Source organism: Rhodoferax antarcticus ANT.BR, assembly GCF_001938565.1.
Lineage (GTDB): Bacteria > Pseudomonadota > Gammaproteobacteria > Burkholderiales > Burkholderiaceae_C > Rhodoferax > Rhodoferax antarcticus.
Map to the genome: position 1 here is coordinate 229,004 of NZ_MSYM01000008.1, position 54,554 is coordinate 283,557.

Here is a 54,554-nt window from a genome sequence, read left to right on the forward strand (position 1 = left end):
CCAAAGCCGCCTTGAGCGCCATCGACGCGCAAGCTCAGGAAGCCCTGAGCAAAGCCGCGCACTCGCTGGTAGAGGAGCAATACGCGCTGTACAACGAGGTTCTGATGCCCGCCCTGACCAAAGAAGGCGTGCGGGTGGTGCCCCATGGTGAGCGCACGCAGGCGCAGCAGCGCTGGGTGAAGTCGTATTTCGAGCGCGAGGTGCGCCCGCTGCTGCTGCCGGTCGGGCTGGACCCGGCGCACCCGTTTCCGCAGGTGGCCAACAAGTCGCTGAATTTCATCGTTCGCCTGTCAGGGCATGACGCGTTTGGCCGTGAGATCGACATTGCCATCGTCAAGGTGCCGCGCAGCTTGCCGCGCTTTATCCGTGTGCCGGACACACTGTCGGGCAAGCGCATGTTGTTTGTGTCGATCTCCAGCGTGATCCGCTCACACCTGAAAGACCTGTTTCCCGGGCGCGTGGTGGGTGAATTTTCGCAGTTCCGCGTCACGCGGCACTCGGACTTGTCGGTGGACGAAGAAGACGTGAAAAACCTGCGTACCGCGCTGCGCCAGGGGCTGGTGCACCGCAACTACGGCCAGGCGGTGCGGCTTGAAGTCTCGGCGGGTTGTTCTGAGCATTTGTCCGACCTGCTGCTGCGCCAGTTTGAGCTGCCCGCATCTGCCCTGTACCGGGTGCATGGGCCGGTGAATCTTGTGCGCTTGAGCCAGTTGATCGATCAGCTTGACCAACCCCAATGGCTATGGCCGCGTTACGAGGCCAGCTATCCGGTGCAGTTGTCCACCAACACGCCGATCTTTGAGCAACTGGCCGAGGGCGATGTGCTGATCCACCAGCCCTTTGAGAGCTTTGACGGCGTGCTGGCTTTTTTGCGCGAAGCCGTGTTTGACCCGCAGGTGCTGGCCATCAAACAGACGATTTACCGCACCGGCTCCGACTCGGTGCTGATGGAGCTGCTGCACCAGGCGGTGCAGCGTGGCAAAGAAGTGACCGTGGTGGTGGAGCTCAAAGCGCGCTTTGACGAAGAAGCCAACATCAACTGGGCCGAAAAACTGGAGTACGTGGGTGCGCAGGTGGTGTATGGCATCGTCGGCCTGAAAACCCACGCCAAGATGCTGCTGGTGTCGCGCCGTGAGGGACGCAACATTCGCCGCTACGCGCACCTGTCCACCGGCAATTACAACCCCAAGACTGCGCGGCTTTACACCGATCTGAGCTACCTCACCGCCAACCCCAAGCTCACTGCCGACATGGAAACCGTGTTCAGCCTGCTGGCCAACCAAAGCCGTATTCCCAAACTGGGCAAGCTGATTCTGGCGCCGTTTCACCTGCAGCGCAGCCTGATCGACTGGGTGGACAAGGTGGCCAAAGCCGCCGCTCAGGGCGTGCCCGGGCGCATCATCCTGAAGATGAACAGCCTGACCGACGAGCGCCTGATGGAAGCGCTGGTGCGCGCTGGCCAAGCTGGCGTGGAGGTGGATTTGATCGTGCGTGGTGCCTGCATGTTGCCCGCGCAACGCCCGGGGTTCACTGAACACATTCGAGTGCGCAGCATCATTGGCCGCTTTCTGGAGCACACACGGGTGTTTTACTTCAAGGCGGGTGCGCTGGAGGCGCTGTATTTGTCCAGCGCCGACTGGATGAACCGCAACATGCTGCGCCGGGTGGAGCTGGCCTGGCCGGTGGAAGACCCAGCTTTGCGCAAGCGCGTGGTGGACGAATGTCTGACCATGTACCTGGCCGACGCGGTGGACGTCTGGACGATGGCCCCCGACGGCAGCTACCACCAGCCGCATGTGGCGCGCCACCGCAGCGCCGACAAAGCCAAGCCGGCCCTTGGCGCACAAGGCAAGTTGATGGCACTTTATTCGGCCAAACCCTGATGCTATAAGCGGAGCTAGCTATGGATTTAATACTATGGCGGCACGCGCAGACGTTTGATGCCGAGCCCGGTGATGACGATTTGTCGCGCCTCCTCACCCCTAAGGGCGAAGGCCAGGCCGCGCGTGTCGGCAAGTGGTTGGACCGGCAGTTGCCCGACAGCACCCGTGTGCTGGTCAGCCCGGCGCGCCGCGCTGAGCAAACCGCCCGGGCGTTAGGGCGCAAGTTCAAGTTCCGCGACGAGTTGGCCCCCGACTGCCATGCCGATGAAGCCCTGGCCTTCATCCAGTGGCGCGCTGAAAACAGCCTGCCGCACAAGGGCTCGGTGTTGTTGGTCGGCCACCAGCCCATGCTCGGCCAGATCGCCGCGCGCCTGCTGGGCGTGGATGAATCCGCTTGCGACATCCGTAAAGGCGCGGTCTGGTGGCTGCGCAGCCGCCAGCGTGAGGACCAACTGCAGGTGTCGCTGCTGACCGTGATCAGCCCGGATCTGATTTGAGCGCGCGCACGCGCCGCGGCTACTGCACCAGCAGGTCAAAACGCCAGGGCAATCTTTGCCAGGCCAGGCTTTCCTGGCGCAGCAAGTGGGCCGACTGCGGGTAGCTCGTCACCCAGGCTGAGCTGGTGGTCAAGGCATAGCGCTGGCAGGTGGGGGTGTAGCTCAGGCTGACGCCGTCGTCCTGCGGGTCTTGCCGAGCGTGACACAAGATGACGGCCAGGCGCAGCGCCAGCAATTGCATGACAAAGCCAACTTCTTCAAAGTCGACACCGATCTTTTTCAGCTTGCCACGGTGTCCCAGCACCAGCAAGCCCAGGCGCTGCAGCTCCGGCAAACTGAAGCCAACGGTGTCGGCGTTTTGCAGAATGTAGGCACCGTGCTTATGGTAGTCGCAACTGGCGATGGCCATGCCAATCTCATGCAGCGTTGCGGCCCAGCCCAGTTTGCGCTGCAGGATGCGGGCGGCCTCCAGGCTGGTGGCATCCGGGCTGGTGGGCAGCATCTGCGTCAGTAAGCGGCCCGCCACCCGCGCCACGCGCTGCGCCTGCGCGCCATCTACTGCAAACTTTTGCGCCAGCCGCTGCACCGAGCTGTCACGCGCGTCAGTGTTATGGGCGTCGCGCTCGACCATCTCCAGCAGCACGCCGTGGCGCAGCGCGCCTTCGGCCACATGCAGGGTGTCAATGCGCAGCAGTTTCATCAACCCATGCAGCACGCTCACGCCGCCACCCAGCACGGCGCGGCGGTCGTCCTTGAGACCTTCCAGCGCTACCAGGTTGACGTTGCCCGCGCGCAGCAGGCATTTGACCAGCCAGTTCAGTCCGTCGCGGCTGATGAGCCCGGCCGGAAAACCGGCCTGCTGCAGAATCACAGCCACCGCAGCCACCGTACCGGAGGCGCCGTAAGCCTTATCCCAGGCGCTGCGCGGGTAGTTGGTGAGCGCGTCGTCCAGCACCGCCTGGGCGGCGATTTCAGCACGGTACAGGGTGGCTTCGGTGAACTCGCCATTGGGAAAGTACTTCATCGACCAGGCCACGCTCCCTACCCGGTAAGAGGCGGTCTGGGTGGCTTGCAAGTCATGGCCCAGCACCAGTTCGGTAGAGCGCCCGCCGATGTCGATCACCAGCCGCCGCTCGCTGTTTTGCGGCAGCAGTTGCGCCACGCCAAGATAGATCAGGCGCGCTTCTTCGGTGCCGGCAATCACCTCGATCGGAAAGCCCAGAATCTGGCTGCCGCGCTGGATGAATTCGTCGCGGTTTTTGGCCTCACGCAGGGTTTGCGTGGCCACCGCACGCACCTGCGCGGTGCTGAAGCCTGCCAGGCGTTCGGCAAAACGCGCCAGGCAATCCCAGCCGCGCGTCATGGCCTGCAGCGACAGGTTGCGTTCCTCGTCAAAGCCGTTGCCCAGGCGCACGGTCTCTTTCAGGTAGTCCACGCGCTGGATCTGGCCGTGGTCGTATTGCCCGATTTCAAGCCGAAAGCTGTTGGAGCCCAGGTCGATGGCTGCCAGGAAGGTACCGTTGTTCATAACAGCAGTTTACTTTTTTAGTGTGGCGGAAAAATGTCAAAGCTGTGTCAACGAGGATCTAACGGCCCAGACTGCGCATCAAATCGTGGTTTTGCTCACCTTGCAAGCATTCGGAATCGTTCTGTCTATTCAATAAATGTTGTATTATTGAAATATGAACACCGCCTCAGCCACCCCTATCTTTGAATCACTCTCATCTGCCGTACGGTTGGACATTTACCGCTTGCTGGTCAAGACCGGACCGCAAGGGCTGGTGGCCGGCGAAATTGGCAGTGCGCTGGGCATTGCGCCGACCAATTTGTCCTTTCACCTGAAGGCCTTGACGCACAACCAGTTGCTGGGCGTGGTGCAGGAAGGGCGCTTCCTGCGCTACCGCGCGAACTTGGCCGTGGTGCAGGAACTGATCACCTTTCTCACCGAGGAGTGTTGCACCGGCCAGCCGGAACAATGTGGCGAACTCTGCTCGCCCGTGGACTGCAGCGAAGGTACGTCGGCTCTCTGAAGAAACGCGCAAATAAAGAAACCAATTTTTTAACACAAGCTCTTGCCCAACTTCCAGGAACCCAAGCATGCCTGAAGCAACTCTCAATGTCCTGTTTTTATGCACCCACAACTCGGCGCGCAGCATTCTGGCTGAAGCCATCCTGAACCTCATTGGCAAAGGCCGCTTCAAGGGCTTTTCCGCTGGCAGCAGCCCGCGTGACAACCAGCAACCCAACCCGCTGGGCTTGCAGATGCTGCAAAGCGCGGGCATCTCTATCGACGGCCTGCACAGCAAATCATGGGACGAGTTTGGCCTGCCCGACGCCCCGCACATGGACCTGGTGATCACCGTCTGCGACAACGCGGCCGGTGAAGTTTGCCCCTATTGGCCCGGCCAGCCAGCTACCGCGCATTGGGGCTACGCCGACCCATCTGCTGGTGACGGTACTGATGCGCAAAAGTTGGAGGCCTTTCGTCAGACGCTGCTCGCGCTCATGCGGCGGTTGCAATTGCTGGTGAGCCTGCCTGTTGAAAAGCTACAAAAAACCATGTTGCAAAACACAGCCCGCGACTTGGCCAAGGCCTGAGTCATGAGTGCCCAATGTGAAGTGACCGGCAAACGCGCAGCCGGTGCGCCCATGAGCGTGTTTGAGCGCTATTTGACGGTGTGGGTGCTGCTGTGCATCGTGGTTGGCATTGGCCTGGGGCGGTTTTTGCCCGGTGTGTTTCAGACCATTGGCCGCATGCAGGTGGCGCAGGTCAACCTGCCGGTGGGCTTGTTGATCTGGGTGATGATCATCCCGATGCTGGTGAAGGTTGATTTTGGCGCCCTTCACGAGGTGCGCCAGCATGCTAAGGGCATCGGCGTCACGCTGTTTGTCAACTGGCTGGTGAAGCCGTTTTCCATGGCGTTTCTGGGGTGGCTGTTCATTCGCCAGCTGTTTGCGCCCTGGTTGCCGCCGGACCAGATCGACAGCTACATTGCCGGGCTGATTTTGCTGGCGGCGGCACCCTGCACCGCCATGGTGTTTGTCTGGAGCCGCCTCACCGGTGGCGACCCGCTGTTTACCCTGACGCAAGTGGCGCTGAACGACAGCATCATGGTGGTGGCGTTTGCGCCGCTGGTGGCGTTTTTGCTGGGCTTGTCGAGCATCATCGTGCCATGGGACACGCTGCTGGTGTCGGTGGTGCTGTACATCGTGATCCCGGTGATCCTGGCGCAGCTGCTGCGCAAAACACTGCTGGCCAAAGGGCCGCAGGCGTTTGAGGCGGCCATGGCGAAGATCGGCCCGTGGTCGATTACCGCGTTACTGGCCACGCTGGTGCTGCTGTTTGCGTTTCAGGGCGAGGCGATTCTTCGCCAGCCGCTGGTGATTGCGCTGCTGGCCGTGCCGATTCTGATCCAGGTGCTGTTCAATTCGGGCCTGGCGTATTGGCTGAACCGGGCGGTGGGTGAAAAGCATTCGGTGGCCTGCCCGTCAGCGCTGATCGGTGCGTCGAACTTTTTCGAGCTGGCGGTGGCCGCAGCCATCAGCCTGTTTGGCTTCAACTCCGGTGCCGCGTTGGCCACGGTGGTGGGCGTGCTGATTGAGGTGCCGGTGATGCTGCTGGTGGTGAATGTGGTCAATCGCTCCAAGGGGTGGTACGAGCGGGGTTAGCGCGCGGGCCTTGTGACACGCCTTGCGGAGTAAAATAATAACCCCGTTATTTGAACGTTTTGCGTTAAAATAACGGTGATGAAGCCTTCCATCATCCCGCGGGCTATCGAGTTTGCCATCCGTGAAAAGCTGGCTAATATGCCCGCGGTTGTCCTCCTGGGCCCGCGCCAAGTGGGCAAGACGACTTTAGCCCGCGCCATCGCCGCCGACTGGCCTGGTCAGTCGCTTTACCTCGACATGGAGCGCCCGGCGGATCGACGCAAACTCGACGATGCCGACAGCTACCTGCGCGCCCAGCAGGGCAAGCTGGTGGTGATAGACGAAATTCACCGTGTGCCGCAATTGTTTGAGGTGTTGCGCGGCATCATCGACGATTGGCGCGCAGCAGGACTGCGCAGCGGGCACTTTTTGCTGCTGGGCTCAGCTGCACTGGATTTGATGCAACAAGCGTCTGAAACCTTGGCAGGACGGGTGGCCTATCTGGAGGTGGCACCGCTAACCGAGGGCGAAGTGGGCAATGCCGCCCCACCCAACACCTTGTGGTTGCGCGGTGGTTTCCCTGACAGTCTTTTGGCTGCCACCGACACGGTCAGCCTGGACTGGCGGCGAGATTTCATTCGCTCCTACCTGGAGCGCGACGTGCCGATGTTCGCGCCGCGCTTGCCAGCGCCTGCCGTGGGTCGCTTGTGGACCATGCTGGCGCACAACCAGGGCGAATTGCTGGCGCAGTCCCGACTGGCGCAGGCTCTAGGCGTGTCGGTGCCCACCGTTGCCCGTTATCTTGACTTGCTGGTGAGTTTGCAACTGGTGCGCAGCGTGCAACCCTGGAGCTGCAATGCGGGCAAACGCTTGGTTAAAACACCCAAAACCTATGTGCGCGACAGTGGCATCGTGCACGCCCTGCTGGCGCTTGAAACCCTGGACGATGTTCTGGGTCACCCGGTTGCCGGGCACAGCTACGAGGGCATGGTGCTGGAGACCCTGATGCAAGTGGCCGGGCCGCGCTATGGCGCCTACTTTTACCGCACGCAAGATGGTGCCGAAATCGATCTGGTGCTGGCACGCGGCAACACGCCCGAGATCGCCGTGGAGGTCAAACGCTCCAGCGCCCCCAGTCCACAAAAGGGCTTTGCCATCGCCTGCGACGACCTGGCCATCACGCGCCGCTATGTGGTGTACCCCGGCGTTGAGCAATTCCCCTTGCGCCACGGTGCGCAGGCGATCAGCCTGGCAGGCTTGGTACAATTGTTAATGCCTAATCAGCCTGTAGCCCTCGTATAAATTGATTAAGCCGCTATTTAATAAATAGCATTTATCGCGTCAGGCCTGGCCAGCGGCGCAGTAGCAGGCTGTCAAGCGCCCAGCGCCCGCTGCCAAACAAGGCCAGCGCAACCAACAACACCCCCCAGGTCACATGCTGCTGCAGCGCGGCCGGGGCAATTTCGCTGAGCGACACCACCGCCACCAAGTTCACGAAGGACAAGCCCAGCGGCGCAAAGCGCCCACCCAGGCCCAGCAGCAGCAGCACCGGCAACACCAGTTCACCCCCGGTGCCCATGACGGCCGCCACCTGATGCGGCACCAGCGAAACAGAGTATTCGTCCTGAAACAGCGCCAGCGTGGTGTCCCAGTCGTGCAGTTTGGTCAGCCCGGATTTGAAAAATGCCTCGGCCACAAAACCGCGCGCGGCCAGTGCTGCCACGCTTTGCAGCGCGTCGAGCCGGGCGTTGGGCCCGTGAAACGGCCGCAGCGCCAAGCAAAGCCAGCCAGGTGCGGCGGCACTTGTGTTTGCCGGGGTGATGATGTTGGCCATGACGGGACTCCTGTTTTACGTATCAAATATGGCTCTAGCACTTACAGGTAAAGCGCTGGTAGCTATTGAAATAAAAGCAAGGTGTGATCTGCCAAGGTGCGCCAGCAAATCACACCAGAGCGCTGTCACCAGCGTTGACATTGGGCGCACCGGCTTGATCCAGCGCAATCAGGCGCACGCCAAGCAAAAGCCCCGTCTGCACAGCCATGGGCAGCCAGGCGTCCACGTCTAGCTGCGCAGCGGCGGCCAGCGCAGCACCCAGGCTGTGCCCCTGCGCCAGCGCGCCCAACCAACATGCTTCGCCCGGCCAGGCCTGGCGCAGCTGCGCGCGCAGGCCCACACGCCAAACCAGCGCGCACTCACCCACGCCTTCGCGCAGCAGCTGGCCAGCCTCGGCCAGCGTCGGGCGGTGCTGCAGATGCGCGTTGACGATGCTGACCACCGGCCAGTCGCTGGTCAGCACCGCGCAGCCCGGCGCCAGCCGCAATTGCAAGGCATCGGCACCGTGCTGACCCAGCAGCGCAAAGCTGGCGGCATCCTGCGTGGCGTTGGCCGCGCTGGCGCAGCGGTGCAGCGCCCACTCCAGCGCCGTTACGTCGGTCAAGTACGGTTCTTCGGCCAGCTGCGCGCTGCTGCGGACAAACGCTTACAGAGCCTCGCCCCATTGGCCGATGTCGCCGCGTTGGGGCGGCTGCTGGTGCCAAAAATCTTGCGCTAAAGCGGCAAAGCTCTCGCTGCCCAGCAGTTGCGCCAGCACCGGATACGCCGCCTGCAGCGCCCGCTGCGCCAGCGCGTGGCCATTGGCTTGATAGACTTTTAGGCCTCTAGCCCAGGTACTGTCTGCGTAAGAAGCTAGGTTGTTGATAGCAACATCGGGCGGCCAGTCGAACAGGCTGGCAAGCAAAGCTTGTTGCTGCGCGGCCAGCCGGTTCATGCCAGCACCTTGTGCGCAGGCATCTGTGCAGCGGCTCGGCCCGTGGCAGGCGCGCGGCTGGTCAGCTGCTGTGCGCCTACCTCACGCGCCAGTGCAGCTTCGTCCAGCAGCACTTGCAACGCGGGAATGTCGGTGTCCCACTCAATCAAGGTGGGCACTGGGCCAAAGCGGTCAACTGCGTGGCGGTAAATGTGCCAAACCGCCGCACAGACCCGGCTGCCATGGTCGTCGATGACGATCTCGTCAAGCGGCGCGCCGCCCGGCTCGGGCAGCACATGGCAATGCCCGGCCAGATGAATTTCACCCACATCACCCGGTGCAATGGCGTCTAGCCAGGCGCAGCAGTGCTGCACCGGGTCACCACCCTGGCCGTGAATGCGGGCGTTGAGCGCGTAGACATACAGGTTGTTCACATCGACCAGCAGCGCGCAGCCGGTATGCAGCGCCAACTGCGACAAAAAATCGGGCTCGGCCATGAAAGGCTCATCGGCCGCAGGCGTCCAACGCAGGTAGGCGCTGAGGTTTTCTACCAGAATTTGGCGCTGCAGTCGGTTTTGCACACGGCTCACATTGGCGCTCATCGTTTGCAAGGCGGCGGCGCTAAACGGCATCGGCAGCAGGTCAGCTGCGTGAATGGGGTCGGCGCCGCCATGCGGCCAGGCGGCGCGGGCAAAGCTGGCGTGGTCGCTGACACGCACCGGCTCCACCCGCTAACGGGTGCGATGGACGTCACGGCGTTGACAAACTCGACCGCTGATCAGACGGCACTGAAAAAAGCTGCCGTTTCAAAATCGTTGGTGCTAGACATGGTGTCCGTGCTAAATGCCAACAGCATCTCGTCGGATCAAATCCCATCAAAAATCGAAGGCCTGGCGTTTGGCGACGATGTAACCATCAGTGGGGAGATCAAGCACACCTTGTTTGTCTCTAACGATAACGATTTTGTGCCGGGTGTGGCCGGTGACAACAAATTCTTTGTCTTCGCCGTCTCGGATGCGAATCTGGGCACCCCCTTCGAGCAGCAGCACATTCCAGAGCCGCAAACCTTGTCATTAATGTTGCTGGGCTTGTGCTTTGCGGGCTACATCAAACGCAAAAAGTCCGCTTCCTAATAGGCCCGTCAGTAAGATTCGTATAAAGATTGGCCACATCGCCTAAATCTTCTATTTACAGGGTTGTCCTAGTCGGCATCGCATCGGGTTTCATGTCGGTTAGGTACTCGCCGAATCGCTTGAGCTTATTGGCGGTATAGGGGCTCAGGAAGGACCGATCGGCAGGACGGATATCGACGCCCTTGGAGTTGACGGTTGCGGCAAACAGGTCGTTGATCCTTGAGTGCCTGTCTGCGTTGTCGGATCGATAAAGCGTAAGTTTTTGCCAGCGCCGGATGCGCGGCATCAGTTCAATTCCCAGCAAGTACGCCAAGCCGAATACGGCCGCTGACTGGCCATGGGCAACTGTCGGGTAAAAGAAGCAGCGCCCCATGATCGAATGGCAGTTACCAAACAGTCCTACCCCGGCCCGGCCGCCGCAATTCACCAAGTGACCGGCTGACCATCGGGGTAGAAGGGATCTGATTGGCTGGTCACATTCCAGTCCGGCGTGGCTCGCACACCGTCAATTGTGTTCTGAGTGCGACAGTCGCCCAGCAGAGGCGTTCGTTCGCTGGTGAAAGACCGCGGTACGTCGGTTTGTTTCATCCAAAATGTGCAGGATGTCACGTTGCTTATGCGTGTGAAGGGCCAAGTGCGAGCGGCAGCAAACGCATTTGTTGACCACCGCAAAGACGTTGCACTTGGCGCAGTTCTAAATAACAAATAGCCTTCCAGCCCTTACCATGTAAGCGCTAGTAGCTATATCTATCAGAGCATCTACTGGCAGGCCGCACCCAGCCGTAAGCTGCATTGTTGCGCGTAGGCGGGTGTTTCCAGCTGCAGGGTGACGTGGCGAATCTCGAAGTGTTCGTGCAGTTCGTGCTCGGCTTCAAGCAGCAAGCAGGCACTGCTTTGCTCGCCGTCTTGCACCACCAGGTGCGCGGTCAGCGCAATATCGCTGGTGCCCATGGCCCAGACGTGCAGGTCATGCACTTCGGTTACGCCGGGCAAACCCAGCAGCAGTTGGCGCACAGCGGCCAGGTCCACGTCCTGTGGCACACCGTCAAACAGCAGGTGCAAGGATTGCCTGAACAGGCCCCAGGTGCCCCAGACAATCACCACCGCAATGGCCAGACTCATCACCGGGTCAATCCAGCCCCAGCCTTGCCACAGGTACAGCGCGCCACCAATGACCACGCCCAGCGACACCAGCGCATCAGCAGCCATGTGTAAAAACGCGCCGCGAATGTTCAGATCATCTTTTCGCCCGCGCATGAACATCAGCGCCGTGGCGGTGTTGATGACGATGCCCACCCCAGCCACGGCCATGATGGTCCAGCCCTGCGTCGGCTCGGGCGACTGCAGCCGCCCCGCCGCCTCCCAGCCCAGCGAGCCCATCGCCACCAGCAGCAGCAAGGCGTTGACAAAGGCCGCCAGGATGGACGCGCGCTTGAAACCGTAGGTGTAGCGGGCATCAGGGCGCACCTTGCCCGCCAGCGCACCGGCCCAGGCCAGCACCAGCCCGGCCACATCGCTCAGGTTGTGACCGGCGTCCGCCAGCAGCGCCAGCGAGTTAATCTTCCAACCATAAAACGCTTCAACCGCAACAAATACGGCGTTGAGCAAGATACCCACCGCAAACGCCCGGTTGAACGTGGCAGGGGCATGGACATCGGAGTGGCTGTGATTGTGCGATTGACTCATGAAACACTGCGGCAGATTAGCAAGATACTGTCATAGCCACACACGGCAGCCAAGGCGTGCAGGCCATCATGCGGGGTTGAGAAAAGCCACCGTTAGGCATGAAGGCGAATGTACCAGCGCCTGACAACGCCCACTATGGCCGCAGGGGCTTCACTGGATAAAGCCGCGCGCCTTCATGCGGTCACAGGCGTTGACCGTGGCAGGGGGAAGTTCAAGGCCCTTTTCCTTGGCGCGGACCTCCATTTGCGCATGGTGCTCGGTCTGGATGACTTTGCACTCGTCAAAAGTTTTGCTGGCATGGATTTTTTGCTGAAAATCGTTGCGCTCCTGAACGGTCATCAGCGTCCAGCCCACGGTGTTGTTGCGGTTCAGGCCATAACCTGGCCCGGCGGCCAGGGCAACAGTGCTACTGGCCAGCAGCAGGGCGGACATCAGGCTGGTACGACGGTTGATTTTGAACATGATCATTTCCTTTTTTCGCGGGCCGATAGTGGATTGCGGCACTGGCATGGGCCCGCTATTGCGCCCGCGCCGCGTTTGATCAGATCAGTGAAGCTGCGAGATGTAGGCGGCAACCGCCTCAATCTGGGCGTCTGAAAGGCGCGCGGCCATCATCGGCATCATCAGGGCGTGGCTACGCTGGCCGCTGCGCAGCTGCAGCAGTTGCGCTTGCAGATAACCCGAAAATTGCCCTGCCAAGAGCGGTGCCAGGGCACCGGGGCCTGGCGGTGGGTTGGCCAGGTGGCAATGGGTGCACGGCGGGTTGTGCTGGCTGATGTCACCCGCCTCAAAAACCCGCCGACCAGCGGCGATGAGCTTGCTGTCGCCATCATTGGCTGGCTTGATGGTCTGCGTGGCGTACCAGGCGGCCACGTTGCGCAGACTGTCTGGGTCCAGCTGGTGCGCAATCGGATTCATCAGGTCGTTTTGACGTGCATTGGTGCTGAAATTGGTCAGCTGCCGGACCAGGTAACTCTCTTTCTGGCCAGCTAGCTTGGGAAACACTGCGGCAATGCTGTTGCCATCCACACCATGGCAGGCCGCACATGTTTGCTCTGCCACCGCCTTGCCAAGTTTGGCATCGCCCGGCACAAACGCACTTAGGTTGGCCCAGGCCGCGCCTTGACCACCGCCTGCGCCCTGGCCCATGCCGCGCCCCATGCCTTGGCCGGGGCGCATACCCTGGGCGTTGGCTGAAGTGGCTCCCAGCAGCAGCACGCAAGTAAGAAGATAAGTGGCACGACGCATCAAAAAACTCATGGCGGTTTCTTTGTCTGTTATTTAGGTCACTTTGGCACAAATCGGTGGCGATAGCAAGGCGGCTGCTTGCGCCACCCAGAAAAGAGTCTACGTCACGGAAATGTCATCAATTCGCCATCAACCCGTCACCTTTGGGCTTGAGCATCAGGGCAACAACCAAGGAGCCACAAATATGAAAGAGCTACCCAACCCGACTTTTGCACTTTCCCCGGTATCGCTGCCCAGGGGGTCACTTCATCGACCCCAAGCTTTGGAAAATGTGGCAAGCGTTGAGCGCGGCGGTCTGCAAGTCACGTGGGCACGCCATGCGGACGAGGTCCGCCAGGCACAGCGCCTGAGGTACCAGGTTTTTGCCGAGGAAATGGGTGCCCGCCTGAGCACCACGGTGCCCGGCCACGATGTGGATTTGTTTGACAACTACTGCGAGCACTTGCTGGTGCGCGACGTGGCAAGCCAAGAGGTGGTCGGCACCTACCGCGTGCTGACCCCGGCACAGGCCAAGCGTGTTGGCAGCACCTACAGCGACACCGAATTTGACCTGGTGCGCCTGCGCCCCTTGCGTGAGCGCATGGTGGAGCTGGGCCGCAGCTGCGTGCACCCGGATTACCGCCACGGCGGCGTGATCATGGCGCTGTGGGGCGCGCTGGCCGAGTTCATGGTGCGCAACCAGCTCGACACCATGGTCGGCTGCGCCAGCATTCCGATGCTGCACAACGGTGTCGTCAGCGGTGATGTGGCGGCCAGCATCTGGCGCCAGTTGCAGGCCACGCATTTGGCGCCAATCGAGTTCCATGTACGCCCGCGCTTGCCACTGCCGGTGGACGAGCTCGACAGCAGTCTGGCGGTGGAGCCACCCGCGCTGATCAAAGGCTACCTGCGCCTGGGGGCCAAAGTGCTGGGTGCGCCCGCCTGGGATCCGGACTTCAACACCGCCGACCTGCCCATGCTGATGCGCATCCACGACCTGCCCGCGCGTTATCGCAAACATTTTTTAGGCGCCTGAGGCTGCCTTTGCGCCGCGCCGCACCGGCGAGCGTTAACCGAGTCAACATTGTTTGGCAAGCCTAAGTGGGCTGTTGCAGATGCCTCATATCAGGGGTGCTGCTGCTGGCTGGCGCAAGGCGTCAACCGCCCCGCGCACATCGCGCGCCAGCGCCCGGCGGTCCCGCCCCAGTACGTTTTGTGGTTCGCCAAATCGCACTGCCGCACACAAAGTAGGTACGGTCAGGGTGCGCCAGATCGACTGCAGCAAGCTGTCGTCGTTGATGTAGCAAGGCGCCAGACTGGGTTCGCCGCTGGCCGCATCAATAAACTGCAAGGCCACCGGCTGCACGGGCGCGCCCGCAGACACCGCTGCCTGAAATAAATTGGCGTGAAACGGCAGCAGCTGTGTGCCCTGGCTGGTGGTGCCCTCGGGGAAAATGGCCAGCAGGTCACCGGCTTGCAGATGCTCAGCCATCTGATGCACCACACGTACCGCGTCGCGGGGTGACTCGCGGGTGACAAACAGCGTGCCCAGACCGGTTGCCAGCGTGCCCAGCAGCGGCCAGTGGCTGACCTCGGCTTTGGCCACAAAGCGGCAGGGGCAAGTGGCCATCAGCACCACAATGTCCAGCCACGAGATATGGTTGGCCACCAGCAGCACCGGGCCGCGCTGCGCAGGCTCACCGCTCACTTCTAATTTAATAGCTAGTAGCGCAAGTAACGTAAGGGCCCAAGCCTGTTTTTGCTGTTGTTTTTGGTGCCAGTCCAGCCGGGGGAAAATCCGCTTGACCGTCCACCAGCCGAGTGCCAGATGCGAGCCGACGCGAACAAGTTTCCAGGTGGCTTGAGCCGTGTTGAACCGGTGTGTCATCCGCAGCGATTGTTCATAGGGCTGATGTCAATTTGATGACATTTGGGCTTCATGAAACTGTCATACAGTGTTCTTAAGATGCCTGACAGATCAACCCTACCTCACGGAGAACCACAGACCATGTCACAAGCAACACCTTCTTCACGCCGCCAGGCGCTCAAAATTTTTGCCAGCCTGCCCATGTTGCCGCTGGGTGCCCTGTCAGTGAGTTCATTGATGGCGGGCTGCGCCACGCCTGCGGGTGGTGCCGCTAGCGCAGCTGCGGGCACGGGCTCACCCTTCGCATCTGCTTCGTTTGTTGGCATGGCAGCACCCTCGCTGGCCAACCCGGCGGCCATGGCCACAACGCTGGTGAACTCCAGCCTGCAAGTCAAGTTGCAAGACGGCAGCACCCGGGCCTTCAAGCTGGCTTACAAGCCGTTTTTCATCACCGGTGAGCAGGTGCCCGATGGCAAAGGCGGCACGCTGCTGGCGGGTGGCTATGTGAATATTTTGAACAAGCCCATCATTGACAAGTCGGTATCGGGCAAGGAACGCCAGTTTTTCTCGGACTGCCCGGACGGCACCTCGCTGCTGCAACTTGCCAATCCGAAGGTGCCCGGCATCAAGGGCAAGGCGGTGTTTGCGGTGGTGCAGTTTGAGTACGCCAATGCAGACCAAAGTGGTGCCGATGCCTACGGCACACTGCCGTCACCAATTGCCGTGCTGACGCTCGATCAGGACCAGGCCACAGGCGCGCTCTCACTGGTCAAGTACCACAGCGTGAACACCTCCGAAGCACAGGGTATGTGGATCACCTGCGGCTCCAGCCTGTCGCCCTGGAACACCCATCTGTCGAGTGAAGAATACGAGCCCGATGCGCAGTTCATCGCCGACAACAAGCAGTTCAAGGCGTTCAGCAAAAACCTGTTTGGCGACGAGGGCGTGGCCAATCCTTACCACTACGGCCACCTGCCCGAGGTCACCGTCAACCCCGATGGCACTGGCAGCCTGGTCAAGCACTTCTGCCTGGGCCGCATTTCGCACGAACTGGTGCAGGTCATGCCCGACAACCGCACCGTGTTGATGGGTGACGATGCCACCAACAGTGGTCTGTTTGTGTTTGTGGCCGACAAGGAAAAAAGCCTCTCGGCTGGAACCTTGTACGTGGCCAAACTGGGCACCGGCTTTTCGATCAATCCGGCGGACGTCGGTGCCAAGTTGTCGTGGATCAAGCTCGGACATGCGACCAGCGCCGAGATCGAAAAAATGGCCAACACCTTGAAGCCATCCGACATCATGACGGTGCTCAAGGCCGACCCGCTGGACGCCAGCTTCACGAAAGTGTTCCACAGCGGCGCGGCCAACTGGATCAAGGTCAAGCCAGGTATGGAAAAGGCAGCCGCCTTCCTGGAAACCCACCGCTACGCCTACCTGATGGGCGGCAGCATGGGATTCTCCAAAATGGAAGGCACCACCGTCAATATCAAAGACAAAGTGGCCTACTCGGCGCTTCAAAACATGCAGGATTCGATGGTGAAAACCGGCAAGGGCTGGAACGCGGCCAGCGGCATTGCCCTGGACAAGGCGTTGATTGCCGGCGGCATCATGGCCAGTGCGCTGAATGGCGGCCAGAGTGACCAGACTGGCGCGGCCATCAAGAGCGAATGGATGCCCACCGCCATGCGTGCGCTGCTGGTGGGTGAAGACATTGCGCCTGACGCACTTGGCAATTTAGCTAATCCGGACAAAGTGTCCAACCCCGACAACCTGAAGTTCTCGGAAAAACTGCGCACCCTGTTCATTGGTGAAGACAGTGGCACCCACGTCAACAATTTCGTCTGGGCTTACAACGTCGACACCAAGCAGCTCAGCCGCCTGATGTCGATGCCATCCGGCGCTGAAGCCACCGGCCTGGGCGTGGTGGATGACATGAATGGCTGGATGTACATCACCAGCAACTTCCAGCACCCCGGTGACTGGCAGCCCAAACTGCACGGCAAGGTGCAAGCCACCCTGGACCCACTGGTGCGTGCCAACTACAACAACCGCTTTGGTGCCGCCGTGGGCTACCTGACGGCCGATCACACCGGGGTCAAGCTGGGCTGAGCGCGCTGCTGCTGGCCCACAACGCTTCAGCCACCCCGCAGCTTGCGCAGCTGCTGGGTGTGGCCGGGCGCAAACAGGCCGATCAAATCGTCCAGCAGCGCCTGCGCTTTGGCGCTGTGGTCGCCACCAAAGTTGCCACGTCCAGCGTCATTGCGCGATGCTCGGGCAGGTGTGAACGCACAAGTGCGACTATGCTATTAATGCAGTAGCTGTTACCCCGCCACGAACTTGGGCTGAGGCCGGAAATGTATGAAAGAGTTGCGCCACCGCCTGCAGGCCTGAACGCTCAACGGCCTGCAGGCACCGGCCAGGGCCGGCTCGGTGATCAGGCCCACGGCGGTGGTCACCATGGCGCTGCTGGCGCGAATGGCGCGCGCAGAAGGCACCTGGTAGTTCGCACCCAGCGCGATCTTCTGCTTTGGCGACACCCCGCTGGACGAGAAATGAATGAAGTCAAAGCCTGGCGCCTTCAGACGCTGGAAAAACACCTCGCTTTGCGCCAGATCCCAGCCGCCTTGCGCCCCGAGAGAGGCTGACAGGCGCAGGCCCAGCACGCTGTCTTAAGCAGCTCGCACCGCCGCAAACACTTCCAGCGGGAAGCGGATGCGGTTCTCAAAGCTGCCGCCATAGGCAACACTGCGCTGATTCGCTAGGGGCGACAAAAACTGGTGCAACAGGTAGCCATGGGCGCGGTGCAACTCGAGAGCGTCCACGCCCATGCGCTGGGCACGCTGCGCCGCGCGGACAAAGGCCTCGCGGTTGCGCACCAATTTCTGTGCACTGATCTCCAACGGCGGCGCTTCGGATGGCAACTGCGGCAAAGCCGATGGCCCTACCGTCTGCCAGCGTCCTTGCTCAGGGCAGAGCAGTTGCCCGCCTTCCCACGGCACGGCGCTGGAGGCCTTGCGCCCGGTGTGCACCAATTGCAGGCACCCCGCGGTGTGGCGTGCCAGCGCGCGGGCAAGGTGCAATTGGTCAGCCCGGGCGGCCTCGGTGGTGTCGTTCCACAGGCCCAGGCACCGGGGCGTGATGCGGCCTTGCGGCAGCACGGCGGTGGCTTAGATGGCGAACCGCGCAGCGCCACTGTTGAGCAGGTTGCCTCAGTGCATCCGATGCCGGTCGGTGGCGCAGCCATCCACCGCCTGGAATTGGCACATAGAGGCGCCACCACCAGGGGGTGGGCAAGGTGATGCCGCCACGGGGTGAGGGCAGATGCAGCGGCAAAATAAGCAGGCTCATGGTGTTTGAAAAAAGTGGCGGTGGGGGCTTGAAGCATGGCCCACCGCGGCGCCTGAGCGCGGCGCGGGGCAGGCTGCGGCACGTCTTGTAAATGCTTTGTTACCAGCGCTGTCGCTGGTCGGTAAAATGTGACCTAACCGCTTGAAACATGACCGCGCCGGACCAGTATGCCGTGCAAGCCACAGGTTGGTTTTATTAACTACCGGAGAAAAATCTATGACGATCAAGATTGGTATCAACGGCTTTGGCCGCATCGGGCGCAACGTGTTGCGCTCCGCCCTGCAGAATTTCAGCGACATTGAAGTGGTTGCCGTCAACGACTTGCTGGAGCCCGACTACCTGGCCTACATGCTGAAGTACGACAGCGTGCACGGCCGCTTCAAGGGCGAGGTATCGGTGGACGGCAACACCCTCATCGTCAACGGCAAGAATATTCGCCTGACGCAAGAGCGTGACCCGGCGAACCTGAAGTGGGACGAAGTCGGTGCCGACATCGTCATTGAATGCACCGGCATCTTCCTGGACAAGGCAGGCGGCGAGAAGCACTTGGCCGCAGGCGCCAAAAAAGTCATCTTCTCGGCACCGTCCAAAGACGACACCCCCATGTTTGTGTTTGGTGTGAATGACAAGACTTACGCTGGCCAGGCCATCATCTCCAACGCGTCTTGCACCACCAACTGCCTGGCGCCGCTGGCCAAGGTCATTCACGACAAATTTGGCATCAAGCGCGGCCTGATGACTACCGTGCACGCTGCCACCGCCACGCAAAAAACCGTGGATGGCCCGAGCAACAAAGACTGGCGCGGTGGCCGTGGCATTCTGGAAAACATCATCCCAAGCAGTACTGGCGCTGCCAAGGCAGTGGGCAAGGTGATTCCTGATCTGAACAAGAAGCTCACCGGCATGTCGTTTCGCGTGCCAATCAGTGATGTGTCGGTGGTTGACCTGACCGTGGAACTCAACACCGCCACCACCATGGAAGAAATCTGCGCAGAGATCAAGGCGCAATCCGAAGGCGCCATGAAGGGCGTGCTGGGCTACACCGACGAAAAAGTGGTGGCTACCGACTTCCGCGGCGAGACCCGAACCAGCGTGTTTGATGCTGACGCCAGCATTGCGCTGGATGGCACCTTTGTGAAATTGGTGGCCTGGTACGACAACGAGTGGGGTTACTCCACCAAGTGCCTGGACATGGTGCGTGTGGTCGCCAAGTAAACAGCGTCACCCTTTCAAAAAAGGCCCGGCTGCTTGGCAGTCCGGGCCTTTTTTTGGGACCTGTCTCTGTCTTTCTCAGCCGATCATCTCGATCTTCTGACCGAGCATGGCCGTCGTCACCAGCGTGATGCCGGAGTCGGTCACGTGAAAGCGCTTGCGGTCTTCCTCCGGGTTCACGCCAATCTGCGTGCCCTCGGGTAAGTGGCAATCGCGATCCAGAATGCATTTCTTCACCACGCAGTTCCGCTCAATCTGCACATTGGGCAACACCACCGAGTCTTCCACCAGTGAATAGCTGTGCACCTGCACGCCCGAGAAAAGCATTGAATGGCGCACCGAGGCACCACTGATGATGCAGCCGCCTGACACGGTGGAGTCCACCGCGCTGCCGCGCCGGGTGTCGTCGTCAAAAACAAACTTGGCGGGTGGGCGCTGCTCTTGCCAGGTCCAGATGGGCCAGTTTTGGTCGTAAAGGTTCAGCTCGGGCGTGACCTGTACCAGGTCCATGTTGGCCTCCCAGTAGGCGTCCAGCGTTCCCACGTCGCGCCAGTAGGCTGGCTTACCAGGCTCTTGCACACAGCTATCCGCAAAGTTCTGGGCAAAGGCGAGGTGCCGTTCGACGCAGTGGGGGATGATGTCTTTGCCAAAGTCGTGGCTGGATGTGGGATCGTCAGCGTCGCGGGCCAGTTGCTCAAACAAAAAGCGTGCGTTGAACACATAAATGCCCATGCTGGCCAAGGCCATGTCAGGGTTGTTGGGCGTGGGTTTGGGTTTCTCGGGTTTTTCCTGAAATTCGACGATGCGGCCGTCGTCTCGCACCGCCATCACGCCAAAGCCTTTGGCTTCTTCCAGCGGTGCCTCGATGCAGGCCACAGTGACATCGGCCCCGCTTTCCACATGCGCAAGTAGCAGTCGGCCGTAGTCCATGCGGTAGATGTGGTCGCCCGAGAGGATAAGCACATATTGTGGGTTGGTGTGGCGAATCTCGCGCAGGTTCTGGAAAACGGCATCTGCCGTGCCCTGGTACCAATGCGACTCGTCCACCTGTTGCTGCGCGGGCATGATCTCGATGAACTCTCCCAGGCGACCGTCCAGAAAACTCCAGCCCTGTTGCAGGTGCCGAATCAGACTTTGGGATTTGTACTGGGTGGCCACGCCCACGCGACGCACACCGGAGTTGACGCAATTGGACAGGGTGAAGTCGATGATGCGGAATTTGCCACCAAACGGCACGGCCGGCTTGGAGCGCCAGTCGGTGAGTTCGCGCAGGCGGCTGCCGCGGCCCCCGGCAAGCACCATGGCAAAGGTGTTGCGGGTCAGGTTGCTGATAAGTCGGGGGTCATTCTGGATGGCCGCACTGGAGCTGGATGCATCTGAGTTGGTCATTTTTGCGCCTGGTTAAGTTTCACTACGCCCTGTCGCTGGCTGAGCCAGCGCTCAATCATTGATTCTATTGATTTTTGTCAAACATACCCTATTTCGCACGCTGCTGCTCAGGGCCGGAGCCAGCCACCTTCAACGTAAAAATAGCTGCCAACCCTTTACTGGAAAGGGTTGACAGCTATATAAATGAAGACAAATATAAATATCAGCGAATTTACTCAGGCACGCAAATCTCGCCGCGCATCATGGCAATGACGGTCCGCACACAGACCACCGACACCAGCACAACCAGTACCGACAGCAACAGCGGGAACAACATGGCGAAGAAACTGCCACCCACTTTTTCCAGCATCACCGAGGTGGCAATCGTCAAAGCCGCCACCGGGAAGGTGTAGGCCCACCAAGGCAGGGCAAACGAGACTTTGATGAAATACTTGGCCTGGACGATCAGCAGCAGGGTAATAAACAGGGCAAAGTAATAAAAGATGCGTGCAGTGTCATCGACCACACCGTTATGCAGCTTGACCCACGAGATAAAACCCACTGCAGGCGGCGCAATCAGGATAAACAGCGTGGGCAGCAGCTTGGAGGGAATCATCGGGTGAAAGAAAAAGCGATTAAACAACACCGCCAGCAACGGTGTCCACATCATCAGCCCAATGCTGAAGTAAAACCACGACACCTCGGGATAACCCAGTGGCACACCCGCAATGGGCACCAGAATGTTGCCCACAATCGGGATGAACCACGCCGGGTTGCTGTGCTGCACCTGAAACTTTTCGTGGTGCATCCAGTTCGACAAAATAGCCAGAGTGAACAACAGTTGCACCGCAGACCCCACCGCCCAAAGGTAAAGCGACACACCCGGGTGATGCGACATTGAGGCAATCGCCAGCAGCAGCATGCCAATCGATATGGTCGGAAAGAAGCTCAGCCGAATCGGGTGATTGAATTCGGCAATGACGTGCTGGCGGTGCAGCACAAACTTGGCTAAGTAGGCCAGGCTGATGGCGACAAATACCAGCGCCGTCAATGCCAGCATCACCGCGCTGGGTGATACCGACCAAGCCCACAGGAGCTCGGCTTTTTCCAGCGCAATGGTGGTGCCAGCCAAGCCCATGACGATGGAGAACATGGATATCGGCATGTGTGCAAGGCGGCCGTGCGTAGCAGCGGGTGCGCCAGCAGGCGTTGTAGCTGCTGTGGTGGCATTCATAAAACTTTAATCTCCTGCAGGTAACTCAGCTTTAAATCATACAAGTGGTGCCCTCCCGGGCACGGTGACTTGAGTCACTTAACCAAGGTGCCACCGCACCCCAACCCGCATGCAAGGATCTGTCAGGGGATTTTGCGATGCGCTCTGCTGCGGCGTTTGGCCCAGACGCGCCAGCGCCACACCAACGAGATCGTCCCGTAGGTTAGCAAGCCCATCAGCACGGCAGTAATTGACAAGCCCACCAGCAGAGGTTTGCCGAGGCTGTTGATGCGCTGCCACGCGCTGATTTTTTCATCAACCACAGGTATCTGCGGATTGGCCAGGTTAATCGTCTTTGGGCGCTCTTTGCTGCCTGTGACCCAAACTCCCAAACGGTAGGCGCCGTAATAGATGGGGCCGAAAGTGACCGGATTGCTGACCAGGGTGCTGGCGACAGCCGTTGGCACATTGGCCCGCAGAACGATAGCCGCTGCCACTGAGAGCGGTATCTGCGCTACTGGGATCAGCAAACCAAAAAACACGCCCAAAGCCACGCCCATGGCCACCCCCCGACGCGACCAATGCCACAGTTTGGGTTCTTTCAGCCAGGGGCGCAACCATGCCAGCCAACGGTTGCCGAGTATCTGCTCGGGGGTTGGCAGGCGACTGAAATACTTGCCAGGTTTTGGCATCAACGGCTCCTTGCGCAACCCCTGATTTTAGCGGTCGCGCGGTGATTTATTTGACAAGATGTGGCCCCTTCGCGCAGCACTTTTCATGGATTGGCATGGCGGCTCGTTAGAGGGGCTGACAAACCGCAGGGTAAAAACGTTTATCTATTCATAAAAACCCATTATTTTATGAATCCATTGATTTTTAATATGAAATATCTATTCATATAATTATTCATGACCACTGCAACCGACCTCACCCAACAAGCTTTGCAGGCGCTGCGCCGCCAAGGCAGCGTGCTGACCAGTGCCGAGCTGCAAGCGCTTCTGGGCGTCAGCCAGCCCACCGTGTCGCGCGCCCTGTCTGCGCTGATCCAGTCGGGTCAGGTGCTCAAGGTGGGCGCGGCGCGTTCGCAGCGCTATGTGCTGGCGCGCAACGTGCCCGGCGTGGGCCGTGAGGTGCAGGTGATGCGCGTCAATGCACTGGGCCAGCCCGCGCCCTTTGCACGGCTGGTGCCGCTGGAAGGCGGCGCGTTCTGGGTCGATGAGGCCGACGGTGTCAGCGCCAAACATGACGGCCTGCCCTGGTTTCTGGACGACATGCGCCCGCAAGGTTTCATGGGCCGCACCTTTGCCCATGCCCACCCCGAGCTGCAATTGGGCAGCGACCCGCGCCACTGGAGTGATGACGACGTGCTGCGCGCCCTCACCCAGTTTGGTGACGACCTGCCCGGCAACCTGATCCTGGGCGAGGCCGCGTTTGCACGCTTTCACACCCTGCCTGAGCGCGCCAGCCGCGTCGATTCCGCGGCTGACTACCCGCGCCTGGCTGATGAAGCCATGCAAGGCACACACCCAGGTTCGTCGGCGGGTGGTGAGCAGCCCAAGTTCTGCACCATCAGCGCCGGGCGGGCAGTGCTGGTGAAGTTTTCCCCCGCAGGTGACAGTGCGGTGGACCAGCGCACCCGCGATCTGCTGGTGTGTGAACACCTGGCGTTACAAACGCTGGCAGAGGCTGGCATTTCCGCCGCGCGCACGCAAATTCATAGCGGAGAAGGCAGGTTGTTTCTTGAGTCCGAGCGTTTTGACCGCGTAGCCGCCACGCCCGGTCCGGCTGGGCAGCTTGGGCGAATTGGCATGGTCTCGCTGCAGGTGTATGACGCCAAGTACGTGGGCGAGATGGACAACTGGGCTGCCACCGCCAACCGCATGGTGGCGCGCAAGCTGCTCAACCCGACAGACGCCCGCACCCTGCGCCTGCTGGAAGCCTACGGCCAGCTCATCGCCAACACCGACCGGCATTACGGCAACATCTCGCTGCTGATCCAAGACGACGACTGGGTGCTGTCACCCACCTACGACATGCTGCCCATGCTCTACGCGCCAGTGGCCGGTGAACTGGTGGCGCGTGACTTTGCAGCACGACCGCTACAACCCACCGCCGCCACGCTGCCCGAGTGGCAACAGGCGCGTGCGCTGGCCGCCAGCTTCTGGCAAACCGCTGCGCTTGACGCTAGGGTGTCAGACGGTTTCAGGCAGATTGCTGTGCAAAATTTAAGCCATATTGGTCTGTAGCCCTTGTCCCATAAGCGCCAACAGCTATCAAATTAATATTAACTATGTTGCTGGCAGCCCGGTGCAGGGCGGGCACGACGCCGTCTACTGCGCGGTGTGTTGCGGCCAGTAAAAAACTGCACAGCCCCCCAACAGCATGCGGGCACTGTGCCGTCTACTGCGTGGTGTGTTGCGGCACCAGCAAGCCGCGCGCCACCGCTGGCCGCGCCACAAAGGCCGCCAGCGTGCGCGTTACATGCGGGAAGTCGGCCATACCCACCAGATCTGCAGCGTGGTAACGCTCAATCAGGTTGCGCACCCAGGGCAGGATGGCGATGTCGGCAAGGGTGTAGTCATCTCCCATCACCCAGGCACGTGTGGCCAGGCGCTGGTTCAGCACAGCCAGCAGGCGGCGGCTCTCTGCGGCATAGCGATCACGCGGGCGTTTGTCTTCATAGTCCTTTCCGGCAAACACATTAAAGAAGCCCAGTTGGCCAAACATCGGGCCAATGCCGCCCATCTGGAACATCAGCCACTGGATGGTTTCATAGCGTTGAGCCGGGTCGCTTGGCAGGAACTGCCCTGTTTTTTCAGCCAGATACAACAGGATCGCGCCCGACTCAAACAGCGCCAGCGGCTGGCCGCCGGGCCCGCTGGGGTCAATGATGGCGGGGATTTTGTTGTTCGGGAAGGTGGCCACAAACTCGGGCGAGAGCTGGTCGTTGGTCTCAAAACTGACCAGATGGGCCTCATACGGCAGGCCGGTTTCTTCCAACAAAATCGACACCTTGACGCCGTTGGGCGTGGGCAGCGAATACAGCTGTAAGCGGTCTGGGCGCTGGGCAGGCCATTTCTGGGTGATGGCAAAAGCGGACAGGTCGGTCATGGTGCGGTCTTTCGGTGGCGGTTACAGGCGGCAGATGCGGTGGCGTGGCAGTCTATGCCGATTGCACCCGACATGTCTTGATCGCCCCCCATCTGATCTTTTTGTCACCGTGCGCTTTCTGCGCACCGCATTAAAACCCCGCTCAGGCGCTGGCCATACGCAGCTTGCGCGCGGCCTCTTCGGCCAGTGCGTCATCAATCTCGCGCAGTACCGCCTGCGTGTCGACGCTGGCCGGGGAGCGCTCAAAACGACCGGTCAATACCGTGTCAGTGCTCAGCAACCCGGCCTGGTACAGGCTCCAGATTTCCGGGCCAAACTGGGTGGCCAGCAGCGTCGGCGCAAACTGGCCAAAGAAGTCGCGCAGGTTGGCCACGTCGCGCAGCAGCATACGCTGGGCGTGGTTGTTGCCGGCGGCGTCTACCGCTTGGGGCAGGTCGATGATCACCGGCTCGTCCACCCCATCTGCGCCATCCACACCCGGTGCGTGCGCCAGCAGGATGTTGAACTCGGACAAATCGCCGTGCACCACACCAGCACCTAGCATGCGCACCACTTCTTTCACCAGCGTGGCGTGGTGCTGGAGCGCTTGTTCGGGGGTGAAAGCCACATCGTTCAGGCGCGGGGCGGCATCACCGTGGGCGTCGGTGACCAGTTCCATCAGCAGCACGCCGTCACAAAAGTTATAGGGTTGCGGCACCCGCACACCGGCGTCGGCTAGGCGATAGAGCGCGTCAACCTCGGCGCTTTGCCAGGCGGCTTCCTGCTCTTGGCGGCCAAATTTGCTGCCCTTGGCCATGGCCCGGGCCGAGCGCGAATTCTTTACCTTGCGGTTTTCGGTGTAGTCCACCGCTTGGCGAAAGCTGCGCTTGGTGGCTTCTTTGTAAATCTTCGCGCAGCGGGTTTCAATGCCGCAGCGCACCACAAACACCATCGCCTCCTTGCCACTCATCAGCTGGCGCACGACGCTGTCAATCAGGCCCTCTTCAATCAGGGGTTGCAGGCGGGCGGGTGGTTTCATGCGGTAGGGGGTGCTGGCTGGGGGAGGTTGGATTGTCTGTCCCACGGCACTTGTCAGCCCGGCGTGCCTGGCTGAAGCCCTACTGTGCGGCTTCAGGCAGGGCCAGAAAGCCGTGAATTAGAGCCAAATTGGCCTCCAGCCCTTATGTAACAAGCGCAGAGAGCTATGTAATAAATAGCGTGCTACCGCGACTCAAGCCACCACCGACCAACCCGCGTGCTGGTTGGCTTTGTTGTTTTCGTAGTCCCATACCGTGCCACAGTGATCGCAGCGGTAGCGGGTGATCGTGACTGCTTTGTCGCCACGAGTCTCTTTGCGGTTGGCGCCCTGCACCAGCTCGGCATGGCCGGGGGCGCGACGCCAGTTTTGCTGAACCGCAGCACACGGCTCACACAGCGGTGTCGTTTGGGGATCTGTCGGTGGGTTGGGGTTGGGGCTCATGGGGATGATGGGGCTTGTGGTGCTTATGGGTCAATTCTCAATGGCTCGATTGTCGCTGCCCACTCAAACTGCTCAAACTGCTCAGCCGCTGGTGCGCCGCATCTTGCAGGTCCAGCGGTTGCTGGTTTTTAGCTTTCAGGTAGTGGTGGGTGAACACCTCCAGGTAAGTGTTCAGCATGTCGGCTGCATGGGGCTCACCGGCCAGGGCCAGGCACAGCGCGCCCACCTCGGAGGTGCAAAAGTGGTCGCTGCGACTGGAGCGGCGCAAACGGTAATTGGAGATTTGCTCGGGGTGCAGGCTCAGCACCGGCAAGTGGTTCAGATACGGGCTTTTGCGAAACATCTTGCCTGCCTCGGCCCAGGTGGCATCCAGCAGCACAAATAGCGGGCGTTTGGGCGCTTGCCCGGCAGCGGCCATTTCGGGCAGAAGCGCGGTCAGCACCCGCTCTGGCGCGACGTATTCACCCGGAAACACCACATACGGCTGCCATTGCGGGTCAGCCAGCAGGGTCAGCAAACGCGGGTCAACTGAAGTGCGCGCCCAGCTAAACGCAAAGGTGTCGGCAACCACGTCGGCAATCAACCAGCCGGTGTTGCTAGGTTTGAGCGGCTCAATGTCGGCCATCAGCAGGCACATGCCGGCTAGCGTCGGCACGCTTGGGCGCAAGCCACAGAAACAGTGGCTGTGCATCACCCGACAGCTCGGGCAACGCTCTGCCGGTCCACCACGGGCGCGAAACGGTTTGACAGCCCGCGCCAGGCGCTCGGTGCGCAGGCGGAAAACGGCGTGCGGGGCGTGGGGCATGGGGGAAAGCGGATTGATGACCATCATTTTGGCCTGTAGCCCTTAAAGATCGGGTGCATTAAGCTATAAATATAAGAGCAGTTTGTCAACAGTGCCAAGACCGAAATTATCCCTTGGCGTAGTCCACGCTCTGCACAATGGCGATTCAAACGGTGACTCGACACGATCAGGCGCTATGTGCGGCATTGTCTGACTTTCAAAACGCTGCCGTACTCACACAATTAGCCAAGCGGTGGTACAGCGCAATGTTTTTCTTTGCAGACTGAGCTGCCGCGCACCTTGAGGCATTGCGTGATCAATTGAAAGCGCGTTTTAAAACCAGAGAGGACACCCTCTATGAATCCGCCACCTATTGGCTATTGTTGCGACAACGTCTTTGATTGCAGGTTGCGCTGGCTTGGCGCCTGGCCCTGGCCCAGTTGCTACCGCGCAGATGGAGCCCACCAAGGGAAATTCGGCCACCGGGCTCCTCACCTTTGCAAAACATGGCGACAAGGTGCGTGTTTTCGGGGAATTGCGAGGATTCGTGCCGAACACCGAGCATGGTTTTCACAGCCATGAAAAAGGCGATAGCTCAAGCGGTGATGGATTGTCAGAAGCACGGGGCGTTTGATCACGCTGCACGCGTGTCGTGCGGGGTGATAGAAAAAAGCTGTACTAGCAACTGCACTGATGCCTGCTATGGTTGATTGGCCAACGCTGTAGCCAATGCCGCGTTGCATTCAACCTCGATCGGTCAGTTAACTCAAGGAGCAATGATGGGACACATGGTGAATTTTCAGCGCCCTGACGGCAAGTCAGTGCAGGGCTATTTGGCCGAGTCAGCTCGACCCAACAATCCGCCGGCTGTGGTGGTCATACAAGAGTGGTGGGGTCTCAACGCCCAGATTTGCGGCGTGGCGGACCGCTTGGCGGCGGCGGGCTACCAGGCGCTGGTGCCTGACCTGTACCGCGGCAAAGCCACGGTGCAGGCCGAAGAGGCGAGCCACCTCATGACCGGGCTGGATTTTGGCGACGCCGCCTCGCAGGACATTCGTGGTGCGGTGCAGTTCCTCAAAGAGCTCGCGCCCAAGGTTGGCCTCACCGGCTTTTGCATGGGCGGTGCGCTCACGCTGCTGAGCGTGGCCGAGACGCCCGAGCTTGACGCGGCGGTTGTCTGGTACGGTTGCCCGCCGCTGGAACACCTGGACGCCAGCAAAATCCGCATACCCTTGATGGGCCACTGGGGCACGCAAGACGAGTCCTTCACGATTGACTTGGTGGACGAACTGCAAGAGAAGCTGACTGCCGCCGGCGTCGACTACGACTTTTACCGCTACCTAGCGCGCCACGGCTTTGCCAACGAAACCGCCGTTGGTCCCGGGCGCATTCCCACCACCCAGTACGACCCGGTGTGGGCCCAGCAGGCGTGGGACCGCACGCTGCGGTTCTTTGGCAGGCATCTGGGGTAAGCGGCCTTAAGCTAGACCGGCGCTTGCGTCCATTGGTCAATGGCGATGGCGTAGCGCGTGGCCTTGCCGACACCCTCTATGCGCAGCAGTCCCTTCGCCGCCAAGTCAACCAAATCGCGTGTTGCCGTGGCTTTGGATGAGCCGGTCAGCTTGCAATATTTGTCGCTGGACATGCCGCCTAAAAAGCCTCCGCCCAAGGTTCTGTTGCCGGCCTGCAGCAAACGATCAAGCACCTTGGTCTGCCTGGCGTTGACCCCGCTGGCTGCCGCGCGCTGGCGGAACTCGGCTTTCTCCAGTGCCTGCCTCACCACCGCTTGCGAGGTGATGCACCCCTGTGCGCACGCCTGCACAAACCACTGCACCCATGGCGTGACATCCAAGCCTGTGCCAGCCGTGCTTTGCTGCGCCTGATTGAGCGCGTCGTCATAGGCAGCGCGCGTGGTCATCATCTGGCGTGCTATACCAAACACGCGCACGGCGGCACCCATGTCTTGCGCCAGGGCCATGTCCACAATGGCGCGGCCCAAGCGGCCGTTGCCGTCTTCAAACGGGTGAATCGTCTCAAACCAGAGATGCGCCAATGCGGCGCGAACCAAGCCGTGTAGCCTGGGCGCTGCGTCTGCCGCCGGGTGTGTGCATTCAAACCAAGCTAAAAACTGCGCCATCTCTTGCGGCACTTGGGCGCTAGGCGGCGCCACGTAATGCACTACCTCACGCCCTAACCTGCCGCTCACGATTTGCATGGCATCTGCGTGATCGCGGTAGCGTCCGACCGCAACGCGCCGCAGATTGACGCTGCCGCCAGGAAACAATGCCGCCTGCCACAGGCACAGCCGCTCTTGCGTCAACGGCGCCTGGTATTGCGCAGTGGCATCCGCCATTACCTGCACCAAGCCATCCACATGTCGGTCTGTGGTGGGCAGGCCCGCCAAACCCAAGCGATGGGCGAGCGACGAGCGCACAGCGTCCTGGTCCAGCTTCTCGCCTTCAATGGCGGCTGTGGCCATGGCCTCTTGTACCCACAGCTCACGCGCTGCCTCTTGGCCGCTCTCCAGACCGATGGCCTCCAGCAAGCCCAACAACTTACCTTGCTCCAAGCGCGCATGGCTCAGGTCCTGCATCAACGCATCCGTGTCAAAACTGATCACCGGCCAGGCAGGGTGTTGCCAAAGGTAGCGGGGTGGGGTAGGGGTGGTTTTTGAAGACATGAGGCGTATTTTAGATAATACGGCTCAAATTGTGATGCGTATCTTGACAAATACGGCTCAAAGAGCCGCACGACTTGCTGGAGACCCTTGATTGGCAGCCCGCACCTTGCATGCCACCAACGCCGAATCTGACTTCATGGCGCGTTTCATCAATTGCGCCAGGTGGGTGGCGCAATTCGTGCGGCGCTGGGAGTGCTTGAGCCGGTGCCGACTCGATTCGGCCAACGCATCTGCGAGCTCTTTGGTCTTGTTGTTTTCGTAGTTCCACTGGGTGCCACAGTAGTCGCAGCGTTAGCGATTGGTTGGCAGTTGGTGGCATCGGCCAACAGGCCCTATTTGTCCGATAGGCTGTGCGCAAACTTGCCCGTCGCGGCGGCGGGGCCGATGCATGGAAAATACGTGTTTTCCTGCTGATGGCAATCAGCCACCGAGTTTGCTGCCAGTCACAAACTTCTGTGTCGGTCCCCACCACGCCCCTCATCACATGAAACCCTTTTTACACCCAAGACCCCCATGCGCCGATCGTTGACCACTTACTTGCCCGAATGGACCCGAGACTGGCTTGAAATCATTGTTCCTGGCCTGCAGATTTTGCTCATCTTGCTGGTCGCCTGGCTGCTGCAATACCTGCTGCGCCGGGTGCTCAACCGCGTCAGACAGCATTACGAGTTGCCGTTGGAGCTGATGTTGCCGCTTAAGGCCCTGGTGCGCTGGACCATCATGCTTGCGGCGCTGTTGCTGGTGCTTGAGCGCGTGGGCGTGTCCGCCACGGTGCTATGGACCGCCTTCACCGGCTTTGCCACTGTGGGTGCGGTGGCTTTTTTTGCCGCTTGGAGCGTACTGTCCAACCTGTTTTGCGCCTTCCTGATCTACACCGTGCGACCATTTCGCCTGGGCGACAGCATCGAACTGCTGGACGTGGCCGAAAAGCCCGGCGCCCGGGGCCGCGTGGTCGACATCAACATGCTCTACACCTCGCTGCAAGACAGCGACAGCCCCACGCCGGGCACGCTGCTGCAAATTCCGAATACGCTGATTTTTCAGCGGGTGGTACGGCGCTGGAAGGGTGGGCAGCAGCCACCGTCGCGCGCCGTGCCACCCGAAAGCGCCGCGCCAGCCGCACGCTCTACGACAGTCATAGGCGGTTCGCCAGCTGCCGAGGACGCTGCCTGAGCCGGCTTTAGTGGGCGGGCGCTGTTTCGCCAGCGATTAACCCATCCCTGGCGGACTTGGGTTGCGGTGAACAGGAGCCGGTGGAACGCTGGCGCGCGTTCTGGACAAGGCACAGTTCTGGCAGCGCTGGAAAGGCACCCCCATGAACGCGTGGCAAACCGGGGTGCTGAACCGTGTGCTGTGCAAGCTCGAGGGTGGGGCGCAGTGTGGCGCGCAGTGTGGCGCGTGAGTGATGTGTCAAATAGGCCGCTAGCCCTTGACGGCCTCGATTCTGAAGTGCAACCCAGACGAGTTCTTGACGAACCAATTGCAGTTGCCGAAAAAATTAACCGATGACTGAGCGTGTGCGCGTTGTCTGAGCGGGATTTTCGGGGCGATACTTGAGAGTGTGAGCTTGGATGGCCTACCCGTTCAGCCTCGCACCTTACGACTTTTCCTGACCGATTTTGGTGCTAATTAACTGATCTCAACATGAACAATTCCGCCACACCAGAGCCCAAACTAACCCTCGAAGACAAGGCCTTGCGATACATCTCCCACAACAATGGCAAATGCTGGACGTTTGTCCTCTTGGTTTGTACAGTTGGCGTGATGTGGCGCAATTCTTGGATGTAGTGCCACGGCAAAGCGAATTATTCGATCCTGGCCCCTGTTCTTGGCCCCGCCAAGACGTGCTGCAGGCCGATGCAGTGCAGACTTTACTGAGCGAGTATCTGCCACAGACTTTAGGGTGAAATTGGCTTCTATCCCTTATGGAATAAGCGCGAGTAGCTATTAATTGTGTAGTGCTCGCTCAGCCGCGTTAGTGGGTGGTTTCCGGCTCAAAATAGGCCTGACATCACCCGCCCATTTCCCCGCCCCAACCATGCGCATCCTTCACACCTCCGACTGGCATCTTGGCCAGCATTTCATGGGCAAGAGCCGCCAAGCGGAGCATCAGGCCCTGATCGACTGGTTGCTGGTTCAAGTTGAAGCGCATGCCGTGGGCGCAGTCCTCATCGCGGGCGACATTTTTGACACTGGCGCCCCGCCCAGCTATGCACGCGAGCTCTACAGCCACTTGGTGGTGGGTCTGCACCGAGCCGGGGTTGCGCTGCTGCTGCTGGGGGGCAACCACGATTCAGTGGCCACGCTGCGCGAAAGCCGTTCCCTGTTGGCCTTTTTGAGCACCACCGTGGTGGCCGACGTCAACAACCCTGCTGATCAACTTGTCGTGCTGCCGAGGCGGGGCACCAGCGCAGAGCCTGGCTGCATTGTTTGCGCCGTGCCCTTCATCCGGGCGCGTGATGTGCTGCAAAGCCAGGCGGGGCAAAGTGCCCAAGAAAAGCAGCAGTCCATGCAGGTGGCCATCCAGGCTTATTACCAGGCTGTGTATGCGGCCGGGCAGGCCCGGCAAGCAGAGTTGCAACGTGAGCTGGGCCGCTCGGTTCCCCTCATCGCCACCGGGCACCTCACCACGGTGGGCGCCAGCAGCAATGAGTCGGTGCGTGAGATTTATGTGGGTTCACTGGATGCCTTCCCCACGGCAGCATTTCCACCCGCTGACTACATCGCGCTGGGGCACATCCACAAACCGCAAAAAGTGGGCGGGGTTGAGCACATTCGCTACTGTGGCTCGCCCATTGCGCTGGGCTTTGACGAAGCCCGGCAGCAAAAGGAAATGCTGCTGGTCGAACTAGATGAGCGCGGCTTGGTTAGCGTTACCGCATTACCCGTGCCACGGTTTCAATCGTTGGTGTCTGTCAGCGCCAACCTGGCAACGCTGGCCGGCGCCATTGCCACAGCGGCGGCCAAAGGCACTTTTGAAAAGCCGGTGTGGCTGGAAGTGACCGTGGCAGAAGATGACTACCTGTCAGACCTGCCCGCGCGCATCAGCGAGATGACGCAAGGCCTGCCGGTTGAGGTTTTGCGGGTGCGCCGCCAGCGTGCCAACACCGCTGGCACTCTGGATGGCGACATCCTTGAAACCCTGGACGAACTCAGCCCCGAAGACGTGTTTGCAAGACGGCTGGCGCAAGAAGACTTGCCACCCGCCATGCAAGAGGCATTGGGGCAGCGCTTTCGCGAAGTGGTCAAAAGCATCACAGAGGGCGCAGTATGAAAATCCTCAAGCTGCGCCTGAAAAACCTGAATTCCCTCAAAGGCGAATGGGCCATCGACTTCACCCAGCCGCCGTTTACCGAGAACAGCTTGTTTGCCATCACCGGCCCCACAGGTGCTGGTAAATCCACCCTGCTGGACGCGATTTGCCTGGCGCTGTACCACGAGACACCGCGGTTAAAGAGCGTTTCCAAGTCGGCCAACGACATCATGACCCGCCACACCGCCGATTGTCTGGCCGAGGTCGAGTTTGAAGTGCAGGGCGATGTCTACCGCGCCTTTTGGAGCCAACGCCGCGCCCGTGACAAGGTCGATGGCGAACTGCAAAACCCCAAGGTTGAATTGGCCAGCATCGACCCGGCCACCGGGCTTGGCGCCATTTTGAGCAGCCAAAGCACCGACAAACTCAAGCGCACTGCCGACATCACCGGCCTGGACTTTGCGCGGTTTACCCGGTCCATGCTGTTGGCGCAGGGCGGGTTTGCCGCGTTTCTCAATGCCAGCGCCAATGACCGGGCCGAATTGTTGGAAGAACTGACCGGCACCGAAATCTATGGCGAGATCTCGTGCAACGTGTTTGAGCAAGCCAGACAGGCCAAGCAGCAGCTAGACCAACTCAAAGCCCATGCCGCTGGCGTAGAGCTCTTGCCCGCTGACCAGCGCGCGGCCATGCAGGCCGACATAGACCAGTGGGCACTGGAACTGGGCGCAGTGCAAAAAACCCGTGACACCGCCCAAGCGCAGCGCCAATGGCACCTCAACCTGGCGCAAAGCGCGCAGGAATTAACGGCGTCGCAAACCGCTAAAAACAACGCAGTATCTAACCTGCAATCAGCCGCGCCTGAGCTGCAGCGCTTGGCCACCAGCGAGCCTGCAAAAGTGCTCCAAGCGCCGCACAAAGCTATGCAGCAAGCGCAGGCAACTTGCATGACAAGCGAAACACTGTTGGCTACATTGCAAGAGCAGCACCAGCAAGCGTCAGCCGCGCACCACCACCACCACCTTCGCGCGCACACATTGGCCAATCGCATGGCGGCGGCAGCACAGACCCAACTTGGGCAACTTGAGGCCGACCACCAGCGCCAACTTGACTACTGCACCGGCCATGCGCAGCATGCGCAACTGGGCGAGCGCTTGGGCAGTTGGCGCCAGCAGTTTGAGCAACGCCACAAGTTAAAGACAAGTGCTGCCGGGCAACAGGCGGCTCTGCAGCAACTGCAAACCGAAATTGCCCAGTGCGGCGACAAGATCACCCGCCAAAGTGCCTTGCTGGAAACCGCAGTGCAAGCGCAAGCCACCTCAGCCGCTGCGCTGCAAGCCTCCCAAACTGACCAGACCCAACGCCTGGGTGGACAGACCATTTCAGCATTGCGCCAGCGTTGGCAGGCTGCGCAAGGCCAAGTGACCTCATGGGAAAAAATCGGCCAGTGCGGCCAACAGCGCTGCGATCTGGTCGAGCAGCAAACCGCGCTGGTCGCAGAGATTCAACACGGTGAGGCCACTGTCAAAGATCAGCAAGCCAAACGTTCGCAATGGCGCGACCAGTTCAAGGCGCTCAAAGAGCAAGTGGCTGACAAGCAAAAGTTGCTCGATCAAGAGCGCCGCATCCAAAGCCTGGACCAGCATCGCCAAGCGCTGCAGCCCGGCGCGGCTTGCCCGCTGTGCGGCGCCACGGCGCACCCGGCGATTGCGGCCTACCAAGCCCTGGATGTGTCTGCCACCCAAGCTGCGCTGCAACACAAGCAAGCTGAGCTCGAAGCCCTTGAAAACCAAGGCCAGGCCATGACTGCCACCTTGGAAGGCAGCAAGGCCAAATTGGCAGAGCGCTTTGGCCAGCAGGCAAAAGTCGCCCAACACATGGGCCAATGGCAAGCCCAGTGGGCAGCCGCCATCAGCCAAGTCAGCGCAAACCCAGCGCTTACCTTGGACGATTGGCACAGCGCTGAGCAACTGCTCGCCAGCCAGCAAGCTGCGACCAACACACTAGCCCAGCTTGCCAATGACCTGCAGACCGCCGAGGCGGGTGAACAAAGCGTCCAACTGGCGTTGACCACTTCCAGCCAATCTGCCCAGGCATTACAGGCGGCCACCTTCCAGCTTGAACTTTTGCAACAAGCCAACCAAGCAGCACAGGCTCGCCAAGCCACATTAGCGCTCGACATCAAAGCCACCCAGGCAGATGCCGCGTCGCTTGAAGCTAGCATGCAGGCCGCGTTGGCCGAGGCTGGTTACACCACTCCCTCAGATGCCGCCCCATGGCTGGCAGCGCGAGAGGGTGAGTGGCAACACTGGCGCAGCACGAACCAGCAAATGCAAGCGCTGACGCACGCCATCACCCGCCAGCAGGCGCAGCGCGACGCCGCACAAGCGCAGGCCAACGTCTGGGCGCAACGCTGGGCGGGCTTACAAGCGGCCACGGGTCAGAGCGCCATCGGCATCGCCAACGCCATCGCTTTCACAGCGCAGGACGAAGTCGATGAAACAGACCTGGCCGCCACATTCGCCACCAGCGTAAAAGCCATAGCCAGCCTCTCGAACACCCTGGCCGCATTGGCTGGCCGCCAAGCCCAGGCCCAATCCACATGGGCCCAACAAGCCACAGCGCAAGACGCCGCAGTGACTGCGTGGAACACAGCGCTGCTTGAAAGCGCCTTTGCCGATGTGGCTGCATTTGAAGCGGCATTGCTGCTCGAGCCAGAGCGCCAGCGCTTGGCTGCCCTGCGAGACGCGTTGCTGATCGCGCAAGAGCGTGCCAGCGCGCTGCACCAAGCCGCGCTTGAGAAACACAGTCAATTGCAAACCCAAGCCATGACTGCGCAGACGCTTGAGGAATTGGAGGCAAGTCTGGCGGAGTTGGAAGAGCAGCGCAGCGCCGCCAACGAGAAAATCGGCGCACACCGCGCACTGCTGGCCAATGACGCCAAATTGCGCATCAACCAACAAGCCTTGTTTGAAGAGATCGCCAGCCAAACCGCCGAGTCAGACCTGTGGCAGCGGCTGGACGGCCTCATTGGCTCGGCCAAAGGCGACAAGTTCCGCAAGTTTGCCCAAGGGCTCACGCTAGACCACCTGCTGCAGTTGGCCAACAGGCACTTGGCGCGCCTGCATGGGCGCTACCTGCTGCGCCGCAAATCCACGGGCGAACTGGAGCTGGAAATTGTGGATGCGTGGCAAGGCGATGTGGCCCGCGACACGCGCACGCTCTCAGGTGGCGAAGGCTTTTTGGTCAGCCTGGCATTGGCCTTGGCGCTGTCAGATTTGGTGAGCCACAAAACCTCCATCGACTCGCTGTTTCTGGACGAAGGTTTTGGTTCGCTGGACGGCGACACGCTAGAGATTGCCCTGACCGCTCTGGATTCACTCAACGCCAGCGGCAAGATGATCGGCATCATCAGCCACGTGCAGGCGATGAAAGAGCGGATTCCGGCGCAGATCAGGGTGGAGAAAGGCGGGGGGATTGGGCACTCGCGGCTGGTGGTGTCGTGCGGAAGTGAGCCATAAAAAACACATAACCCATTGTTAATAAACGATATTCGGTATAAATCGTTAGTAATCAGTAATATACCGAAATGCAAGAGCTCAGCGCCACCATCACCCACCAATACACCGACGCTGTTGCCGTGTTCGACGCATTGGCTCAAGCCACGCTTGAGGCCGCCCAGGTGCGCGGTGGCATGTACTGGCACGCGGGGCCAGCGTCGTCGCCAGAGTCCAAATACCTGGTTCGCACCACCCCCGCTGGCGCAGAAACCAGCTTGGGCGCGCGCACGGCTGAGACGCAAGCCATCTACGACAAATTCACGCAAAAAAAGCAAGCCAGTGCCGAGCGGCTGGCCGGCCTGAAGGCAGCGCTGGACCAGCAACAGCGCTTGAACCGCGCCTTGCGCGTGGGCCGGGTGGACCCGCTGGTGGTGGCGCTGCTTAACCGTTTGGCCAGCACCCAGCTCAGCGACCATTTCCGTGTGGTGTGCACTCATGCACTGTATGCATATGAGGCCGCTGCCGGGGTGCGGCTGGATGCTGATGCACTGGCCACGCGCGATATTGACTTGCTGTGGGACACCCGCAAACGCATCATCTTCTCTACGCAACTAGCGCGGGTAGACAGCTTCATGCTGGGCTTACTCAAAAAAGTGGATGCGAGCTTTCGCATGCGCCAAAGTCAGAAATACACCGCCGTGAACAAAGACGGTTTTGAGGTCGACATCATCCGTCGGGAGCAAATGGACGACGACCCCCACCCCATCAAACTCAGCGACGAGGACGACGACTTTTGGGTGGTTCAGGCCCGCCGAGCCAATGTGCTGCTGAACGCACCGGGTTTCTTTGCGGTGATCGTCGCCACCAACGGCACCAACGGCACCAACGGCACCATGGCGCGCATGAACACCGTGCACCCAGCCACCTATGTGGCGTTCAAACGCTGGATGGCCGGGCTAGCTGACCGCGACGCCCTCAAGCGCCGCCGGGACGTGCTGCAGGCCGATGCAGTGCAAATTTTGCTGAACGAGTATTTACCGCAGGTTTAATGCCAAATCAGCCTCTAGCCCTTATGGAATAAGCGCAAGCAGCTATCAAAATAGAACCGTTAACCTACCGCCTGCACCTTCCCCGGCTGCCTTCAATACGCGCCCATGAAATCGCGCTTGCCAATGGCCAAGCCGTTGTGGCGCAGGATGTCGTAGGCCGTCGTCACGTGGAAGAAGAACTGCGGCAAACCATAGTTCGCCAGGTAGGCCTGCCCATTGAGGTTTTTCTCTTTCGGCGTGCCGGGGCGCAAGACGATCTCAGCACCTTCCTTGCCTTCAAACTGCGACGCGTTCACGCTGTCCAAAAAAGCCAGGGTCTGCGTCAACAGCGCATCCAGATCGGCAAAGCTTTTTTCTTGCCCGGCATAGGTCGGCACCTCCACCCCCGCCAGCCGCGCCGAGATACCACGCGCGAAGTCAGCGGCAATCTGCACCTGCTTGAGCAGCGCAAACATGTCGGGCGCCAGCCGCGCCTGCAACAACGCATCGGGCTCGATCGACTTGGCGGCAGCGTGTTCGCTGGCCTGCGCAAGAATGGTTTTCAAAGCCGTCAGCATCTGCTTGAAGACGGGAACCGAGTGGGTGTACATAGCGCTGGTCATGTGGGGGTCCTTTGAGTGTTGGGGAGGGAGAAACGGCGGGGGCCGCCGCGGCGCAGCCGCGCCCAGGGGCTGTGGGTTGCCGGGTTCGGGTGACTCTGGTGCGGGTCCGCTGTGGCGTCGCTGGGCACTGTACCCGGTAGCTGCGTGCACCTGCGCTGCAAGGTTGAAACCCCCTTGCGCTTGCAAGCGTGATCGGCATGGGTGGACTGCCGCAGCGGATACAAAAGCGCTCCACAGCCGATTTCGACACATGGCTGGCGTGATGAACCCCACCGCCGCCGCACAACTTGGCATCAAGCCCTTCGAAGCTGCCGACTATCTGCAATCAGACGAAGACTGCGCCCACTACCTGCAGGCCTGTATTGACGAAGCACCCGAAGATGCCGCCCTGTTTGCCAAAACCATCGGCGACGTTGCATGAGCGCGCGGCATGATCTCACATGGCGGGGCGTTTTACAGATGCGCTGGCACATCCATACGCTGGTTCAAGATGCGCACCACCTCCACCGTATCGCGGGGCTGAAGCCTGAAAAATATCACGTGCGAACCAATCAGGTACTTGCGGTAGCCCTTGCGCATGCGTTCAGCACTTTGGCCGCCCGGGCGGCCTTTTGCCAACGTTTGTGCCAACTCTTCACAGGCCGCATGAATCGCCAGCACCTAGGCATCGGCTTGATCTGCCCCCCAGTTGCCATAGCTGTAGTCCCAAATATCCGAAAGGTCCGCCAGGGCAAGCGGCGCAAGCAGGTAGCCGCCGCTCACTTGGCAGCCACAGCTTTACCGATTGAGCCAGCCGTCTTTTGCCGCTTGGTCTTTAAGAATGCATCTACGTCAAAGCTAGTGCTGGCACCACTGTTCTCGCCATCTTCCAGCGCCGCACGCAAGGTCGCCAGTTGTGTCTCATGCTCTTCAAGTTGCCGCAAGCCAGCGCGCACCACCTCACTTGCAGAGCCGTAGCGCCCTTGACTGATTTGCTGCGCAATGAATGCGTCGAAATGATCGCCGAGAGAGATGGAGGTGTTTCGGGTCATAGGACTTGTTCCAAGTTTGAGTGGTGTTTGACGTCTTGGATATTACCAATAAATCATATCTATTGGTAATCGTGTGCGGGGTAAGCCGTGGGGTGCTGCGCAAGCTGGAGGGCAGAGTACGGGTATCTGTTGGTCAACTAGGGCTGTAGTCCTCGTGGAATATGCGCAAAAAGCTATTAAAAACAGAACGAATCCGCTGCGATTGCATTGAATGAGCACCCATTTCACCGCACGAAATGCGGATATTGATCATCGCTACCAGTGCCCCAGCGGGCGCCCCTCTCATCCACGCCGGGCTAGCCCACCTGTGGCTGGTGACCCTGCACCCGTTTGACGACGGCAACGGCCGCATCAGCCGCGCCGTGGGCGAGCTGGTTCTTGGCCTGCCTGCTGCGCGCCGAGCAGGGCGCGATGGTTTGCTTGCGGGCGTGCTGATTGAGGCCCAGTTCTTGTGGCAGCGCTGGGCGGGCACCCCCATGAACGCGCGGCACACGCTGGCGTTGAACTGCGTGCTGGATGGCATAGAGGGCTAGCTGACCAATGCCAAGTGGGCGGCGATTGGCAAATGCTCTGCGGATACGGCGCTGTGGGACATCAATGATTTGCTGGCGCGTGGCGTGTTGGGCAGGCTGGAGGGTGGGGGGCGCAGTACCGGGTATTTGTTGGCTAAATAGGCCGGCAGTCCACGTGCAATAAGCGCAAAACGCTATCAAGTTTGACTAAACTCACGATACTGAAATCGCCCGCCCTTGATAAGCAGCCATGATGAACGGCTTCACAGCATCCAAGTCGGCCTGCGATGTCAAGATTACCTCCAGGTTACCGGTGCCCCAGTGGCCGATGTTGGTCACGTCACGCGCATTTGCAAGCACTGGAAGGGCTGTGGCTGGGTCGACATGCAGGTACAGCAACAAACTGTCCAACACCAGCAGCTTGAACTCGGCTTTGTGGTCGAGCAGCCAGTCCAGGTAAAACAGGCCTTGGTTGATGACGTTTTCACCCACCAAGCGCTTGTATTCCAGAATCACCGGGCAGTGGTTTTCATCAAAGCCCAGCGAGTCAATGCGACCACCATGCGTCTTGCCGGTGGAGTGCTCGCTAGCGATGAAGCGAATGTTGAGCAGCGGCTGCAGGTTGGCCTTGATCATTGCTTACCAGCGGCACGACCTGTTGGTCAAAGACGTATTGGTCATAAATTCTCGCTCCATGTAGCGCAGGCAAGCGTGCAGGTACTGCTCGTCCACTGCGCCAAGTCGCCAAAGCCGCTCCTCGTAAGGACGCAGCATGTCAAAGTCGGAGCGGATGCTTGGTGTCATGCTGGGTCGATTTTGTACTGCAGAGTGCTTCCAAAAGTGGACGGACCACCCACCCCCATCACCAGCCTGTGCGTAGCCCTAGTCGCCGCCACATAAAACACCCGCGCCGCATCCTTCTCATCCTCACCCGGCGCAGGCATGTGCCCTACGCCAGCTAGCGCCACCACGGGGAACTCCAGGCCTTTGCTGACCTTCATGGTCATGACCTTGATGCAGTCGCCCTCAGGCGTGTAGTCGCCTCTGCGCCAGCGCGTTTGGTGCGGCATGTGGCGGTGCTGCAGGGCGCTCTCAAACAGGCGCATCACCTCCCAGTTGGGGCACAGCACGGCCATGTCGCCCCAGGCAAAGCCTTCTTTGTGGGCGCTGGTCAGGTGGTCGGCTATCGCATAGGCCTCGTCGCGCAGGTTGTGCAGTTTGATGATGAGTGGTGCAGGCCCGTCGCGCCCGCAGCTGATGGGTTTCACCAGCGGTATGCGGTCATCGCCTTGGTATTCGGCGGTCAGCAGGTCGGCGGCCACCAGGCTGGCGGTTTGCAAAATCTGTTTGGTGTTGCGGTAGTTGATTTTCAGAATGGTGGTGCGGCCCTGCGCCTGCACGCCCACGCTTTTGAAGCTGAACTGTTTGCTGCGCGCTCGCGCAAAGATGCTTTGCGCATCGTCATACAGCAGCAGCAGGCTGTTGGTGGTCGGGTCCACCATCTGCGTGACCAGCGTGAGCCATTCGGGGGCAAAGTCGTGGCCTTCGTCAATCAAGATGGCCTGGTATTGGCCGCTGGGGATGAATTTAAGACGCACCGCGTGGATGACGCGGTCCACCAGCTCGGCCACATACTGGGCGCTTGACGCGTTGGTGCTGGGCAGTGTTTGCCCAAAGGCTTGCAATTGGTCGCGGCACCATTTATGAAAATGCCGCGCATGCACCCTGTCTGCCAGGCCTTTGGCATCCATGACCGAATGCAGCTTCACGCCCAGTGGCTCGTTAAAGCACAGGATGAGGGTGGGTTTGCTGCTGGCGGTGCTGGCTTTGGCCAAGTATTCGGCGCGGTAGCCCAGAATCATGGTTTTGCCCGAACCGGCCACGCCGTGAATCACGCGGTGGCCGTCGCCCAAGCTGCGGGCCAGTTGCTCTTGCTGCAGGTCCATCACGCGCATGATGCTGGGCAGCTCGGCATCCAGGTCGCTGTCGTCAAACAGCGCGCCTTGGGTTTGCACTCGCACTTGCGGGAACATGATCCAGCGCGCCCGGTCTAGCTGCGGCAGGCTCATGGCACCGCCAAAGGCGTGGGGGAACATGTTCCATAGCCGCTGCTGAAATTCCTCCACATCCGCAGACTCTTCCATCTCGTCTTTGCAAATCACATAGTGCGGCTCAATCGCTTCGCCCAGGCCGGCGGCCTCAAACTGTTTGCGGGTGATGCGGGTAAACACCACGCCGTGGCCCCACGGAAAAGCCAGCTTGCCCTGATGCGCGCCTTCGGATTGCACCAGTTGCGCGTCGCGCTCCAGCGCGTTCACCACCTGGATGGCGCAATGGCGGGCTTGCGCCAGCGGGTTGATGACCACCTTGAGTTGACCGTTGGGAATGATCTCCCACATTTGCTTGGTAGCGCGCTGAATGGTGTCCAGCTTCCAGTCTTTGGTTTCCAGAATCAGCAGGCCGCGGCGCGGGTGCAGCAGCACAAAGTCGGGGTGTGTTTGCTTGGGGCCAATGGGCACGTTGTGCCACAGCAGGTAGTCGGCATCGAGCTTTTGCTCCAGCCGCTCGGCCAGGCGACGCTCACCGGTGCTGTCAAAGCTGCAGGCGCCCAGCGCCGGTATCAATATGGCCATCTTTTTGTTGTCCCATCCCTGAAAACAATTCGACACATTGTGGGTGTGGCTGAATGCACGCCATTTGATCTGGCGCAACTCGGCAGCGTAGGCGGGTAGCCTGGTGCTTGTGCGTCCAGGCGTTACAACGGTTTGAGCACCAGGCCAATGACCAGGCCCTTGTCAGTCACGGTGATGCTGTCTGGCTGCATGCCCAGCTTGTCGGCCATGGCAAGGTCTTGCGGGCTGAGCTGGTGCAGCACCACCTCTTGCAGCGACTGTGTAGCCAGGGCGGGGCCGTAGGCGTTGAGCCACACTCTGACTTGGGGTTGCAGGTTGGCAAAACGCAGGTTCTGAAACTTCAGCTGGTAGGCGCGAAGGGTGTGGTCGCTGGCTTCATAGCGCAGCGCAAAGTCCACATCGAAGGTGCCCGGCTGGCTACGCTGCAGGGCCGGGCCATTGGCCTGCACAGCCATTTCGGCGCTGATGCGGTTTTGCGCGGGCAGCAGGCGCAACTGTGGTGCTTGCACGGCAATATTAAGCAGCCCAGACACCGCGTATTGGCGCGGAAACCGCTGCGCCACCACCTGCTGCAATTGCTCGGGTGACACCGTGTAACTCGGCTGGGCCTGGGCGCTTTGCAGTGCGGCAAATGCCAACGCCAAGATAAGCACGCTCAGCACGCGCTTGAGCGCTGGTTGCCAAAAACTTGCAGAGGTCATGTTGAGGTTCACCGGCACATTTTATGGAGCGGGCGCCTAGATGTACGCTTTGCGCTGCAGCTTGAGCGCGTCTCGGTCAATGCTGGCGCTGAGTTGCGCCATGTCTGCCGGGCACACGCCGTGCTGTGCAAAGTGTTGCGGCCACTGGTCTACCACCCGCGCCACCTCGGCCACCAGCGCATGCGCGCGCTGGGTTTTGATGCCGAATTCACTGAGTTCTGAAAGCGCGTTTTCTAGCGTTGACGCGCTGCCTTGGGTGCCGACGGCCATGCTCTGGTAACCCAGGTTTTGCAAGGTGGGCACCACGTCAAAAGCCAGGGTCAACTCGTAGTAGCCGTCAAAGCCCAGGCGCAGGCAGTGGTTGCGCTCATGGTCGTCGGTGTTGTCCATGAGGATGTTGAACACCATGCGTTTGAACAGCTCTTCGCGCATGGCGTTTTGGCGGTCGGGGTGGCCCAGGCGCAGCAGCACGGTGGCCAGCGCGCTGTAGCTTTCTGGTAAGCCCGCGGCGCGCAATGCGGTCTTGGCAGACAAGCAGTGCAGCCGGTAGTTGCCCAGCCGGTCAAAGCGTTTGATGGTGAGCGCATGGCGCGCTTTGCCGTGGCGCGGTGCCAGCGGCAGCACGCTGGTAGATGCCGCTTGAATGCCCGCCAAGGCGGCCAGCGTCAGGGTGGCATGCTCGATTAGCGGTGTGTCTACCGGGTCGTCAAGCGCGCTGAACTTGACCACGCAGGGACCAGCGTCTGTTTGCAGCAGGGTTTTGGGGCGTGCGCCGCCCAGTGTCACGCCGGGCTGCACCAAGCGCTGCATGGCGGGGGTGATGGGCGCTTGCGTTTGAACGTCTTCAATGGCTTGCGACAGCTGGTTTAGGTCGCTCAATTGCGGGTATGGCCCCAAGTGGCGGGGCAGGTAGTACTCTGCAGACACCGAGACGCCCAGTGCGCCAAAGCGGTCGTCACCCGCGAACAGCAGCATCTCCAGAATCGACAGCCGGGCAGGGCGGTCTATGTGCCCAATAATGCGTTCGCCCCAACGGTCAGGGCGCGCATCGTCCAGCGCGCCTGGTGCGCTGCCACGCTCACCCGCGCTAAACGCCTGGCCGGGCACGATGGGCAAGTCTTCGCTCAGGGGAAAGTTCCACCACTGCGGTGCGTAGGTGAACACGGCGCAGTCTGGCAGCAGCTGTGACAGCCTGACCTCGCCAACCAGTGTCGGGTTGGCCGGGTCGACCAGCGCCCAGACGTACAACTGGCCTTGCGGCACATAGGTTTGCGGGTTGACGCTTTGGGCGGTCATTTGGCTTTGCCTTGTGTGGGGGCCAGCAGCGCTGCCAGGCCTGCTGCTGCTTGGGCAGAGCTGTCACTCTGGGTGCGCGCTGCGCGGGCGCTGATGTCAGGCTTTGCTTTGGGTGCTGGCAGCGCCGTTGCGCGGCGGGCGCGAATCTGGGTGATTTCGCGTTCCAGAGAGAGCAGGTCCGTTTGCGGCGCAATCAGGTCGGCCAAGGCCAGGTTGGGGCTGATCAACCACATGCACATCACATAAGACGCCATGGCCACGGCGGGGTCGCCTTTTTCTATGCGGGCCATGGTGGGCTGTGACACCCCCAGCTTCTTTGCCCATTGTGCTTGCGTCTCTTTGCGGCGCTTGCGCGCCAGGACGATGTTTTGCGCCAGTAGCTCAATCTGCTGGATGACGGCTTGTGGGTGGTCCGTGGGCTTGGTTTGCTGAGCTGGCATTCATAGAGTTTAGCAAAAAGTTGTATTTATGTAACTCTATGAATTAAAACAATATCAAAACCATGTTTTGCGCGCGTACCCTGCAGATTGCGGCGCGTTGGCTGGGCGCCTAGATGCACGCCCTTTGACTTGGCGCAACTCGGCGCCCCGCAGCGCAGCGCCTGTAGCCACGATACTTTCGCGCATGCTCAAACTCCACCTCTGCGACTTCTCCCTTGAACACTTCATGGCGCACTACTGGCAGCAAAAGCCGGTGGTCATCCGCCAAGGTTTCAAGAACTGGGCCGACCTGATCAGCCCCAATGACCTGGCCGGCCTAGCCTGCGAGGCTGACGTTGAGTCGCGCATGGTTTACAAGCAAGACGAAAAATGGCAGGCCGAGTTTGGCCCGTTTGAGTCGTTCGAGCGCTTTGGCGACGAGGGCTGGACGTTGGTGGTGCAGGCGGTCAACCATTGGTCACCCGAGGTGGCCGAGCTGGTCAAACCGTTTGCCTTCATCCCCAAGTGGCGGCTGGATGACGTAATGATCAGCTACGCGGTGCCGGGCGGCGGCGTGGGGCCGCACATTGATTTGTATGACGTGTTCATCTGCCAAGGCAGTGGCCGCAGGCGCTGGCGTGTGGGTGACGTGGGCCAGCACCGCCAGTTTGCCGCGCATGCGGCGCTGCTGCATACCGACCCGTTTGAGCCCATCATCGACACCGAGCTGCTGCCGGGCGACATTTTGTACATCCCGCCGGGCTTTCCGCATGACGGCGTGACGCTGGAAGAATCCATGAGTTTCTCAGTGGGTTTTCGCGCCAAGTCGGCTTGCGACATGCTCAGCGGCCTGGCCGACCATGTGATCGACAAAGACCTCGCCCGCCACCTGCTGGCTGACCCACACCGCCCCATTGCACAGCACCAAGGCCAGATTGATTCGGCCGACTTTGCCCGCATCAAGGCGCACCTGCAAAGCATTCTGGACGACGACACGCTGGTGGCCGACTTTGCCGGGGGCTATTTCTCCAAAAACAAATGTGCGCTGGACCTGCAAGCGCTGGACGAGCCCCTGGACAGCGCCGAGCTGATCAACACTTTGACCGAGCAGCCGCTGGTGCGCACCGGCGGCCTGCGCTGCTTTTACCTGGGGCAGACGCTGGCACACGGCGTGGTGTATGTGGACGGCGAGCGTTTCACCTTTGGCCCCGACAGCCAAGAAGCGCTGGTGGCACTGTGCGACCTTGATGAGCTAACCTTTGCCGCGCTACAAAGCGGTTTGAAAAACCCAGACTTTGTGCGCCAACTTTGCGAGTGGACGAACGCCGGGTTTTGGTATTTTCGGGACTAGGTACTTTCCCGGTTCCATGATTTAAATCAACGAAAGTGGCCACACCAGCGTCGAAAATGCCTCAAATGCATAAGCACATATGCATATAACGATTGAGGAAACAGCATGGAAAGTCAAGTTAGCGGTGTCGGCCGACGCCGTGCACCGGGCTGGCGGCACTTAGTTAGCGCGGTACTTGCATTTGGCTTGGCATTTGGCGGTGCCATGGCCGGGGCTGCAGAAGGCGCTGTTGGCAAAAAGCCCTCTACCGCGGATCACACCAAGTTCAAGGAGCTGGCTGGCCCGTTCACGTCTGGCGAAGAGGTCACCAAAGCCTGCCTGAGCTGCCACACCGAGGCGTCCAAACAGCTAATGGGCACGCGCCACTGGACTTGGGAATACACCAACCCCGACACCGGGCAAAAGCTCGGCAAGAAAACCATGCTCAACGGGTTTTGCATCGGCGACACCTCCAACGAGGCCTTTTGTAACTCGTGTCACATAGGCTATGGCTGGGAAGACGCCAGCTTTGACTTCAAGAACGAAAACAAGGTGGACTGCCTGGTGTGCCACAGCAGTGGCGACTATGTGAAGCCAGCCGGCATGGCTGGCAATGTGCCCACTGTCAGAACCGAATCGCCGATGGGTTCAGGCAAGTTTTATGGCCCGATTGATCTGGCCAAAGCCAGTCAGCAGGTGGGCAAAACGAGCACCGAAAACTGCGGCACCTGTCACTACTACGGCGGTGGCGGTGACGGTGTCAAACACGGTGACCTGGACTCGTCGTTGAACAACGCCGACAAAGATCTTGACGTGCACATGGCCTCCAAAGCCAAGGGTGGCCAAGGCTTCACCTGCAGCACCTGCCACCAGTCAGACGGCCACGTCATCTCTGGCAGCCGCATCCAGATGACGGCCGCAGATCCGCATGGCCCCAATGTGCGTGGCGACAAGGACGCCCGCGCCACCTCCACCTGCCAGTCTTGCCACGGTGACAAGCCGCACACGCAGCACCCGATGAATATGCAAGTGCTCAACAGCCATAGCGACAAGCTGGCCTGCCAGGCTTGCCATGTGCCTGAATTTGCGCGGGGTGGCGTGCCCACCAAGATGACGTGGGACTGGTCCAAAGCCGGCCTGAAAGATGCCAACGGCAAGCCCTATGTCACCAAGGACGAGCATGGCCATGCCATTTACGACAGCCGCAAGGGCACGTTTGGGCTGGGCCAAGACGTGGTGCCAGACTATGTGTGGTTCAACGGCAAGGTCACCTACACGCTGCAGACCGACACCATCGACCCCAGCGGTGTGGTGAAGATCAACACGTTTGGCGGCAGCCCCAATGAGCCCGGTGCGCGCATCTGGCCAGTCAAGCGCTTTCAGGGCAAGCAGCCTTATGACACCGAGTACAACAAGCTGCTGGTGCCGCACACAGCCACGCCAGACGACTCCGCCTATTGGTACAACTTTGACTGGCCAAAGGCGCTGAAGGCCGGTGCCGAGGCCACTGGCGCCAGCTACAGCGGTAAATACGGGTTTGTCGACACCGAAATGCTCTGGCCCATTACCCACATGGTGGCGCCCAAGGAGCAGGCTGTGCCCTGCATTGAATGCCACACCAAGGATGGCCGCATGGGCACGCTGACCGGCATTTATCTGCCAGGGCGCGACAGCAACAAGTGGATCGACTGGATAGGCTGGCTGGCGGTGCTGGGCACCATTGGGGGCACCATGGTGCACGCCGGTTTGCGCATCTTTACCAAACCCAAAGGGACGCAGGAGAAACACCATGACTAACACCACCGCGGCTGCCACGGGCATGGCTGATGCGCCACCCACACGCATTTATCTGTTCAAGCGGTTTGAGCGCTTCTGGCACTGGTCCCAGGCGCTGATGATCATCATCATGTTCATCACCGGGTTTGAGATTCATGGCACCTACGCCTGGCTGGGCTTTGCCCAAGCGGTGAACGTGCACACCTTGGCGGCCTGGGCGCTGCTGGCGCTGTGGGCGTTCACCATCTTCTGGCAGTTCACCACCGGTGAGTGGCGCCAATACCTGCCGACCCTGAAAAAAGCCGACAAGATGGTGGTGTATTACCTGTGGGGCATCTTTCACAACGCACCGAACCCCTTCAAGAAAACCCAGGTCAGCAAGCACAACCCGCTGCAGCGCCTGGCTTATCTGGCGCTGCTGGCGGCGGTGTCGCCACTGATCTGGGGTTCTGGCCTGCTATACCTGTTTCGGGCGTATTGGCCCAGCGCGGGGGTGGACACCTGGTTGTCGCTGCAATGGGTAGCCTATGCCCATACGGCGGGCGCCTTCATGATGCTGGTGTTTTTCTTTGTGCACGTGTACCTGACCACCACCGGGCACACACCCACCGCGCACATCAAGACCATGATCACCGGCTGGGAAGAGGTGGAGCCGGATCACCACCCCTGACACCGGCGCAACCTAGCTAACAATCCTTGTGACAACGCCCGGCCCTGCAGCCGGGCGTTGTGTTTTGGGGGCCGCGCCGCGCTATATAGTCACCGCACCCTCTTTCACCATCCAACGCGCCCTAGCTGTTATGAAAAACAAAGCCCGCTCTGCCACGCAACCTTGCCCCTGCGGCAGCGGTCAAACCTATGCCGATTGCTGCGGCCGCTGGCACGCGGGCTTGAGTGAAGGCCTGCACGCCCCCACGCCTGAGGCGCTGATGCGCTCACGCTACAGCGCCTACGGTCTGGGTCTGCTGGACTACTTGCTGGCCACTTGGCACCCGTGCACCGCGCCGGGCGATCTGGAGTTGCCGCCGGTGAAATGGCTGGAGCTTGATATTCGCTTTGCCGAGGCCACCGGTGATGCCGGTGTGGTGGAGTTCATCGCACGGCTGCGTGACAACGGGCGCGGCGCGCGGCTGCATGAAATCAGCCGCTTTGTGCGCGAAGACGGGCGCTGGCTGTACATTGACGGCACCCATCCGGGCATGGACGAAGCGCCTGCTGCCTGATCTCCTTGCCTATTGTTGTTATCAATAAAATAGCTATCAGCGCTTATTACATAAGGGCTAGAGACCTAAAACATGCATAAGCCTGCCAACGGTGCCCGCATCGTTCTGGCCATGCTGAACGCCCGCTATATCCACGCGTCGCTGGGTCTGCGCTACCTGCTGGCCAATTTGGATAGCCACGGCAGCGCCGGGCTGCGGGCGCAGGCAGTGCTGCGGGAATACACGATTGCGCGGCCAGCGCATGAGGTGGTGGCAGACTTGCTGGCCACGTTGGACGCGGCCAGCACCGCCTCCCCCACTTCAAGTGCGTCACCCGCGTTAGCCGGTCAAACCGCTTCAGCCGATCAAGGCGCGGCGACCGATCCAGCCGGTTCTAGCGTTCCGGCCGCGTTAGCCGGTTCTACTGAGCCAATAGCGGATCTGGCAGCGCGACCAGCACCCAAGCAAATCGTCGGCTTTGGCGTGTACATCTGGAACGTGACGCAAACTCTTGAAGTGATTCGCCTGCTCAAAGCCGCACGGCCTAGCGTGATCGTGGTGCTGGGCGGGCCCGAAGTCAGCTATGAAATCGATCAGCAAACCATTACCAAACTAGCCGACTTCGTCGTCACCGGCTGGGGCGACGTGAGTTTTGCGCGGCTGTGCCGCGCGCTGATCAACGGCCCACAGCCCTTGATGCGAGTTATCCCCGGCGTGCAACCGGACCTGGCCGACATCTGCCTGCCGTACCTGGAATACAGCGACGCGGACCTGGCGAACCGCCTGCTGTATGTGCAAGCCTCGCGCGGCTGCCCGTTCAAGTGCGAGTTTTGCCTGAGCGCGCTGGATAAAACCGCTTGGGCCTTTGCGCTGGACCGCGTGCTGGCCGCGCTGGACGCGCTTTACCAGCGCGGTGCGCGCAACTTCAAGTTTGTTGACCGCACCTTCAACTTGAAGATTGACACGGCGGTGCGCATCCTGCAGTTTTTTCTGGACAAGTTGCCACGGGATTCTGCGGTGCTTGATGGTGACACCAACGCTGGCGCACGCCCGGATGGGGATGCGCCTCACGATCTAAACAGCGCGGACAACCGGCAGCTCTTTCTGCACTTTGAAGTTATCCCCGACCACTTGCCCGAGCGCCTGCGCGAGCACTTGGTGCAATTTCCGCCCGGCGTGTTGCAGCTAGAAGTGGGCGTGCAAAGTTTTAACGAGCCAGTGCAACAAACCATGTCGCGCCGCCAAGACAACGCCGCCACCGACGCCAACCTGCGCTGGCTGCTGGCGCACACCCACGCGCACCTGCACGCCGACCTGATCTTTGGCCTGCCCGGCGAGACGCTGCAAAGCTTTGCCGACGGTTTTGATCAGTTGCTGGCTATTGGCCCACATGAAATTCAGTTGGGCATTTTGAAGCGCCTGCGCGGCGCGCCCATCGACCGCCACACCGTCACCCACGGCATGGTGTATCAAACCAAGCCGCCCTACCAGGTGCTGCAAACCGGTGTCATCGACGCCGACACCGTGCTGCGCTTTACCCGTTTTGCGCGCTATTGGGACGTGCTGGCCAACGCCGGGCGCTTTGCGCAGACGCTGGCGCTGCTGCTGAGCCAAGCGCCGGGGCCGTCGCCGTTTTGGCGCTTTTGGGCTTTGTCCGAGCGATTCTGGCAGCACTTGGCCACCACCCACGGGCTCACCCCCGAGGTGCTGGTAGATGCCCTGTTTGACGACCTGAGCCAGCATCTGCCGCCCGAGTTGGTGCGTCAAACCCTGCTGGCAGACTACCTGGCCAGCGGCGCCCGCGCCAACCCCCGTGCTTTGCAGGGGCTGCTGCCCAGAACAGCACCCGCACCCGTCAAAGTCGCCCGACTGCTCGCCACTCGCCAAGAGCGGCATCGCATGCTGCTATCAGATTAGAAGCGTTAGACGCTTGTTGTTATTGGGCTAGGGGCTGATTTGGCTTCAAACTGTGGTGCAGCGATGCTGAGCAGGGCGGTTGTGGCTCAAGATAATGAACCGCAACCTAAGTCCTTGTTGGTAAACAGAATTGTCAGAATTTCAATTTCGTTATCTTGACCAAAAGACAATGAACCACTGTGTGGACCTTCAGCCTAGCCGAGCCACAAGCCGATTCTGGGCCTGCCATTGGTCACATTGCGTGCCACTCATGTTATGCGCCTGACCAGCACCGGCGACAGCACCGGCGGTGCATCGCCAATGTGAATCAGGGTCAGCAAGGCCTCGCGCGCGCGCTCGGCAGAGGCGCGGTCGGCGGCATGGACGACGCACAGCGGCTCGCCCGCTTGCACGGGTTGGCCGGTCTGGGCAAAGTGGCTAAAGCCGACGCGCGGGTCGATGGGGTCGCTGGCCTGGCGCCTGCCGCCGCCGAGTTCCACCACAAGCAGCCCAATGCCGCGCGTGGCCATGCCGCTAACGCAGCCGCTGCGCGGTGCCTCTATGGTTAACTGCACCGGTGCGCTAGCTAGGTAATGCGCGGGTCTGTCGGCAAAGTCGGCCGGGCCGCCTAGTGCAGAGACCATGCGTGAAAACTGCTCTAGCCCTTGTCCACTCTGCAAAGCATGTTCTATCTTTGGTAGCGCCTCAATGTCGTCTGCGGCCAGGCCGCCCATCACCAGCAGTTCGGCGCTTAAGCGTCGGGTCACTTCCAGCTGGCGTGGCTCCGTGGTGGCGCCCTTGAGAAAAGCCACCGCCTCCAGCACCTCCAGCGCGTTGCCCGCGCTATGGCCCAGCACCTGGTTCATGTCGGTGATCCAGGCGCGGGTGGGCAGGCCCGCGCCAATGGCTACCTGCACCAGCGATTCGGCGAGTGTGGTGGCCATGTCCAGCGAGTCGGCAAAGGCACCGTTGCCTACTTTCACGTCCATCACCAGGCCTTGCAGGCCGGCAGCGAGTTTTTTGGACAGGATGCTGGCGGTGATCAGCGGCACCGATTCCACCGTGGCCGTCACGTCGCGGATGGCGTAGAGCCGCCCATCCGCCGGGGCCAGATCGGCGGTCTGACCAATGATGGCGCAGCCTGCGGCTTGCAAGGCACGGTGCAGCGTGGCCACATCGGGCGTGGCGTTGTAGCCGGGAATGCTGCCCAGTTTGTCAAGCGTGCCGCCGGTGTGGCCCAGGCCGCGGCCGGAGATCATCGGCACCACGCCGCCGCAGGCCGCCACCAGCGGGGCCAGCATCAGGCTCACTTTGTCGCCTACGCCGCCGCTGGAGTGCTTGTCCAGAATCGGGCCACGCAAATTCGCTTTTGACCAGTCCATGACCCGGCCTGAGTGGGTCATGGACTGCGTGAGCGCAACCGTCTCGTCGCGGCTCATGTCGTTCAGGAACATGGCCATGGCGAGCGCCGCAGCCTGGCTTTCACTCCACGAGCCATCGACCAGACCTGTGACGAAGCTGTCAATGTGCGAACGCTTGAGAGCGTGGCCGTCGCGTTTGATGCGGATGATTTCCTGGGCGAGCATGGGCATGTCTTTCAGCGGCCGTATGTGGCGGTGAAGCTGGTCTTGTCGATCAAGTTGTCACCCAACCCTTTGTTGAGCACAAAAGAATACAGCGAGGGTGTGCCGGTTTTGGGGATGCCGCCAGCTTTTGCCAGGTCGTCCACCGCCAGCGCGTAAAGCATGAAGATGTAGCGATGCGGCTTGTCGGCCTCAGGCGGGCACGGGCCGCCATAGTTGCCGTTGCCACCGGTAGCGCCGGTGTCCAGATAGTCGTTAGCGCCGCCGTAAGCCGGGGCGGGTAGCTTTGCGGCTGTGTTGCCCGCGCCTTGCGCCAGCGAGGTGGCGGTGGGCGCGATGCCGTACACCGTCCAGTGCCAGAAGCCCGCGCCGGTGGGTGCGTCCGGGTCAAACACCTGCAGCGCCAGCGATTTGGTGCCCGGCGGCACGTTTTGCCAAACGAGTGCGGGCGACACATTGCCGCCCTTGCAACCAAAGCCGTTCAGAACAAACTTGTCGGCAAAGGTGCCCATGGCCAGGTCCGGGCTGGACAGCATAAACGGCCCCTTTTGCGCATGGGCGGCCCCGCCAGGGAGGCTCAAGCTGAGTGCGGTGGCACAAAAGACGGTGGAAAACAGGCGGTTCGGCGGCAAGTTTATGGCGGGTCTCCTGGTGGTTGAAGTTATTCAGTAGTTGCTGGCGGGCGCCACGACTGGCGCGCCGGACGGGTCCAGCACCGCTTTAATATCGTTCAGAAGGCTGCTGGCGCCAATGCGAAAACGCTTTGGGTTCAGCGCTTGCACACCCAAAATTTGCTGAACGAGTGCGACATAAACCATCGCTTCCTGCACCGTTCGGATGCCGCCTGAGGCCTTGAACCCCACCGTTTTTTCGGCCACTGGGCCTGCGGCAATCGCTGCCAGCATGACCTGCGCCGCCTCCAGCGTGGCGCTGACCGGGGTTTTGCCAGTGCTGGTTTTCAGAAAGTCAGCCCCGGCTTGCAGGGCCAGCTGGCTGGCGCGGTGGATCATCGTGGGGGTTTTCAGTTCGCCGGTTTCCAGAATCACTTTCAGCAGCAAGCCGGGGCAGGCGTTGCGCACCGCCGTCAGCAGTTGGGTGACGGCCTTGTCGTCACCGGCTAAAAGCGCCTTGTACGGCAGCACCACATCCACCTCTTGCGCACCGGCTTGCACGATTTGCAGGGTGTCTTGCACCGCAGAGTCCACATCGGTGTTGCCATGCGGAAAGTTGGCCACCGCTGCCACGGCAACCGAGGCCGGCAACTGCGCGCGGGCATAGGCGGCCAAGTGGGGCCAGACGCAGACAGCTGCCACCGGGCCGAATGGGCCTTGGGCGCGCTGGCAGAGTTGGGCAACATCGGCTTCGGTATCAGCGTTGTTGAGGCTGGTGAGGTCCAGGCAGGCCAGGGCGATGCGGGCGCTGATCTGGAGGTCATCCAGGTTTGGGTTCATCTGCTGTGCCTTATTGGTCATGTTGCAAATAATCATACGTTGTGGTGCTAACCCGCGCAGCGGCAGTCTTTGACGGCCTCCTCATACTGGGGTACCAGAAATCGTCTGCCGCCAAAATCAGCCACTGCGCTTACCGTGACTGGGTCTGCGAAGGCCAAAAAATGTAAAAGCATCGCAGGCCAATCGACAAATTAGGCCCACTGACTGCTGACTCCTTGTTTACCTCAAAAGCCGCTCGCCCGCCCACGAACCTGGCGAACTGACGTGCTAGAACTTAAAGGCTATCGAACCCTCAAGGCAAGGCAGCAATGATGTCGGCCAGCAAGCAACTGGCCTGCGCGCTGCCCTGCTGCGCTTGGCTCAAGGTGTGTGCATGGCTTAGCTGCTCGTTGGAGAGGCCCGCGCCCAAGTTGGTGATGAAAGACAGCGCCAACACACGCAGCCCCAAGTGCCGCGC

General features: G+C 60.6%; 56 protein-coding genes and 1 pseudogene (2 of these 57 running past the window's edge). 24 read left to right on the plus strand and 33 right to left on the minus strand.

The genetic code is table 11. The annotated features are described in order from the left end of the window. Both ppk1 and BLL52_RS06020 read left to right on the plus strand, forming a co-directional pair. Positions 1 to 1,883, plus strand: the 3' portion of a protein-coding gene (gene ppk1, locus BLL52_RS06015) for a polyphosphate kinase 1 (protein WP_241839027.1). The gene continues 205 nt to the left of window position 1, outside the view; only the last 1,883 of its 2,088 coding nucleotides appear in the window; the start codon falls outside the window, past its left edge; the stop codon is at positions 1,881 to 1,883. 20 nt (positions 1,884 to 1,903) lie between these two features. Continuing rightward, on the plus strand, positions 1,904 to 2,380 hold the full coding sequence (locus BLL52_RS06020) for a SixA phosphatase family protein (RefSeq protein WP_075585791.1): 477 nt from the start codon (positions 1,904 to 1,906) through the stop codon (positions 2,378 to 2,380). 19 nt (positions 2,381 to 2,399) lie between these two features. On the opposite strand, the gene BLL52_RS06025 is transcribed toward BLL52_RS06020, so the two are convergent. Then, positions 2,400 to 3,908 carry a Ppx/GppA phosphatase family protein gene (locus BLL52_RS06025; protein WP_075585792.1) on the minus strand — a complete coding sequence of 503 codons (1,509 nt, stop codon included), beginning with the start codon at positions 3,906 to 3,908 and terminating at the stop codon, positions 2,400 to 2,402. A 154-nt stretch (positions 3,909 to 4,062) separates the two neighbouring features. Here BLL52_RS06025 and BLL52_RS06030 point away from each other — a divergent pair, with 154 nt between their 5' ends. The 4 genes from BLL52_RS06030 to BLL52_RS06045 all read left to right on the plus strand — a co-directional run bounded on the left by BLL52_RS06030 (position 4,063) and on the right by BLL52_RS06045 (position 7,330). Next, positions 4,063 to 4,410 carry an ArsR/SmtB family transcription factor gene (locus tag BLL52_RS06030; RefSeq protein WP_075585793.1) on the plus strand — a complete coding sequence of 116 codons (348 nt, stop codon included), beginning with the start codon at positions 4,063 to 4,065 and terminating at the stop codon, positions 4,408 to 4,410. A 67-nt stretch (positions 4,411 to 4,477) separates the two neighbouring features. Then, on the plus strand, positions 4,478 to 4,978 hold the full coding sequence (locus BLL52_RS06035) for an arsenate reductase ArsC (protein WP_075585794.1): 501 nt from the start codon (positions 4,478 to 4,480) through the stop codon (positions 4,976 to 4,978). Positions 4,979 to 4,981: 3 nt separating this feature from the next. Beyond that, the gene (arsB, locus tag BLL52_RS06040; protein WP_173861768.1) at positions 4,982 to 6,049 is read left to right on the plus strand and encodes an ACR3 family arsenite efflux transporter; all 1,068 of its coding nucleotides are present in this window, start codon (positions 4,982 to 4,984) and stop codon (positions 6,047 to 6,049) included. A gap of 78 nt (positions 6,050 to 6,127) precedes the next feature. Beyond that, complete coding sequence (locus BLL52_RS06045; RefSeq protein WP_075585795.1) at positions 6,128 to 7,330, plus strand: ATP-binding protein; 1,203 nt, start codon at positions 6,128 to 6,130, stop codon at positions 7,328 to 7,330. Between the two features lie 31 nt (positions 7,331 to 7,361). Here BLL52_RS06045 and BLL52_RS06050 read toward each other — a convergent pair whose 3' ends face one another. The 4 genes from BLL52_RS06050 to BLL52_RS06065 form a co-directional block, all read right to left on the minus strand. Then, positions 7,362 to 7,862, minus strand: coding sequence for a DoxX family protein (locus tag BLL52_RS06050; protein WP_083633811.1), 501 nt, complete (start codon positions 7,860 to 7,862; stop codon positions 7,362 to 7,364). Positions 7,863 to 7,971: 109 nt separating this feature from the next. Next, positions 7,972 to 8,466, minus strand: coding sequence for a hypothetical protein (locus tag BLL52_RS06055; RefSeq protein WP_075585796.1), 495 nt, complete (start codon positions 8,464 to 8,466; stop codon positions 7,972 to 7,974). A 42-nt stretch (positions 8,467 to 8,508) separates the two neighbouring features. Next, the gene (locus BLL52_RS06060) at positions 8,509 to 8,796 is read right to left on the minus strand and encodes an HvfC/BufC family peptide modification chaperone (RefSeq protein WP_075585797.1); all 288 of its coding nucleotides are present in this window, start codon (positions 8,794 to 8,796) and stop codon (positions 8,509 to 8,511) included. Further along, positions 8,793 to 9,494 (minus strand): multinuclear nonheme iron-dependent oxidase, encoded by a 702-nt coding sequence (locus BLL52_RS06065; RefSeq protein WP_241839029.1) that lies wholly within the window; start codon positions 9,492 to 9,494, stop codon positions 8,793 to 8,795. The genes BLL52_RS06060 and BLL52_RS06065 overlap by 4 nt, the downstream gene beginning before the upstream one ends. A 108-nt stretch (positions 9,495 to 9,602) precedes the next feature. On the opposite strand from BLL52_RS06065, the gene BLL52_RS06070 reads away from it, so the two are divergent. Beyond that, positions 9,603 to 9,908: a PEP-CTERM sorting domain-containing protein gene (locus tag BLL52_RS06070; protein WP_206744488.1), complete on the plus strand. Its 306-nt coding sequence runs from the start codon at positions 9,603 to 9,605 to the stop codon at positions 9,906 to 9,908. Positions 9,909 to 9,963: 55 nt separating this feature from the next. On the opposite strand, the gene BLL52_RS06075 is transcribed toward BLL52_RS06070, so the two are convergent. The 4 genes from BLL52_RS06075 to BLL52_RS06090 all read right to left on the minus strand — a co-directional run bounded on the left by BLL52_RS06075 (position 9,964) and on the right by BLL52_RS06090 (position 12,854). Further along, complete coding sequence (locus BLL52_RS06075) at positions 9,964 to 10,281, minus strand: Tn3 family transposase (protein WP_075585800.1); 318 nt, start codon at positions 10,279 to 10,281, stop codon at positions 9,964 to 9,966. Positions 10,282 to 10,667: 386 nt separating this feature from the next. Continuing rightward, a complete protein-coding gene (locus tag BLL52_RS06080) occupies positions 10,668 to 11,594 on the minus strand; it encodes a cation diffusion facilitator family transporter (protein ID WP_075585801.1) in 927 nt (308 codons plus the stop codon). 150 nt (positions 11,595 to 11,744) lie between these two features. Further along, positions 11,745 to 12,056, minus strand: a complete 312-nt coding sequence (locus BLL52_RS06085; protein WP_198930598.1) for a hypothetical protein — start codon at positions 12,054 to 12,056, stop codon at positions 11,745 to 11,747. An 84-nt stretch (positions 12,057 to 12,140) separates the two neighbouring features. Continuing rightward, on the minus strand, positions 12,141 to 12,854 hold the full coding sequence (locus tag BLL52_RS06090) for a c-type cytochrome (RefSeq protein ID WP_083633812.1): 714 nt from the start codon (positions 12,852 to 12,854) through the stop codon (positions 12,141 to 12,143). A gap of 172 nt (positions 12,855 to 13,026) precedes the next feature. On the opposite strand from BLL52_RS06090, the gene BLL52_RS06095 reads away from it, so the two are divergent. Continuing rightward, complete coding sequence (locus BLL52_RS06095) at positions 13,027 to 13,857, plus strand: GNAT family N-acetyltransferase (protein WP_075585904.1); 831 nt, start codon at positions 13,027 to 13,029, stop codon at positions 13,855 to 13,857. 84 nt (positions 13,858 to 13,941) lie between these two features. Here BLL52_RS06095 and BLL52_RS06100 read toward each other — a convergent pair whose 3' ends face one another. Beyond that, positions 13,942 to 14,709 (minus strand): lysophospholipid acyltransferase family protein, encoded by a 768-nt coding sequence (locus BLL52_RS06100; RefSeq protein WP_075585802.1) that lies wholly within the window; start codon positions 14,707 to 14,709, stop codon positions 13,942 to 13,944. A gap of 120 nt (positions 14,710 to 14,829) precedes the next feature. Here BLL52_RS06100 and BLL52_RS06105 point away from each other — a divergent pair, with 120 nt between their 5' ends. Beyond that, complete coding sequence (locus BLL52_RS06105; RefSeq protein ID WP_075585803.1) at positions 14,830 to 16,797, plus strand: PhoX family protein; 1,968 nt, start codon at positions 14,830 to 14,832, stop codon at positions 16,795 to 16,797. 212 nt (positions 16,798 to 17,009) lie between these two features. Here BLL52_RS06105 and BLL52_RS06110 read toward each other — a convergent pair whose 3' ends face one another. Next, positions 17,010 to 17,351 (minus strand): beta/alpha barrel domain-containing protein, encoded by a 342-nt coding sequence (locus tag BLL52_RS06110; RefSeq protein ID WP_075585804.1) that lies wholly within the window; start codon positions 17,349 to 17,351, stop codon positions 17,010 to 17,012. A 6-nt stretch (positions 17,352 to 17,357) separates the two neighbouring features. After that, a complete protein-coding gene (locus tag BLL52_RS06115) occupies positions 17,358 to 17,846 on the minus strand; it encodes an oxidoreductase (RefSeq protein ID WP_075585805.1) in 489 nt (162 codons plus the stop codon). Positions 17,847 to 18,252: 406 nt separating this feature from the next. Here BLL52_RS06115 and gap point away from each other — a divergent pair, with 406 nt between their 5' ends. Further along, positions 18,253 to 19,251 (plus strand): type I glyceraldehyde-3-phosphate dehydrogenase, encoded by a 999-nt coding sequence (gap, locus tag BLL52_RS06120; RefSeq protein ID WP_075585806.1) that lies wholly within the window; start codon positions 18,253 to 18,255, stop codon positions 19,249 to 19,251. Positions 19,252 to 19,326: 75 nt separating this feature from the next. Here the strand turns inward: gap and glgC are convergent, their stop codons facing one another. The 3 genes from glgC to BLL52_RS06135 all read right to left on the minus strand — a co-directional run bounded on the left by glgC (position 19,327) and on the right by BLL52_RS06135 (position 22,521). Then, a complete protein-coding gene (glgC, locus tag BLL52_RS06125; RefSeq protein ID WP_075585807.1) occupies positions 19,327 to 20,637 on the minus strand; it encodes a glucose-1-phosphate adenylyltransferase in 1,311 nt (436 codons plus the stop codon). Between the two features lie 211 nt (positions 20,638 to 20,848). Continuing rightward, the gene (locus tag BLL52_RS06130; RefSeq protein ID WP_075585808.1) at positions 20,849 to 21,850 is read right to left on the minus strand and encodes an SLAC1 anion channel family protein; all 1,002 of its coding nucleotides are present in this window, start codon (positions 21,848 to 21,850) and stop codon (positions 20,849 to 20,851) included. A gap of 122 nt (positions 21,851 to 21,972) precedes the next feature. Further along, complete coding sequence (locus BLL52_RS06135) at positions 21,973 to 22,521, minus strand: DUF2062 domain-containing protein (RefSeq protein ID WP_075585809.1); 549 nt, start codon at positions 22,519 to 22,521, stop codon at positions 21,973 to 21,975. A gap of 216 nt (positions 22,522 to 22,737) precedes the next feature. Between BLL52_RS06135 and yjjJ the strand changes: the two genes are divergently transcribed. Next, positions 22,738 to 24,075, plus strand: a complete 1,338-nt coding sequence (gene yjjJ, locus BLL52_RS06140; protein WP_075585810.1) for a type II toxin-antitoxin system HipA family toxin YjjJ — start codon at positions 22,738 to 22,740, stop codon at positions 24,073 to 24,075. 154 nt (positions 24,076 to 24,229) lie between these two features. Here the strand turns inward: yjjJ and BLL52_RS06145 are convergent, their stop codons facing one another. The 4 genes from BLL52_RS06145 to BLL52_RS06160 form a co-directional block, all read right to left on the minus strand. Beyond that, positions 24,230 to 24,940 carry a glutathione S-transferase N-terminal domain-containing protein gene (locus BLL52_RS06145; protein ID WP_075585811.1) on the minus strand — a complete coding sequence of 237 codons (711 nt, stop codon included), beginning with the start codon at positions 24,938 to 24,940 and terminating at the stop codon, positions 24,230 to 24,232. Positions 24,941 to 25,082: 142 nt separating this feature from the next. Next, complete coding sequence (locus BLL52_RS06150; protein ID WP_075585812.1) at positions 25,083 to 25,958, minus strand: PA4780 family RIO1-like protein kinase; 876 nt, start codon at positions 25,956 to 25,958, stop codon at positions 25,083 to 25,085. A 192-nt stretch (positions 25,959 to 26,150) separates the two neighbouring features. Continuing rightward, entirely contained in the window at positions 26,151 to 26,399 is a 249-nt protein-coding gene (locus BLL52_RS06155; RefSeq protein ID WP_075585813.1) for a hypothetical protein, read from the minus strand. Positions 26,400 to 26,436: 37 nt separating this feature from the next. Continuing rightward, positions 26,437 to 27,204 (minus strand): tRNA-uridine aminocarboxypropyltransferase, encoded by a 768-nt coding sequence (locus BLL52_RS06160; RefSeq protein WP_075585905.1) that lies wholly within the window; start codon positions 27,202 to 27,204, stop codon positions 26,437 to 26,439. Positions 27,205 to 27,637: 433 nt separating this feature from the next. On the opposite strand from BLL52_RS06160, the gene BLL52_RS06165 reads away from it, so the two are divergent. Both BLL52_RS06165 and BLL52_RS06170 read left to right on the plus strand, forming a co-directional pair. After that, positions 27,638 to 27,817 carry a superoxide dismutase family protein gene (locus BLL52_RS06165; RefSeq protein ID WP_139313318.1) on the plus strand — a complete coding sequence of 60 codons (180 nt, stop codon included), beginning with the start codon at positions 27,638 to 27,640 and terminating at the stop codon, positions 27,815 to 27,817. Between the two features lie 145 nt (positions 27,818 to 27,962). Next, positions 27,963 to 28,655, plus strand: coding sequence for a dienelactone hydrolase family protein (locus BLL52_RS06170; protein ID WP_075585906.1), 693 nt, complete (start codon positions 27,963 to 27,965; stop codon positions 28,653 to 28,655). 11 nt (positions 28,656 to 28,666) lie between these two features. On the opposite strand, the gene BLL52_RS06175 is transcribed toward BLL52_RS06170, so the two are convergent. Next, the gene (locus tag BLL52_RS06175; protein WP_075585815.1) at positions 28,667 to 29,863 is read right to left on the minus strand and encodes a Fic family protein; all 1,197 of its coding nucleotides are present in this window, start codon (positions 29,861 to 29,863) and stop codon (positions 28,667 to 28,669) included. A 513-nt stretch (positions 29,864 to 30,376) separates the two neighbouring features. Here BLL52_RS06175 and BLL52_RS06180 point away from each other — a divergent pair. From BLL52_RS06180 to BLL52_RS06195, 4 genes are all read left to right on the plus strand, one after another. Next, positions 30,377 to 31,036, plus strand: a complete 660-nt coding sequence (locus BLL52_RS06180; protein ID WP_075585816.1) for a mechanosensitive ion channel family protein — start codon at positions 30,377 to 30,379, stop codon at positions 31,034 to 31,036. Positions 31,037 to 31,901: 865 nt separating this feature from the next. Beyond that, the gene (gene sbcD / locus BLL52_RS06185; protein ID WP_075585817.1) at positions 31,902 to 33,137 is read left to right on the plus strand and encodes an exonuclease subunit SbcD; all 1,236 of its coding nucleotides are present in this window, start codon (positions 31,902 to 31,904) and stop codon (positions 33,135 to 33,137) included. Further along, a complete protein-coding gene (locus tag BLL52_RS06190; RefSeq protein ID WP_075585818.1) occupies positions 33,134 to 36,637 on the plus strand; it encodes an AAA family ATPase in 3,504 nt (1,167 codons plus the stop codon). Before sbcD ends, BLL52_RS06190 begins: the two co-directional genes overlap by 4 nt. Positions 36,638 to 36,705: 68 nt before the next feature. Next, positions 36,706 to 37,665, plus strand: coding sequence for a GSU2403 family nucleotidyltransferase fold protein (locus BLL52_RS06195; RefSeq protein ID WP_075585819.1), 960 nt, complete (start codon positions 36,706 to 36,708; stop codon positions 37,663 to 37,665). A 92-nt stretch (positions 37,666 to 37,757) separates the two neighbouring features. On the opposite strand, the gene BLL52_RS06200 is transcribed toward BLL52_RS06195, so the two are convergent. After that, positions 37,758 to 38,267, minus strand: coding sequence for a DUF1993 domain-containing protein (locus tag BLL52_RS06200; RefSeq protein ID WP_075585820.1), 510 nt, complete (start codon positions 38,265 to 38,267; stop codon positions 37,758 to 37,760). Positions 38,268 to 38,529: 262 nt separating this feature from the next. On the opposite strand from BLL52_RS06200, the gene BLL52_RS06205 reads away from it, so the two are divergent. Further along, on the plus strand, positions 38,530 to 38,688 hold the full coding sequence (locus BLL52_RS06205; RefSeq protein WP_175580240.1) for a helix-turn-helix domain-containing protein: 159 nt from the start codon (positions 38,530 to 38,532) through the stop codon (positions 38,686 to 38,688). 32 nt (positions 38,689 to 38,720) lie between these two features. Here the strand turns inward: BLL52_RS06205 and BLL52_RS06210 are convergent, their stop codons facing one another. Then, the gene (locus BLL52_RS06210) at positions 38,721 to 38,927 is read right to left on the minus strand and encodes a type II toxin-antitoxin system RelE/ParE family toxin (RefSeq protein ID WP_083633813.1); all 207 of its coding nucleotides are present in this window, start codon (positions 38,925 to 38,927) and stop codon (positions 38,721 to 38,723) included. Between the two features lie 98 nt (positions 38,928 to 39,025). Beyond that, the gene (locus tag BLL52_RS06215) at positions 39,026 to 39,298 is read right to left on the minus strand and encodes a type II toxin-antitoxin system ParD family antitoxin (RefSeq protein WP_075585821.1); all 273 of its coding nucleotides are present in this window, start codon (positions 39,296 to 39,298) and stop codon (positions 39,026 to 39,028) included. A 266-nt stretch (positions 39,299 to 39,564) separates the two neighbouring features. Here BLL52_RS06215 and BLL52_RS06220 point away from each other — a divergent pair. Continuing rightward, positions 39,565 to 39,972 (plus strand): annotated as a pseudogene (locus BLL52_RS06220) (Fic family protein); the annotation flags it as partial. 51 nt (positions 39,973 to 40,023) lie between these two features. On the opposite strand, the gene BLL52_RS19925 reads toward BLL52_RS06220, so the two are convergent. The 6 genes from BLL52_RS19925 to BLL52_RS06245 form a co-directional block, all read right to left on the minus strand. After that, positions 40,024 to 40,446: a PDDEXK family nuclease gene (locus BLL52_RS19925; protein WP_198930599.1), complete on the minus strand. Its 423-nt coding sequence runs from the start codon at positions 40,444 to 40,446 to the stop codon at positions 40,024 to 40,026. 3 nt (positions 40,447 to 40,449) lie between these two features. Further along, complete coding sequence (locus BLL52_RS20725; protein ID WP_156876188.1) at positions 40,450 to 40,614, minus strand: hypothetical protein; 165 nt, start codon at positions 40,612 to 40,614, stop codon at positions 40,450 to 40,452. Beyond that, complete coding sequence (locus tag BLL52_RS06230) at positions 40,611 to 42,443, minus strand: DEAD/DEAH box helicase (RefSeq protein ID WP_075585823.1); 1,833 nt, start codon at positions 42,441 to 42,443, stop codon at positions 40,611 to 40,613. The genes BLL52_RS20725 and BLL52_RS06230 overlap by 4 nt, the downstream gene beginning before the upstream one ends. Positions 42,444 to 42,565: 122 nt before the next feature. Continuing rightward, the gene (locus BLL52_RS06235; protein WP_075585824.1) at positions 42,566 to 43,144 is read right to left on the minus strand and encodes a DUF1439 domain-containing protein; all 579 of its coding nucleotides are present in this window, start codon (positions 43,142 to 43,144) and stop codon (positions 42,566 to 42,568) included. A 36-nt stretch (positions 43,145 to 43,180) separates the two neighbouring features. Further along, entirely contained in the window at positions 43,181 to 44,440 is a 1,260-nt protein-coding gene (locus BLL52_RS06240) for a type II toxin-antitoxin system HipA family toxin (protein ID WP_075585825.1), read from the minus strand. Continuing rightward, positions 44,437 to 44,880 (minus strand): helix-turn-helix transcriptional regulator, encoded by a 444-nt coding sequence (locus tag BLL52_RS06245; RefSeq protein ID WP_075585826.1) that lies wholly within the window; start codon positions 44,878 to 44,880, stop codon positions 44,437 to 44,439. Before BLL52_RS06245 ends, BLL52_RS06240 begins: the two co-directional genes overlap by 4 nt. A 184-nt stretch (positions 44,881 to 45,064) precedes the next feature. Between BLL52_RS06245 and BLL52_RS06250 the strand changes: the two genes are divergently transcribed. From BLL52_RS06250 to BLL52_RS06270, 5 genes are all read left to right on the plus strand, one after another. Beyond that, positions 45,065 to 46,210: a cupin domain-containing protein gene (locus BLL52_RS06250; RefSeq protein ID WP_075585827.1), complete on the plus strand. Its 1,146-nt coding sequence runs from the start codon at positions 45,065 to 45,067 to the stop codon at positions 46,208 to 46,210. Between the two features lie 105 nt (positions 46,211 to 46,315). Then, positions 46,316 to 47,986 carry a tetrathionate reductase family octaheme c-type cytochrome gene (locus tag BLL52_RS06255; RefSeq protein ID WP_198930600.1) on the plus strand — a complete coding sequence of 557 codons (1,671 nt, stop codon included), beginning with the start codon at positions 46,316 to 46,318 and terminating at the stop codon, positions 47,984 to 47,986. Beyond that, complete coding sequence (locus tag BLL52_RS06260; protein ID WP_241839031.1) at positions 47,979 to 48,635, plus strand: cytochrome b/b6 domain-containing protein; 657 nt, start codon at positions 47,979 to 47,981, stop codon at positions 48,633 to 48,635. The genes BLL52_RS06255 and BLL52_RS06260 overlap by 8 nt, the downstream gene beginning before the upstream one ends. 130 nt (positions 48,636 to 48,765) lie before the next feature. Then, entirely contained in the window at positions 48,766 to 49,188 is a 423-nt protein-coding gene (locus BLL52_RS06265; protein WP_075585828.1) for a YchJ family protein, read from the plus strand. Positions 49,189 to 49,260: 72 nt separating this feature from the next. Further along, positions 49,261 to 51,084, plus strand: a complete 1,824-nt coding sequence (locus tag BLL52_RS06270; protein ID WP_075585829.1) for a B12-binding domain-containing radical SAM protein — start codon at positions 49,261 to 49,263, stop codon at positions 51,082 to 51,084. Positions 51,085 to 51,332: 248 nt separating this feature from the next. On the opposite strand, the gene deoA is transcribed toward BLL52_RS06270, so the two are convergent. The 4 genes from deoA to BLL52_RS06290 form a co-directional block, all read right to left on the minus strand. After that, on the minus strand, positions 51,333 to 52,655 hold the full coding sequence (deoA, locus tag BLL52_RS06275; protein WP_241839033.1) for a thymidine phosphorylase: 1,323 nt from the start codon (positions 52,653 to 52,655) through the stop codon (positions 51,333 to 51,335). A 5-nt stretch (positions 52,656 to 52,660) separates the two neighbouring features. Then, positions 52,661 to 53,182 carry a YbhB/YbcL family Raf kinase inhibitor-like protein gene (locus BLL52_RS06280; protein ID WP_083633821.1) on the minus strand — a complete coding sequence of 174 codons (522 nt, stop codon included), beginning with the start codon at positions 53,180 to 53,182 and terminating at the stop codon, positions 52,661 to 52,663. A gap of 129 nt (positions 53,183 to 53,311) precedes the next feature. Continuing rightward, on the minus strand, positions 53,312 to 54,118 hold the full coding sequence (deoC, locus tag BLL52_RS06285; protein ID WP_241839035.1) for a deoxyribose-phosphate aldolase: 807 nt from the start codon (positions 54,116 to 54,118) through the stop codon (positions 53,312 to 53,314). Between the two features lie 271 nt (positions 54,119 to 54,389). Then, positions 54,390 to 54,554: the 3' end of a purine-nucleoside phosphorylase gene (locus BLL52_RS06290; RefSeq protein ID WP_075585831.1), read on the minus strand. Its footprint extends 630 nt past the window's final position; 165 of the gene's 795 nt are visible here — the last part of the coding sequence; its start codon lies beyond the right edge, outside the window; its stop codon occupies positions 54,390 to 54,392.

Excerpts from the sequence above, each read along its gene's own strand:
- BLL52_RS06080 (WP_075585801.1), bottom strand. The coding sequence starts at position 11,594 with ATGAGTCAATCGCACAATCACAGCCACTCCGATGTCCATGCCCCTGCC.
- BLL52_RS06105 (WP_075585803.1), top strand. The coding sequence starts at position 14,830 with ATGTCACAAGCAACACCTTCTTCACGCCGCCAGGCGCTCAAAATTTTT.
- BLL52_RS06215 (WP_075585821.1), bottom strand. The coding sequence starts at position 39,298 with ATGACCCGAAACACCTCCATCTCTCTCGGCGATCATTTCGACGCATTC.
- BLL52_RS06025 (WP_075585792.1), bottom strand. The coding sequence starts at position 3,908 with ATGAACAACGGTACCTTCCTGGCAGCCATCGACCTGGGCTCCAACAGC.
- BLL52_RS06235 (WP_075585824.1), bottom strand. The coding sequence starts at position 43,144 with ATGACCTCTGCAAGTTTTTGGCAACCAGCGCTCAAGCGCGTGCTGAGC.
- BLL52_RS06195 (WP_075585819.1), top strand. The coding sequence starts at position 36,706 with ATGCAAGAGCTCAGCGCCACCATCACCCACCAATACACCGACGCTGTT.
- BLL52_RS06130 (WP_075585808.1), bottom strand. The coding sequence starts at position 21,850 with ATGAATGCCACCACAGCAGCTACAACGCCTGCTGGCGCACCCGCTGCT.
- deoA (WP_241839033.1), bottom strand. The coding sequence starts at position 52,655 with ATGCCCATGCTCGCCCAGGAAATCATCCGCATCAAACGCGACGGCCAC.
- BLL52_RS06070 (WP_206744488.1), top strand. The coding sequence starts at position 9,603 with ATGGTGTCCGTGCTAAATGCCAACAGCATCTCGTCGGATCAAATCCCA.
- BLL52_RS06265 (WP_075585828.1), top strand. The coding sequence starts at position 48,766 with ATGAAAAACAAAGCCCGCTCTGCCACGCAACCTTGCCCCTGCGGCAGC.
- BLL52_RS06200 (WP_075585820.1), bottom strand. The coding sequence starts at position 38,267 with ATGACCAGCGCTATGTACACCCACTCGGTTCCCGTCTTCAAGCAGATG.
- BLL52_RS06245 (WP_075585826.1), bottom strand. The coding sequence starts at position 44,880 with ATGCCAGCTCAGCAAACCAAGCCCACGGACCACCCACAAGCCGTCATC.
- BLL52_RS06035 (WP_075585794.1), top strand. The coding sequence starts at position 4,478 with ATGCCTGAAGCAACTCTCAATGTCCTGTTTTTATGCACCCACAACTCG.
- BLL52_RS06250 (WP_075585827.1), top strand. The coding sequence starts at position 45,065 with ATGCTCAAACTCCACCTCTGCGACTTCTCCCTTGAACACTTCATGGCG.
- BLL52_RS06045 (WP_075585795.1), top strand. The coding sequence starts at position 6,128 with ATGAAGCCTTCCATCATCCCGCGGGCTATCGAGTTTGCCATCCGTGAA.
- BLL52_RS06155 (WP_075585813.1), bottom strand. The coding sequence starts at position 26,399 with ATGAGCCCCAACCCCAACCCACCGACAGATCCCCAAACGACACCGCTG.
- BLL52_RS06260 (WP_241839031.1), top strand. The coding sequence starts at position 47,979 with ATGACTAACACCACCGCGGCTGCCACGGGCATGGCTGATGCGCCACCC.
- sbcD (WP_075585817.1), top strand. The coding sequence starts at position 31,902 with ATGCGCATCCTTCACACCTCCGACTGGCATCTTGGCCAGCATTTCATG.
- BLL52_RS06095 (WP_075585904.1), top strand. The coding sequence starts at position 13,027 with ATGAAAGAGCTACCCAACCCGACTTTTGCACTTTCCCCGGTATCGCTG.
- BLL52_RS06205 (WP_175580240.1), top strand. The coding sequence starts at position 38,530 with ATGAACCCCACCGCCGCCGCACAACTTGGCATCAAGCCCTTCGAAGCT.
- BLL52_RS06020 (WP_075585791.1), top strand. The coding sequence starts at position 1,904 with ATGGATTTAATACTATGGCGGCACGCGCAGACGTTTGATGCCGAGCCC.
- BLL52_RS06150 (WP_075585812.1), bottom strand. The coding sequence starts at position 25,958 with ATGAAACCACCCGCCCGCCTGCAACCCCTGATTGAAGAGGGCCTGATT.
- BLL52_RS06090 (WP_083633812.1), bottom strand. The coding sequence starts at position 12,854 with ATGAGTTTTTTGATGCGTCGTGCCACTTATCTTCTTACTTGCGTGCTG.
- BLL52_RS06075 (WP_075585800.1), bottom strand. The coding sequence starts at position 10,281 with ATGGGGCGCTGCTTCTTTTACCCGACAGTTGCCCATGGCCAGTCAGCG.
- yjjJ (WP_075585810.1), top strand. The coding sequence starts at position 22,738 with ATGACCACTGCAACCGACCTCACCCAACAAGCTTTGCAGGCGCTGCGC.
- BLL52_RS06165 (WP_139313318.1), top strand. The coding sequence starts at position 27,638 with ATGGAGCCCACCAAGGGAAATTCGGCCACCGGGCTCCTCACCTTTGCA.
- BLL52_RS06170 (WP_075585906.1), top strand. The coding sequence starts at position 27,963 with ATGGGACACATGGTGAATTTTCAGCGCCCTGACGGCAAGTCAGTGCAG.
- BLL52_RS06255 (WP_198930600.1), top strand. The coding sequence starts at position 46,316 with ATGGAAAGTCAAGTTAGCGGTGTCGGCCGACGCCGTGCACCGGGCTGG.
- BLL52_RS06030 (WP_075585793.1), top strand. The coding sequence starts at position 4,063 with ATGAACACCGCCTCAGCCACCCCTATCTTTGAATCACTCTCATCTGCC.
- glgC (WP_075585807.1), bottom strand. The coding sequence starts at position 20,637 with ATGACCAACTCAGATGCATCCAGCTCCAGTGCGGCCATCCAGAATGAC.
- deoC (WP_241839035.1), bottom strand. The coding sequence starts at position 54,118 with ATGACCAATAAGGCACAGCAGATGAACCCAAACCTGGATGACCTCCAG.
- BLL52_RS06230 (WP_075585823.1), bottom strand. The coding sequence starts at position 42,443 with ATGGCCATATTGATACCGGCGCTGGGCGCCTGCAGCTTTGACAGCACC.
- gap (WP_075585806.1), top strand. The coding sequence starts at position 18,253 with ATGACGATCAAGATTGGTATCAACGGCTTTGGCCGCATCGGGCGCAAC.
- BLL52_RS06280 (WP_083633821.1), bottom strand. The coding sequence starts at position 53,182 with ATGCTGTCCAGCCCGGACCTGGCCATGGGCACCTTTGCCGACAAGTTT.
- BLL52_RS06100 (WP_075585802.1), bottom strand. The coding sequence starts at position 14,709 with ATGACACACCGGTTCAACACGGCTCAAGCCACCTGGAAACTTGTTCGC.
- arsB (WP_173861768.1), top strand. The coding sequence starts at position 4,982 with ATGAGTGCCCAATGTGAAGTGACCGGCAAACGCGCAGCCGGTGCGCCC.
- BLL52_RS19925 (WP_198930599.1), bottom strand. The coding sequence starts at position 40,446 with ATGATCAAGGCCAACCTGCAGCCGCTGCTCAACATTCGCTTCATCGCT.
- BLL52_RS06180 (WP_075585816.1), top strand. The coding sequence starts at position 30,377 with ATGCGCCGATCGTTGACCACTTACTTGCCCGAATGGACCCGAGACTGG.
- BLL52_RS06135 (WP_075585809.1), bottom strand. The coding sequence starts at position 22,521 with ATGCCAAAACCTGGCAAGTATTTCAGTCGCCTGCCAACCCCCGAGCAG.
- BLL52_RS06050 (WP_083633811.1), bottom strand. The coding sequence starts at position 7,862 with ATGGCCAACATCATCACCCCGGCAAACACAAGTGCCGCCGCACCTGGC.
- BLL52_RS20725 (WP_156876188.1), bottom strand. The coding sequence starts at position 40,614 with ATGACACCAAGCATCCGCTCCGACTTTGACATGCTGCGTCCTTACGAG.
- BLL52_RS06240 (WP_075585825.1), bottom strand. The coding sequence starts at position 44,440 with ATGACCGCCCAAAGCGTCAACCCGCAAACCTATGTGCCGCAAGGCCAG.
- BLL52_RS06270 (WP_075585829.1), top strand. The coding sequence starts at position 49,261 with ATGCATAAGCCTGCCAACGGTGCCCGCATCGTTCTGGCCATGCTGAAC.
- BLL52_RS06160 (WP_075585905.1), bottom strand. The coding sequence starts at position 27,204 with ATGCCCCACGCCCCGCACGCCGTTTTCCGCCTGCGCACCGAGCGCCTG.
- BLL52_RS06060 (WP_075585797.1), bottom strand. The coding sequence starts at position 8,796 with ATGAACCGGCTGGCCGCGCAGCAACAAGCTTTGCTTGCCAGCCTGTTC.
- BLL52_RS06085 (WP_198930598.1), bottom strand. The coding sequence starts at position 12,056 with ATGTTCAAAATCAACCGTCGTACCAGCCTGATGTCCGCCCTGCTGCTG.
- BLL52_RS06175 (WP_075585815.1), bottom strand. The coding sequence starts at position 29,863 with ATGTCTTCAAAAACCACCCCTACCCCACCCCGCTACCTTTGGCAACAC.
- BLL52_RS06190 (WP_075585818.1), top strand. The coding sequence starts at position 33,134 with ATGAAAATCCTCAAGCTGCGCCTGAAAAACCTGAATTCCCTCAAAGGC.
- BLL52_RS06145 (WP_075585811.1), bottom strand. The coding sequence starts at position 24,940 with ATGACCGACCTGTCCGCTTTTGCCATCACCCAGAAATGGCCTGCCCAG.